We start from the raw sequence: 56,172 nt of genomic DNA, 5'->3' as shown, positions 1-56,172 counted from the left end.
GGGGCCGCTGCTCGCCACCGCGACCGGCACGGACGGCCCGCAGGGGGGCTCCGGCGGCCCGGCGGGCATGGTCCTGGCGGTCCAGAGCCTCGGCGGCCGGCTCGCCGTACCGCTGTTCGGCACCCTCCTCGCCTCGGCCGTCTCGGGCCGCCTCGGCGGGGCGGCGGAGCTGCCGCAGCCCCTGGCCCAGGCGGCCCGGAGCGGAATCCTGATCGACCCGCACAGCACCCCGGAATCAGTCTCCCGGCTCGTCGTGCTGGCGAACGGGGCCGTCCTGGAGGGCTACTCCGTCGCCCTCTGGTCCACGGTCGGCCTCCTGCTCCTCGGGAGCCTCCTCACGGGACTGCTGGTCACGGCGGGGGCTCCCGCGCGGGACTGACGCGTCGCGCCGATTGGCCCTTCGGCGACTCCGTGGTGTAGAAAGCCCCGTCGATCAATCATGATCACGACATAGAGCTCTCTCATTCGGGGGAATGGAAGAATGACCTCAACTCGCCGTGTCCTCAGCGCGATCGCGCTCCTCGCCGCGCTGAGCGGCATCGCCGCCTGCGGTCCGGAGGACCCCGACGCCCAGGGCGTGACCGGAGGTTCCGGCACCGGGGCCTCGCCGTCGGCCACGGCGTCCCAGACGTCGGACCCCGGCGAGACCGGAGACGGAGCCCCGGCCGACGACGTCGACGGTGACGGAAAGGGCGGCGACTGCGGCACTCCGCCGACCCTGCCCGCCGGGATCCTGAAGCTGAAGGTCCAGCTCATGCGCGACTCCGGCGGCTTCGAGGCCGCCGAGGCCAAGCCGCACTGCACGCCGAACGACTGGATCTACGGCGCCGACAAGGGGGACCCGACCAAGCACTACGTCCTTCCCCGGAACGTCAAGGCGTATCTGGCCCTCGGCCCCGGCCAGTCGAAGCAGGTCGACCACGAGCAGCTGGCGCTGCACGTCGACCGCTGCCTGGCCGAGGAGATCGGGGCTCCCACCGAGGACTACCCCAAGGTGGAGCCCCCCTACGGCTGCTACGGCAACGTCTACGAGGTCACGCTGAACGCCAAGGGCGAAGTGGCCACGATGAAGGAGATCTGGAGCGTCTGACGGCGTCCGCCGGTCCGGCCGCCGGGAGCCCCGGCTCCCGGTCGGCCCGACGGAGAGAAGCCGTGTCCGGGCCCCCGTCCCCGAGGCGCCCGAAGCCGTCCGCTCAGCCGCCCCGCCGGACCTTCGCCGCCCGGCGGGCCTCGGCCGTCCTGCGGGCCTCGGCGGCGCGGCGGGACTCGTTCTTCGCGCGCCCCGGGCGGCCCGGGACGGTGCCCATGCCCCGGAAGGCGGCGCCGCCGCGCTGGGCGCCCTCCTGGCTCGGCGCGTTCCCGGCGACCGGTACGCCCGAGGGCTTCCGGGCGCCGGTGATGCGGGTCAGCTCGGCCTCGCCGGAGCGGACCCTGGTGACGACGGGCCGGATGCCGGCGTCGGCCATGACCTTGGCCACGTCCCGGCGCTCCTCGGGGGTGACGAGGGTGACGACGACGCCGGACTCCCCGGCACGCGCCGTGCGCCCGCCGCGGTGCAGGTAGTCCTTGCCGTCGGCGGGCGGATCGACGTTGACGACGAGGTCGAGCGCCTCGACGTGGATGCCGCGCGCCGCCACGTCCGTGACGACCAGGACGGGGACCTCGCCGCTCCTGAAGCGCTCCAGGGTCCTGGCCCGCAGCGGCTGCGACTTGCCGCCGTGCAGTGCCGCGGCCCGCACCCCGCTGCCGAGGAGGTGCTTGGCGAAGCGGTCCACGGAGGCCTTGGTGCGCAGGAACATGATCACGCGCCCGTCGCGGGCGGCGATCTCCGTGGCGGTGGCGAACTTGTCGGGGCCGTGCACGTGCAGCACGTGGTGCTCCATCGTGGAGACGGCCGCGGCCGACGGGTCGACGGAGTGCCCGGCCGGGTCCTGGAGGTAGCGCGCGACCAGCTCGTCGACGTCACGGTCGAGCGTGGCCGAGAACAGCAGCCGCTGGCCGCCGCCCGGCACCAGGTCGAGCAGCTCGGTGACCTGCGGCAGGAAGCCCATGTCGGCCATCCGGTCGGCCTCGTCGAGGACGGTGACGGCCACCCGGTCGAGACGGCAGTCCTTGCGCTCGACGAGGTCCATGAGCCGGCCGGGCGTGGCGATCAGCACCTCGGCGCCGTCGCGCAGCGCGGTGGCCTGCCGCCCGATCGACATGCCGCCGACCACGGTGGCCAGGCGCAGCCCCAGCGCGTCGGCGTAGGGAGCGAGGTCGTCGGCGACCTGCTGGGCCAGCTCGCGGGTGGGGACCAGGACCAGGGCGAGCGGCTTGCGGGCCTCGGCCCGGCGCCCGGCGGTGCGGGCGAGCATCGGCAGGCCGAAGGCGAGGGTCTTGCCGGATCCGGTCCGCCCGCGACCGAGGACGTCGCGGCCCGCGAGGGCGTCCGGCAGCGTGGCGGCCTGGATCGGGAAGGGCGCCTCGACACCGCGGCGGGTGAGTTCCGCGAGCAGTGCGGCCGGCAGGCCGAACGCGGCGAAGGTCACGGAGGCCTCGGGGGCGTCCTTGCTGGGCGTGGTGGTCATGCGGCACCTGGTCCGTGGAAAGGGCGGGGAAAAGCGACGGGCCGGGGCCCCCACCGCATGGGTGGGGGCCCCGGCCGCGTCGGACGTGTCAACGTCAGGCGGGGAGGATGTTCTCCGCCTGCGGGCCCTTCTGGCCCTGCGTGACGTCGAAGGTCACCTTCTGGCCTTCCTGGAGCTCACGGAAGCCGGAGGTGGCGATGTTGGAGTAGTGGGCGAACACGTCCGGGCCGCCACCCTCCTGCTCGATGAAGCCGAAGCCCTTTTCCGAGTTGAACCACTTGACGGTGCCGTTGGCCATGTCAGATCTCCTTAACGGGGCGTACCCCTGGGAACCGCACTGTGCGGGTCCCGGTGTCGCCGTGATGATTGCCCCGTCCGGAAAACTGCACCGAAAACACATCAAGTGCCTGACGATGTCGAATCGCCGAAGGCACTTGTCAGTTCATTGGGAACCACGACTGCAACTGAGATCGACTGTAGCACGGCGCGGGCGGTCATGCGGGAAAAATGTCCGATTCATTCGCGCGGCCAGGGTGAACGTGACCGTGACGAGCAGCGCCCAGGCACCGAACTTCGTGAGGGGGACCGGCTGCCAGCCGTCCAACTGGTCCGGATAGCTCCAGGCACCGACGTACGTGGCCGCGTTCTCGGCGACCCAGAGGAAGAAGCCGATCAGGACGAAGGACAGGGCCAGCGGCATCCGGAGGTCGCTCTCGCCGACCCGGAAGCGGACCCAGGTCCCCGCCGTCGCCGCCAGGAGCAGCGCGGCGAGGACCCAGCGGGCGTCGGGCAGCCAGTGGTGGCTGAAGAAGTTCAGGTACACGGCCGCCGCGAGGGCCGCCGTGAGCCGGGGCCGGTAGCCCGTGAGCCGCAGGTCGAACAGGCGCCAGGCCCGGCAGACGTAGCTGCCGAGCGCCGCGTACAGGAACCCGCCGTACAGCGGCACGCCGCCGAACTTGGTCAGGGCGTCCTCCGGGTAGCTCCAGGAGCCCATCCGTACCTTGACCAGCTCGAAGAGCAGGCCGATGGCGTGGCAGCCGGCGATCACGGCGACGTCGCGGCCGGTGTCCCAGCCGAGCCTCCACGCCAGGACGGTGAGCCCGGCGCCGTACAGGAGCAGCAGGTCGTAGCGGGCGACGGGCAGCTCGGGCAGCAGGGCCGAGACGGCTATGCCGCCGACGAGCGCGACGGCGAAGGCGCAGCAGCGCGCCTCCAGGACCGTGAAGCGCAGCAGCTGGCGCGTCCCGTGCGTGAGCGTGTTCATGGCGGGAGGGACGCCGGCGGGCCGTGAGCGGTTCGTCGGGCCCGGTCGCGGCGGAGACGGCGGCGCGCCGCACCCCCCGGACGGGAAGTGCGGCGCGCGGCCGTGCGGGTGCGCCGGCGGAGATCAGACCGCCGGGGCCGGGAAGGTCGGGTACTCCACGCCGGAGACGTGCTGGACGACCCGGATGACCTGGCACGAGTAGCCGAACTCGTTGTCGTACCACAGGTACAGGATCGCGTTGTCGCCGTCGACCTTGGTCGCGCCGGCGTCGACGATGGACGCGTGGCGCGAGCCGACGAAGTCCATCGAGACGGCGTCGGGGGCCGTGGTGAAGTCGATCTGGCGCTTCAGCGGCGAGTGCAGCGAGACGTCGCGGAGGTACTCGAGGACCTCCTCGCGGGTGGTCTCGCGGCCCAGGCGCAGGCTCAGGATGGCGATCGAGACGTCCGGGACGGGGACGCGGATCGAGCTGCCGGTGATCGGCGCCTTCAGGTCGGGCAGCGCCTTGGCCACGGCGGAGGCGGCACCCGTCTCCGTGATGACCATGTTGAGCGGCGCGGAACGGCCGCGGCGGTCGGCCTTGTGGTAGTTGTCCAGGAGGTTCTGGTCGTTCGTGAACGAGTGGACCGTCTCCACGTGGCCGCGCAGCACGCCGTACTCGTCGTCCATGGCCTTCAGCGGCGGGACGATCGCGTTGGTGGTGCAGGAGGCGCAGGAGATGACCTGCTCGTCCGGCTTGATCGTGTCGTGGTTGACGCCGTGCACGATGTTCGGCACGTCACCCTTGCCGGGCGCGGTCAGGACGACCTTGTCGATGCCGGGGCGCAGGTGCTTGGAGAGGCCCTCGCGGTCCCGCCACTTGCCGGTGTTGTCGATCAGGATGGCGTTGTCGATGCCGTACGCCGTGTAGTCGACCTCGGAGGGGTCGTTGGCGTAGATCACCTTGATCGTGTTGCCGTTGGCGACGATGGTGCCGTTCGCCTCGTCGACCGTGATCGTGCCCTGGAACTGGCCGTGGATGGAGTCGCGGCGCAGCAGCGAGGCGCGCTTCACGAGGTCCTGGTCGCCGCCGCCGCGGACGACGATCGCGCGCAGGCGCAGACCGTTGCCGGAGCCGGCCTTCTCGATGAGGAGGCGGGCGACGAGGCGGCCGATGCGGCCGAAGCCGTAGAGGACGACGTCGCGACCGTCACGGCGCTCGACCTTGTTCTCGCCGATGGCGCCGGCGACGGCCTCGGCGGTGAACTCCGCCACCGAGAGACCGCGGTTGTCGGTCTTGTAGTCCGCGGCCAGTACGCCGATGTCGATCTGGCACGGGCCCAGGTCGAGGGTCGTGAGCGTCTCGAGGAAGGGCAGGGTCTCGGTGACCGAGAGCTCCTCGCCGTCGATCTGCCGGGCGAAGCGGTGGGTCTTCAGGATGCTGACCACCGACTTGTTCACCAGGGAGCGGCTGTGGACCAGGACGGTGACGTCCTGCTCCCGGTGCAGCTTCCCGATGATCGGGATCATCGACTCCGCGATCTCCTCGCGGTTCTTCCAACTGGTGAACGAGTCGTCATTGACAGTCACAGAAGTATCTTTCGAGCTAGGCGGCGCTCATATGGTAACCCCGGGCCCACTTGATCGATCAAGGGGTGCCGCACTGTGAGACGGGTCCCACACGCGCCCCCGCGTCAGCGGCCCGCCGCGCGCCGCTCCCGGATCCCGGCCAGGCGCTCTTCGAGGGCCGCCCGGCGCTCGGGCCACTCCTCGGCGATGACCGAGAAGACGGCCGTGTCGCGGAGGCGGCCCTCCTCGCCCGGCACCCAGGACCCGGCCGAGTTCCGCAGGACGCCCTCGAAGCTCGCGCCGACGCCCGCGATCGCGGCCCGCGAGCGGGCGTTGCGGGCATCGGTCCTCAGGTCGACGCGGGCCACGCCCCAGTTCTCGAAGGCATGCCGGAAGAGCAGGTACTTGGCCTCGGCGTTCACCCCGGTGCCCTGCGCGGAGGCCGCGAGCCAGGTGAAGCCGATCTCGATCGCGCACAGGCCCTCCCCGGAGGGCCAGGGGCGCGGGTCCCAGAAGGAGGTGTGGCCGACGATCCGGCCGCTCGCCAGGTCGATCTGCGCGTACGGGGCGAGCCTGCCCTCGGCGGCCCGGCCGAGCTGCGCGTCGACGTACGCCCCGGCCTCCCCCCGCCCCGGCACCCAGGTGTAGCGGTACGAGTCCCGGTTCTCCTCCGCCGCCTGGGCCAGGCCCGCGACGTGGTGGTGCCCCAGCGGCTCCAGGCGGACGAACCCGCCCTCCAGAACCGGTCCTTCCAGCGTGAAACCCATCAGTCCGCACTCCCTGCGCAGGCATCGAGCCGTCGGTGATCCACCGGGCGGACGCAGGGTCGCAGACGCGACGCCGGACGGCACCCCCTTTACCCGAGGGGAAGGCGGGGCCTACCCGTCGGGGAAGGCGAGGGCCCGGAAGCCGTCCCGGACCCGGGCCAGCGGGCCGGGGTCGCGAGTGAGACGGAGCCGGTTGGTGAGCAGGACCGCCCAGCGGCCGCGCGCGGGCGAGACCCACAGGGCCGTGCCGGTGAAGCCGAAGTGCGCCCACACGTCCTCCGCCGGCTCCGTGCCCGGCGCCGGATGCCAGAAAAGGCCGCGCGGGGGGACGAGTCCGCCGGTGTGGACGCGCAGCGACGCGGCGGTCCAGCCGGCGGAGAAGGTGCCGGGCACCGGGTCGAGCAGATGCCGCAGGAACCGTCCGATGTCGGCGGTGGTGGTGAACACGCCCGCGATCCCGCAGGCGCCGCCGAGGAGCCGGGCCGAGAAGTCGTGGACGGTGCCCCGGAGCGGGGCGCCGCTCTCCTCGTCGTACTCGGTGGGCGCGCACCGCTCCCTCACCCGGGCGGGCAGCGGCCCGAACCGGGTCTCCGCCATGGCGAGGGGCGTCCAGACCCGGTCGGCGGCGAGCCGGGGGAGCGGCTGCCGGGTGAGGTGCTCGGCGAGGTAGCCGAGGATCAGCGCCGCCCGGTCGGTGTACGTGACGGCCTCCCCGGGCCGGTGCCGGAGCGGCTCGGCGAGGACGCCGTCGCGGACGTCCTGCGGATCGGAGCCGTACAGGAACCGGAGGTTGGCGCGCAGCGGCAGGCCCGCCGTGTGGGTGAGGAGGTGGTGCGCGGTGGCCCCGGCGAGCGGCCGGCCCGCGGCCTCCGGCCAGTACGAGCCGAGTGGGGCGGCCAGGTCGAGCTTCCCGGCGTCGACGAGGGTGCCGACGACCGCCCAGACGGCGAGGACCTTGGTGAGGCTCGCGACGTCGAAGAGCGTGTCGGGGAGCGTCGGTTCCTCCGGGCGCTCCGGGTCGAGCGGCCCGACCGCCCCGGCCGAGAGGGTCGTACGGGCGTCGCCGACGGCCCATGCGGCGCCGGGGTAGACGCCCGCGCGGGCGGCCTCGCCGAGGAGCCGCTCGAAGGGGTCGCTGCGCTGTGCCAAGGCGTGCCTCCGGCGGTCCGGGGAGGTTCGGGGCGGGCCGGTCGAGGGGCGACGGGCCGCGCTCCGAAGTCATGCCCCGGTCGAACGGGAAGACACCCTTCCGTCAGTGACCGCCGGTCTGCCCCTCGGTGACGGGCTTGCAGGTCACCTCGTCGCGCGGGGTGTAGTGGGTCTTGTACGTCTCCCGCTTGACCTCGACGCCGCCGTTCTTGAAGACGCGGTCCACCGAGATGTCGAAGCCTTCCAGGGGCGGCTGCGGCACACAGGCCTCGCCGGTGCCCTCGCGCTTGGTGGGCTGCGTGATGTTGGTGCGCGGGCCCGCGACGGCCTCCACGGAGTCGTACTTCTTCGTGCCGAGGAAGCTCACGGTGACCGAATGGTCGGTGGCGCTCGCCTTGATGTAGATCGGCTTGCCCGTGTCGTTGCGGAACTTCAGGTCGAGCTGGCCCCAGGCGACGGTCGCCTCCCGGCCGGCCGGGTAGCGCTCGATGTAGAAGGAGTGCGCGCCGTGCTCGACGGGCTGCACCCCCGCGAAGAACATGGCGTTGTACATGGTGGTGGCCATGGCGGACACGCCGCCGCCGGGCGCGGAGCGGTACGAGCCGTCGAGGATCATCGTGCCGTCGACGAAGCCGTTCTCCGGGGTCCGCTCGCCGACCGTCTTGTTGAAGCTCCACACCTCGCCCGGCTGCACCAGGGAGCCGTTGATGAGCTCGGCCGCCCGGCCTATGTTCGTCGTCCGGTACGGGGCGGTGGGGAAGTTCACCGTGAACGTCGACATCTGCTCGGTGATGCCGAGGCGGGCCAGGGAGCCGGAGGACAGCTCGGGCTCGGTGACCCTGGTGGCCACCGGAGCCGTACGGGCCGCGTCGCCGGACTTCGTGAGCAGCGGGCGGACGGCGTCGCCGAGGGCCCTCGCGGTGACCTCGTGGCCCGGCCGGCCCTCCGACTCCACGACGACCTTGCCGTCCCGCACCCCGAGGGACGCCTCCCGCGGCGCGCCCGTCAGCGAGGCGAGGGGGCCCGCCACGTCCGGGTCGCGCAGCAGGGCCTCCTCGTCGAGGGAGGCGGTCAGACGGCCGCCGTCGTTCTTCACCGTGAGGTGGTCGGAGAGGGTGGCGGGGGAGATCCGCAGCCGCTGCTCGCCGGCCGTGAGCGTCACGGGGCCGGAGACGGCGGGCTCGGCGTACGTGTCGAGGAACCGGTTCACCTCGCCGGCGGGCAGCTTCGGCTCGGTCACCGAGACCGGGAGCGTCACCGCGGCGGCGCCCGTGGCCGCCGGGTAGGCCGCGCGCAGGGTCTCGGCGGCCCGCGCGGTGTCCAACTTGCTGCCGGTCACCGGCTGGGTCGCGACGGCCCTGCCGTCCCGGAAGGCCACGGATCCCTCGCGGACCGCCCGGTCGTTCTTCCTGGCCAGCTCCGCCACGGCGGCCCGCGTCTTCGCCTCGTCGTGGGCGAGGACCGGCCGGACCTCCCGCTCACCGGAGGAGAACATCCGCCCGATGACGGTCACGGGGTTCCGCGACGGGTCCGCCGCCAGGTCCGCGGTCTTCGCCACGTCCACGGTCAGCCCGGCCGCCGCCGGCTCCACGGTCGTGGAGCGGTCGCCGACCTTGACGGCTATCGGCGCCTTCCAGGACGCCGGAGCCTCCGCCGTCAGCTTCGCCTCTGCCTCCGCGCGGCTCATCCCCCCGATGTCCACGCCGTCGACCCGCGTCCCCGCGGATATGTCGTCCCCCGTCGCGAGCACCCCCGCCGCATACAACCCCCCCGCGGCCACCGCGACCACACCCGTCGCAATCGCCACCGTCCGAAGACGCGAACGGTGCTCCTTGCGGGGCGTCGGGACATGGCCGGTCATGGAGCGGGACACGCGCTCTCCCTGGGCGTCGGGGAAGGGGGGAACCACACGACGGTACGCCGAAAGAGTGTCTTATGCACATAAGGGCGGTTTGACCTGCGGCGATACGGAGCGCGTTGCCTCGGCCACGAAAAGTGCCTCCCGCACCCGCGCCGAGCAGCGCACTTCGCCCGCGCCCCGTGTGGGCCCCGCCCAGGACTTCGGCCCCGCACCCCTGCTGGGCGGCGCCCCCGCCCGGGCTTCGCCCCCCGCCCGTGTGGGCCGCGCGCCCGGCGGGGCGGTGCCCCCTCCCGGGGCTTCGCCCACGCCCCCGTGCGGTGCCCGCACCCGCCTGGGGCTTCGCCCCCGCCCCGTGTGGGCAATCGTCCCGCTGGGGCGGGACGGGTGGGCACACGGGACGGCGCCCTCTAGCGGCGCCTCCGCGTTCCGAGCCTGAACCCGCACCCCATGTACGGCGCACAACGTGGTGCGGGTCCGGGCTCGGAAGCCTCTGGCGCCGGCAGGGCGCGGGTCCGTTGTGCCCACCCGTTCCGCCCTGCGGAACGATTGCCCACAACGGGGGGGGGTGGGTTCCGCCCCGGCGGAACGATTGCCCACAACGGGGGGCGGCGGGGGCACCGCCCGGCGGTGGGTCGTCGGTCAGGTGGGCAGGCCCGCTTGCCGGGCGGTGGCCGTCGCGCGGGCGAGGTCGGCCGCGGCAGCGGCCTCGTTTCCGGACGCTTCGTGGACGGAGGCGCGGCGGCGGAGGAGGTCCACGATGTCCTCGGCGACGCCGAGTTGCTCGAAGAGGGTGAGGGCCTCGGCGAGCAGGGGGAGGGGGTCGGAGGAGAGGCCGGCCAGGCCTTCGAGGGCTGTGGCGGTGCCCCAGCGTTCTCCGAGTGCCCGGAAGCCGGCGAGGGCTCGGGTGAAGAGGGGTTCCGAGGAGGTCAGGTGGGCGCGGCCGACGAGGGCAAGGGAGTGGGACCAGGGGTCGTCGGCGAGGCGAAGTCCCTCCAGGGGGTCCAGGGGGCCCACGGAGGTCGACCAGAGGAAGGCCGTGTACGGCTGCCGGAGCGGAGTCGTGCGCGTGGCGAGGAACCGCCGGGCGCGGTCGACGTGTTCGCCCTCCCGGAGGCCCGCCGCGAGCACGCACAGCGCGTACTCCTCGCCGAGTTCCGCAGACGGCTCCACCCGGTCCAGGAGTTCCGCGACGGGTGACGCGACCCGGCCCCGGAGGCCGCGGAGCCACCAGTACGGGGTGAGGGCGGAGACCAGGCGCAGGCCTTCCTCCGGGGTGCCGTGACGCAGGGCCGCCCGTAGGTTCGCGTCCTCCGCGTCGAGGAGGGTCAGCCACTCCAGCTGGGCGGGGCCCCGGAGTTCGGGGTCGGCCTTCTCGGCGAGCGCCCGGTAGTACGCGGAGTGGGCGGCGACCGCGGGGTCCCCGTCCGGTAGCTGCTCGGCGGCGTACGCGCGGATCGTCTCCAGCATCCGGTACCGGCCGTCGTCCCGCACCTCCACCAGCGACTTCTCCACGAGCGAGGCCAGTGTGCCCGTGCCCGCCCCGCACACATCGGCCACCGCCTCCGCCGTCGCCCCGCCCCGGAAGACCGAGAGCCGGGCGGCCAGTTCCCGTTCGCCGGGTTCGAGGAGGGACCAGCTCCACTCCACCACCGCCCGCAGTGTGCGGTGCCGCTCCGGCGCCGTGCGGTCCCCGCGCGAAAGGAGCTCGAAACGCTCGCCGAGCCCGTCCGCGAGCTCCTCCACGGACAGGGTCCGCAGCCGGGCCGCCGCCAGTTCGACGGCGAGCGGCAGCCCGTCGAGCCCGGCGCAGAGCTCCGCCACGCGCGCGTGGCCCGTGAATCCGGGCCGTACCGCCGCCGCCCGCCGCACGAACAGCTCCTCCGCCGCCTCGGGCGCCAGCGCGCCCAGCGGCAGCAGTGACTCCCCGGTGATCCCGAGGGCCTCGCGGCTCGTCGTCAGGACCCGCAGCCCCGGGCAGGCGGCGAGCAGGCGCCGTACGAGGAACGCCGTCTCCCCGACGACGTGCTCGCAGTTGTCCACGATCAGCAGCACCGGCCGCCCGGCCAGCGCCGCTTCGAGCCGCGCCGCACCCCGCACCCCGAGCGCCGCCGCGAACGCCTCCACGACCTCGGTGGAAGCGGACACCGCCCCCAGGTCCACGAACCGGACCTCTCCCGGCAGCCCCGCGCCCACCTCCAGCGCGAGCCGCGTCTTGCCCGCGCCGCCCGGGCCCACCAGGGTCACGAGGCGGGCGGCCGCCACCAGGGAGGCCAGCCGCTCCCGCTCCCGCCCGCGGCCCACGAAGTCCGTCAGCGGCGCGGGCAGCGGCGGGAACGCCCGGGCAGCCGCTTCGCCCCGCAGCAGTTCCAGGTGGACGGCGGACAGCTCCGGTGACGGATCGGCCCCCAGCTCCTCGGCCAGGGCCGCCCGCACCCCCTCGTAGGCGGCGAGCGCCTCCGCCTGCCGCCCCGCCGCGCCGAGCGCCCGCATCTGCAGGCCCCGCAGCCGCTCCCGCAGGGGCTGTTCCCGGACCGCCCACTCCAGTTCCCGTACGAGGACCGCCGGGTCGCCGCCGGCCGTCAACTCGGCGGCCGCCCACTCCTCCACCGCGTCGAGCCGCAGCGCGTCGAGCCGGGCCGCCTGGGCCGCCGCGAACGGCGCCTCCCGTACGTCGGCCAGCGCCGGCCCCCGCCAGAGCCCGAGCGCCTCCCGCAGCAGGGCGGCCGCGCGCGCGGGGTCGCCCGCTCCGGCGGCCCGCGCGCCGTCCCGGGCGAGCGCCTCGAACCGCAGGACGTCCACGTCCGTCGAGGGGTCCCCGACGACCAGCCGGTACCCGCCGGGCGTGAACTCCACCGCCACGCCCGCCGGAAGGATCCGGCGCAGCCGCGAGACCTGGGCCTGGAGCGCGCCCTGGACGCCGGCCGGCGGCTCGTCCCCGTACAGCCCGTCGACGAGCCGCTCCACCGGCACGGTCCGGCCCGCGTCGAGGAGGAGCCGGGCGAGCAGGGCACGGACCTTGGGGCCGCCGGCAGGCCCGGCAGGTCCGGCCGTGCCGGGCAGGGTGAGTGGCCCGAGGAGGCGGAAGATCATGGGCGGGATTGTGTCCCGGGGGACGGCGGGTCCTCCAGCCCCGGGGACGGTCAGACCGCCTCCCGCGCGCGCGTGGCCGGGTTGCGGGCGGTCAGGGTGACGCCGACGGCGACCGTGGCGGCCGCGACGAGCCCGGCCGCCGGGACCGCCCAGTGGCCCGCGAACGAGCACATCAGGATCGCGAACGACGCCACCGGCAGGACCAGTTGCTGGGCGATGCCGACCTTGAAGTAGCGGGCGTGCAGCAGCCACACCGACAGCAGGAACACGGCCGAGGGGATCGTCACGGCGGCGGAGGCGGCGAGCGTGGAGACGTGGGCCTTGCCCACGGCCTGTTCGACGGAGATCTCCAGGCCCGCGCCGACGGCGGCGGCCGACGCGAAGATCACGTAGTGGCCGTAGCCCCACAGGAAGCCCTGGCGGCTGGAGGTCAGCCGGTCGTGGGCGGGCACGACGAAGTAGATCCACCAGGCGGCGAAGACGAGCAGCAGACCGCCGGCGGCGATCGGGAGGACCTCCCCGAGGGCGTCGTTCTCGATGATGCCCGTCTTCACGGCGACGGTCGCGGCGGCGACGGTCTCGCCGAGCACGATGATCGTGAACAGGCCGTACCGCTCGGCGATGTGGTGCGGGTGCCAGGCGCTGGGGGCGTCCTTCTCCGCGTACACCGGGACGGCGATCTCGGCGAGCGCCATGACCAGGAAGACCCACGGGCGGGCCGGCTCGGGCGCGAGGACCAGCGCGAGCCAGCCGATCTGGACGGTGAGGACCCCGCCCGCGTACCGGCGGCACATCCGCCGCTCGGCCGGGTCGGTGGCGTGATGGGCGGCGCGCAGCCACTGCGAGGCCATCGCGAGGCGCATCACGACGTACCCGATGTAGACGACGAGGAAGTCGTGCTCCTCGAAGGCGCGCGAGACACCGGCGGCGAGGACGAGCACGCCGGCGATCTGGATGAGGGTGACGACGCGGTAGAGGACGTCGTCGTTGTCGTAGGCGGAGGCGAACCAGGAGAAGTTCATCCAGGCCCACCAGATCGCGAAGAAGACCATCGCGTAGTTGACGATGCCCTGGCCCGCGTGGCCTTCGGCGACCGCATGGACGAGCTCGGCGCCGGCCTGGGCGACGGCCACGACGAAACACAGGTCGAAGAAGAGCTCCAGGGACGTGGCGACCCGGTGCGACTCCTCGCGGGAGCGGGCGGTGAGGGGCAGAAACGGTTGTGTCATGTGCACTAGCACAGCAGAGCGCGCGACGGGCCCGCCCCCGTGCCACGCCCGGCCCCCCGGCGGATGCGGCGATCCCCGGATCCGGCGCCCCGGTCCCGGTACCGGGGCGGGTGACCGGGCGTAGTCTGGAGAGATGAGCACCGCCCCCGCCCACGGCCCGCGAGACGCGAAGCGGCCCGGCATGTCATCCAGCCCCGAGAACAGTCCGAAGCCGGCACTCGTCTTCGACGATCCGCTGGACCAGCAATCCGCGGACGACACGGACCGCGGGTGGGGCGAGCGGCCTCCGGCCGGCGGCGACAGCGCCGCCGACCTCGCGCGCTTCCTCGACGAGAAGCCGCCGCACCACCTCTGAAACCGGCGCGCTCCGCCGGTCAGGAGGTGGAGTGCGCCCCGGCGCTGCCACCGCCGACGACCCCGGGGGCCGGGTGCGTGTTGTTCACGTGGCCGCGCTGGGAGACCAGGTGGTCGCGGATCTCCTTGAGCACCTCCAGCTCGCTGACCTCCATGACCTCCTCGACGCCTTCCTTGGCCTTCTCCTGCTGGGCCCGCTTGGCGAGGATCTTCGCCATCGGCAGGACCATGAGGAAGTAGACGACGGCCGCGGTGATCACGAAGCTCAGCACCGCGCTGAGGACCAGGCCCCACTGGATCTGGATGCCCTGCATCTCCCCGTCGACCATCTTGCAGGGGTCCTTGAGGCAGGAGGCGTAGCCCTCCAGGTCCTTCGTGCCGAAGGCGCCGACGATCGGGTTGATGATGCCCTTGACCACCGAGTTCACGATGTTCGTGAACGCGGCACCGATGACGACGGCCACCGCCAGGTCGATCACGTTGCCGCGCATCAGGAAGGCCTTGAAGCCTCCCAGCAAACTTTCCTTCTTCTCGGCCACCGAGGTGCCTTTCGTCGCGTGTACCGCTGTGTGCGGAGCCATTAGGCCGTGAACGGCGCAGAGGCGTCCAATCCGTACACACGGGACGGTGACTTGACAGCGTGTCAGTGCGAATCAGCACACCGTCACCGCCAGTTGGGACGTGACACCGGCACCTGCCAGCGCCGCCGCCGTCGGCCTCGGCACGGACAGGACGACGAGCGCCCCTCCGTCCGGACGGGTCTCGTCCGGCCGTGGAACCTCGGCCACCCGGGCGCCCGTCGCCACCACCCGCGCCCCACCCTCCCCGCCGAGCGGCGAGTCGGGCGCGGCGATCACGTCGACCCGGTCGCCGGGCCGCAGCAGCCGCACGGTCGCCGCGTCGGCGATCCGTACCGGCGCGGACACCAGGGGGACGGCGGCGGGCGGCCGCGCGCGGGCGGGCAGCGGTTCCGCGCCGGAGGAAACCGGCCCCGTGTTCGCGACGGCCAGCGCGCCCGCCGTCAGGGCCAGCAGCAGCGCCGGGGCGCGCCGCCCCCGCCGGAGCGCCCTGCGCAGCCGGTGCCGGGCGCCCCGCACCCGTAGCGGCTCGAAGGGCGGCACCGTACAGGGCGCGGGGACGGAGGAAGAGGTGATCGGCATGCGGAGTACCGCCTGTTCGGGTCGGGAGCGCGGGAACGACGCGTCCACTCTCCCGACTCCGCCCCCACCCCGCTCCCGCCTGGGGATCACCCCGCGCCTGTGGACAACTCCCTCACGCTCCGGAGTGGTTTACGGCAGCTCGATCCCCAGGTCCCAGCCCTCGTGCGCCCGCAGGCACAGGCAGTCCCGGTCCGCCGTCGCCGGCAGGGCCCCCACCGCGTCGAACAGCACCTCCCGCAGCCGTCCCACGTTCTCGCCGAAGACCCGCAGCACCTCGGTGTGGGAGACGCCCTCGCCGGTCTCGGCGCCCGCGTCCAGGTCGGTGACGAGGGCGAGCGAGGTGTAGCAGAGGCCCAGCTCGCGGGCGAGGACGGCCTCGGGGTGCCCGGTCATGCCGACGACGGACCAGCCGGCGGCGGCGTGCCACCGCGACTCGGCGCGGGTGGAGAAGCGGGGGCCCTCGACGACGACCATCGTGCCGCCGTCGACCGGCTCCCAGCCCCGCCCCCGCGCGGCCTTGACCGCGACCCGCCGCCCGTCGGGGCAGTAGGGGTCGGCGAAGGTCACGTGGACGACGTTCGGCACGGCGCCGTCGGCCCGCCGCTCCCCGTCGAAGTAGGTCTGCGCCCGGGTCTTCGTCCGGTCGACGAGCTGGTCGGGCACGACGAGCGTGCCGGGCCCGTACTCCTCGCGCAGTCCGCCGACGGCGCAGGGTCCGAGGACCTGCCGTACGCCCAGGGAGCGCAGCGCCCAGAGGTTGGCGCGGTAGTTGATCCGGTGCGGGGGGACGGTGTGGCCGCGGCCGTGCCGGGGCAGGAAGGCGACCTGCCGGCCGGCGATCTCGCCGAGGAAGAGGGAGTCGCTGGGGCTGCCGTACGGGGTGTCGACGGACACCTCCGTGACGTCCTCCAGGAACGAGTAGAAGCCGGAGCCGCCGATCACGCCGATGTCCGCGTACGCGTCATGGTTCGCCATGCCGGTCACCCTAGGGCCTGCCCGGCGAGCGCGGTCCTGAGCCGCCGGACAGGCCCAGGGGCCCGTCCCTGCGCCGCCGGACAGGCCCAGGGGCCCGTCCCTGCGCTGCCGGACAGGCCCCGGGCCCGTCCCTGCGCTGCCGGACAGGCCCCGGGCCCGTCCCTGCGCTGCCGGACAGGCCCCGGGCCCGTCCCTGCGCTGCCGGACAGGCCCCGGGCCCGTCCCTGCGCCGCCGGGCAGGCCCCGGGCCTGTCCCTGAGCCGCCCGGACAGGCCAGGGTCCGGCCCCGAGCCGCCGGACGGGTCCCGGCCCCGGCCCCGGAAAACGCCGAGGGCCCCGTCGCGCGTGGCGACGGGGCCCGAAGGCGGGACGGATCAGGCGGCCGAGCTTCCGGTGCTCGACGAGGACGTCGAGGAGGAGGAAGCGGTCGACGCGGCCGGCTTCGAATTCGAAGAGGACGACGAGGACGAAGAGGTCGACGACGAGGACGTCGAGGACTTCGACGAGGCCGGCGAGCTGCTGGACGACGAGCCGCGGCTGTCGTTCCGGTAGAAGCCGGAGCCCTTGAAGACGATGCCGACGGCCGAGAACACCTTCTTGAGGCGTCCGTGGCAGCTGGGGCACTCCGTCAGGGCGTCATCGGTGAACTTCTGCACCGCCTCGAGGCCTTCGCCGCACTCGGTGCACTGGTACTGGTAGGTCGGCACTTGACTTCCTCCTGGCACTCACACTCATCGAGTGCTAACGACGATCCATAGTGACGTATTCCGTGGGTTCAGTCCACCGCCACCGGCACGCGGTGACCGACACCACGTGCCGCGACCCGGCTCGCCTCGCGCGGCTTCAGCCGCGACCGCAGGGCGAGGAGCGTGGTCAGGGCGAGGGCCGTGCCCGCCATCGGCACCAGGAATCCGGTGCTCGCGCCGTGGGCGTCGGCGAGGCGGCCGGCGACCGTGACGGCCGCGGCCTGGCCGAGCGCGACGGCGCCGGTGAGCCAGGTGAAGGCCTCGGTGCGGGCCGAGGCCGGGATCAGGGTCTCGACGATGGTGTAGCCGGTGATCAGGGCGGGGGCGATGCACAGGCCGACGACCAGGCCCAGGGCGCCGAGGAGCAGCACCGAGTGGGTGGTCCACAGCAGGGAGGCGGCGGCGGTGAGGCCCGCGTAGCCCAGGATCAGGCGGCGGCGGGGGCCGGTCTTCCAGGCGACGGCGCCCATGGCGATGCCCGCGAGCATGTTGCCGGCGGCGAAGATCCCGTACAGCAGGCCGTTGGCGCCGGGGTTGCCGATCTCCTCGGTGAAGGCGGTGAGGGAGACCTGCATGCCGCCGAAGACGGAACCGATGCCGAGGAAGGCGACGATCAGGACGCGGACGCCGGGGACGGACAGGGCCGAGCGGTGGGGCTCGACGGAGGCGGCGGCGGAGGCGCCGTACGCGGGCTGGGTGGCGCGCTGGGCGGCGAAGAACAGACCGCCGACGAGGGTGAGGGCGGCCTCGGCGATCAGGCCGGCGGCCGGGTGGACGCCGGTGCACAGGGCGGTCGCGAGGACGGGGCCGACGACGAAGGTGAACTCGTCCGTGACGGACTCGAAGGCAGCGGCCGTCGGCATCAGCGGGCTGCCGTCGAGCTTGGCGGCCCAGCGGGCCCGGACCATCGGCCCGACCTGCGGAACGGAGGCTCCGGAGGGGACGGCGGCCAGGAACAGCGCCCAGAGCGGGGCGCCGGCCAGGGCGAGGGCCACGAGCAGCGAGACGGACGCGGTGTGGACGAGGACGCCCGGGACGAGGACGGCGCGCTGGCCGAAGCGGTCGGCGAGCTTGCCGCTCTGCGGGGCGAAGAGCGCCATGGAGACGCCGGTGACGGCGGCGACCGCGCCGGCGCTGCCGAAGGAGCCGGTGGTGTGCTGCACGAGCAGGACGATGCCGATGGTCAGCATCGCGAAGGGCTGCCGGGCCGCGAAGCCGGGGAGCAGGAAGGACAGTGCGCCGGGTGTGCGCAGCAGCTGCCCGTAGCCGGGCCGCTTGTCCGTGATGACCGTGGACGCCACGGTCCTTGCCTTTCTGCCGCCTGGTAGCGCGCTCCCGCACGGTGGTGCGGGTTGTCGCCGAGAGCTGTCCTCATGCGCGTTACTGCGGTAGATACCGGGCCGGCCCCACTGCGGAGGGGGCGCCACGGCCGCCATACGGTCGCGCCAGCTCTGCGTCAGGCAGAGTTGGTTCGATCAGGTGTTCCTTCATGGTACAGGGAGGAGCGTCTTCCTGCCTGGGAAAACGCTCCCGCACCTGAATTAATGCCTGGGATTAACCGGGGGTTTTCCTGTGCCGGTCGCTGCCCGGCAGATGGAGGCGCCCCGTGGCCGCCGGCGCCGAGGCAGCCGTCGCGCCTCCCGTGCCGAGCCAGCCGGCGAGCTTGCCGCCCTGTCCGACGGCCCGGAGGCGTCGCTCGGTGGCGTCCCGTACGGGGTCGGTGGCGACGACGAGGAGTTCGTCGCCGTGCCGCAGGACGGTCGCGGGCCCCGGGACGAAGCTGGCGTCCTCCCGTACGACGAGGGTGACGGCCGCTCCGGCCGGGAGGCGCAGCTCGGCGACCTCGACGCCGTGCATCCGGGACTTCTCCGGGATGGCGACGGAGAGCAGGTGGCCGCGCAGCCGCTCCAGGGGCGCGGATTCGACGCCGAGGTCGGCGGCCTCGGCAGTGTCGCCCAGCTTGAGGGCCTTCGCCAGCCAGGGCAGGGTCGGGCCCTGGACGAGGGTGTAGACGACGACGAGGACGAAGACGATGTTGAAGATCCGCTCGCTGCCCTCGATCTGCGAGACCATCGGGATGGTGGCGAGGATGATGGGTACGGCTCCGCGCAGGCCGGCCCAGGACATCAGGGCCTTCTCCTGCCAGGGGATCCGGAAGGGCAGCAGGCTGACCGCGACCTCCATGGGCCGGGCGACGACGGTCAGGACGAGGCCGATGACGACGGCGGGCCAGAAGTCGTTGCCGAGCTCGTGCGGGGTGACGAGCAGGCCGAGCAGGACGAACATGCCGATCTGGGCGATCCAGCCGAGTCCCTCGGCGAAGCCGCGGTTCGCGGGCGCGTGGGGCAGCTTGGCGTTGCCGAGGATCATCGAGGCCAGGTAGACGGCGAGGAAGCCGGAGCCGTGGGCCATGGCGCCGGCGGCGTACGCGACGACGGCGATGGCCATGACGGCGATCGGGTACAGGCCGGAGGCGGGCAGCGCGACGTGCTTGAGGCCGTAGGCGCCGACGAAGCCGACGGCGAGGCCGATGGCGACGCCGATGGCGAGTTCGAGGGCGATCTCGCCGATGAGCAGGTACCAGTGGTCGACCGGTCCCACGGTGGAGAAGGCGACGACGAGGATGACGACGGGGGCGTCGTTGAAGCCGGATTCGGCCTCCAGGACACCGGTGACCCGTGAGGGGAGGGGCACCTTGCGCAGGACGGAGAAGACCGCGGCGGCGTCGGTGGAGGAGACGACGGCGCCGATGATCAGGGCCTGCCGCCAGTCGAGGCCGACGAGGTAGTGGGCGCCGGCGGCGGTGATGCCGACGCTGACGGCGACGCCGACGGTGGAGAGGACGACCGCGGCGGGCAGCGCCGGCTTGATCTCCTTCCACTTCGTGCCGAGACCGCCCTCGGCGAGGATCACGACGAGGGCCGCGTAGCCGATGACCTGGGTGAGTTCCGCGTTGTCGAAGGCGACGTTGCCGATGCCGTCCTGCCCGATGGCGACGCCGATGCCCAGGTAGAGCAGCAGGCTGGGGAGCCCGCTCCGGGAGGAGATCCGTACGGCGGCGACGGCCACGAGCAGGACGAGGGAGCAGACGAGCAGGAGTTCGTTGAGCTGGTGGACAGTCAGTGGCCGTTCCTTCCCCTCACGTGCTGCTGGATCGTTCCTCCAGCGGCAAGGTACTTCGTTACCTTACCTAATCTTTAACGCTTTCTTGACGCTCTCTTTGCATCTCCTCGCTCATCCGTACGGTTCTCTTCCTGACACCGCGTCCAGGCCCTCCGGACGCTGCGCCTAAGGTTGCTCCCGTACTCCAGGACCACCCTGCCCCTCGAAGGACAGCGATGCCCTCCAACACGTCCGCGCCCCCCGGCAAGAAGACCGCCAAGAAGAAAGGGCGGCGTGCCCGCCTGATCCTCGTCCTCCTGGTCCTCGCACTGGTCGCGGGCATCGGCTTCGGCGGCTACTGGGGCGTCAGCACCGTCCGGGCCTCGTTCCCGCAGACGACCGGCGAGATCCGCCTCGACAAGCTCTCCGCCGACGTGGAGGTGAAGCGCGACGCCAACGGCGTCCCGCAGATCTACGCCGACAACGAGACGGACCTCTTCCGCGCCCAGGGCTACGTCCAGGCGCAGGACCGGTTCTACGAGATGGACGTCCGCCGGCACGTGACCGCCGGCCGGCTCTCCGAGATGTTCGGCGAGAGCCAGGTCGACACCGACGCCTTCCTGCGCACCCTCGGCTGGCGCCGGGTCGCGCAGCAGGAGTACGACAAGGTCCTGTCGCCGGAGACGAAGAAGTACCTCCAGGCCTACGCGGAGGGCGTCAACGCCTACCTGAAGGACCGCGCCCCGAAGGACGTCTCCGTCGAGTACGCGGCGCTCGCCCTCAGCAACGACTACGCGATCGAGCCGTGGACCCCGGTCGACTCGGTGGCCTGGCTCAAGGCCATGGCCTGGGACCTGCGCGGCAACATGCAGGACGAGATCGACCGCTCGCTGATGACGAGCAGGCTGAGCGCCAAGCAGATCAAGCAGCTGTACCCCGAGTACCCGTACGCGCTCCACCAGCCGATCCTGGACAAGGGCACGGTCGACGGGTCCACCGGGAAGTTCGACCCGAAGGCCGACGCGACCGAGGGCGACGGGACGACCACCGGGGACACCCCGGGCACGGGCCCGGGCAGTGCGAGCGGCGGCGTGGCGTCCCAGCTCGGCGCGCTCTCCGAGGTCCTCGACACCGTCCCCGCCCTGCTCGGCCCGAACGGCAACGGCATCGGCTCGAACTCCTGGGTCGTCGCCGGCAAGTACACGACCTCCGGCAAGCCGCTGCTCGCCAACGACCCGCACCTCGCGCCCCAGCTGCCGTCCCTCTGGTACCAGATGGGCCTGCACTGCCGCTCGGTCTCGGCCACCTGCCGCTACGACGTCGCCGGCTACACCTTCTCCGGGATGCCCGGCGTGATAATCGGCCACAACGACAAGGTCGCCTGGGGCCTCACCAACCTCGGCGCCGACGTGACCGACCTCTACCTGGAGAAGATCGGCCCCGACGGCTACCTCGTCGACGGCAAGGTCAAGCCCTTCACCAGCCGCGAGGAGACCATCAAGGTCGCCGGCGGCAGCGACCGCAGGATCACCGTCCGCTCCACCGAGCACGGACCGCTCGTCTCCGACCGCTCCTCCGAGCTGGAGAAGGTCGGCCAGAAGGCCCCCGTCGGCAACGCCGCCCCCGACCGCGGCACCGGCTACGGCGTCTCCCTCCAGTGGACCGCGCTCCAGCCGGGCCACTCGATGGACGCGATCTTCGCGCTCGACCGCGCCAAGGACTTCACCACCTTCCGGGCCGCCGCGAAGAACTTCGAGGTCCCGTCCCAGAACCTGATCTACGCCGACACCGAGGGCAACATCGGCTACCAGTCGCCCGGCAAGATCCCGCAGCGCACCAAGGGCGACGGCACCCTGCCCGCCCCCGGCTGGGACTCCTCGTACAAGTGGAAGGGCTACATCCCCTTCGAGAAGCTGCCGTACGAGGAGAACCCCGAGCGCGGCTACATCGTCACCGCCAACCAGGCCGTGATCTCCCCGAAGCAGTACCCCGACCTGCTCACCGAGGACTGGGGCTACGGCTCGCGCAGCCAGCGGATCAACGACCTCATCGAGTCGAAGATCAAGGACGGCGGCAAGATCTCGCCGGACGACATGCGGACCATGCAGACCGACAACCGCAGCGAGATCGCGACCCTGCTCAACCCGCTCCTGCTGAAGATCGACATCGCCGACCCGCAGGTCCGCGAGGCGCAGAAGCTCCTTGAGGGCTGGGACTACACCCAGGAGCCCGACTCGGCCGCCGCCGCCTACTTCAACGCGGTCTGGCGCAACGTCCTCAAGCTCGCCTTCGGGAACAAGCTGCCCAAGGAGCTGCGCGCCGAGGGCGACTGCATCAACGTCCGCCCGGCCGACGCCACCGGCCCCGTCGACGAGCAGAACCGGCTCGTCCGCGAGTGCGGCCAGCGCGACCCCGACTCGGCGCAGCCGGACGGCGGCGACCGCTGGTACGAGGTGGTCCGCCCGCTCCTCAAGCAGGAGAAGAACGAGTGGTGGAAGACCCCGGGCGACCGTCTGGACCCGGCCACCGAGACCCGTGACCAGCTGCTCGCGCGCGCCATGAAGGACGCCCGCTGGGAGCTGACCGCCAAGCTCGGCAAGGACGTCTCCACCTGGAGCTGGGGCCGGCTGCACCAGCTGACCCTGAAGAACCAGACCCTCGGCACCGCGGGCCCCGGCCTCGTGCAGCGGCTCCTCAACCGCGGCCCGTGGGACCTGGGCGGCGGCGAGGCGGCCGTCGACGCCACCGGCTGGAACGCGGCCGGCGGCTACGAGGTCATCTGGGTGCCGTCGATGCGGATGGTGGTCAACGTGGGCGACTGGGACAAGTCCCGCTGGGTCAACCTGACCGGGGCCTCCGGCCACGCCTTCCACTCGAACTACACCGACCAGACGGACACCTGGGCGAAGGGCGAGCTGTACGACTGGGCCTACGGCAAGGCGGCGGTCGACGCGAAGACGAAGGACACGCTCACGCTGAAGCCCTGATCAGGGGCGGAATCGGGTGACCCCCTCCGGGGTCACCACCGCGTGCACGGGGTGGTCGTGCGGTTCCTCCGGGACCCGGGCGACCACCTCGTTCGCGTAGAGGAGCACCACCAGGGCCGGGTCCACGCCCGCGCGTGCGAGCCGGGCGAGGACCCGGTCGTACGAGCCGCCGCCCCGCCCGAGCCGCATCCCGCGCCCGTCGACGGCCAGGCCCGGCAGCAGGACGGCGCCGGCGGCGCAGACGGCCTCGGGGCCGAGCCGGGGCCCGACCGGTTCGAGCAGTCCGCGCCCGGCCTTCGCGAGCCGCCCGGCCCCCTCGTACGCCGCCCAGTCCAGATCGTTGTCGGGCAGCAGGACGGGGAGCAGGACCCGCACCCCGCGCGCGTGGAGGGCGTCGAGCAGCGCGCGCGTGCCCGGTTCGCGGCCCACCGAGACGTAGGCGGCGACGGTGTCCGCCCCGGCGAGCTCGGCCAGCTCCATTCCCCGCCGGGCGAGGGACTCGGCCGTGTCCGCGAGGGTTTCGGGGGTCAGCGCGGCCCGGGCGGCCAGAAGTCGGCTGCGCAGTGCGGTCTTTTCGGACATCTCCGGTGTCATCTCGGCCCTTTGTGCGTTCACGAACGTCTCGTAACTGTCTTTATGTGGAGGAAGTTAACCGAAGTCACATCTTCCTCTCATTACGAACGGCTAAGGTGCACCGCATGAATCAGTCGCTTCCCAGGCTCGGTCGGATCAGCAAGGCTGTCATCCCCGCCGCCGGTCTCGGCACCCGCTTCCTCCCGGCCACCAAGGCGACCCCGAAGGAGATGCTGCCGGTCGTCGACAAGCCGGCGATCCAGTACGTCGTCGAGGAGGCCGTCGCGGCCGGCCTCACCGACGTCCTGATGATCACCGGCCGGAACAAGCGGCCCCTGGAGGACCACTTCGACCGGAACTACGAGCTGGAGGAGGCCCTGAGCCGGAAGGGCGACGCCGAACGCCTCTCCAAGGTCCAGGAGTCCAGCGACCTGGCGACCATGCACTACGTCCGCCAGGGCGCCCCGCGCGGCCTCGGTCACGCCGTGCTGTGCGCCGCCCCGCACGTGGGCGACCAGCCCTTCGCGGTGCTCCTGGGCGACGACCTGATCGACCCGCGCGACCCGCTGCTCTCGCGGATGGTGGAGGTCCAGGAGCGGGAGGGCGGCAGCGTGATCGCCCTGATGGAGGTCGAGCCCTCGCAGATCCACCTCTACGGCTGCGCGGCGGTCGAGCCGACCGCCGACTCGGACGTCGTCAAGGTGACGGACCTGGTCGAGAAGCCGGAGCCCGGCGAGGCGCCGAGCAATTACGCGATCATCGGCCGTTATGTCCTGGATCCGGCCGTCTTCGACATGCTGCGGGAGACCGAGCCGGGCCGCGGCGGCGAGATCCAGCTGACCGACGCCCTGCAGAAGCTCGCCTCGGACGAGAAGCTCGGCGGCCCGGTCCACGGCGTCGTGTTCAAGGGCCGCCGCTATGACACCGGTGACCGCGGCGACTATCTGCGTGCCATTGTCAGACTCGCGTGCGAACGTGAAGATCTGGGACCGGACTTCCGGGCCTGGCTCCGGAGATACGTCAGCGAGGAGATGTAACACCTTGAGCAGCAGCGCGGCACACGAGCACGAGCACGACCACGTGGCGGGCGCGGCCGACCCCTGCGCGGGTCCGGCCCGCGGCCTGTGGTCGGTGGACGAGCACCTCGCCGACATCCTGGCGACGGTCGCCCCGCTCGAACCCATCGAGCTGCAACTCCTCGACGCCCAGGGCTGCGTCCTCGTCGAGGACGTGACGGTGCCGGCCGCGCTGCCCCCCTTCGACAACAGCTCCATGGACGGGTACGCGGTCCGGGTCGCCGACGTCGCCGGGGCCACCGAGGAGTTCCCCGCCGTCCTCACCGTCATCGGCGACGTCGCCGCGGGCGCCGGCGGCCTGCCCGAGGTCGGCCCCGGCCAGGCCGCCCGGATCATGACCGGCGCCCCGCTGCCGCCCGGCGCCGAGGCCGTCGTCCCCGTCGAGTGGACCGACGGCGGTACGGGCGGGGGCGCGGCCACCGGCATGACCGCCGCCAGCGCCGCCCCCGAGGGCGCCGGGGGCGAGGTCCGGGTCCACCGCTCCGCCGAGGCCGGGGCGCACGTCCGCAGGGCGGGCAGCGACGTACGGGCCGGGGAGCTGGCCCTCGCGGCGGGCACGGTCCTCGGGCCGCCGCAGATCGGCCTGCTCGCCGCGATCGGCCGGGGCAGCGTGAAGGTCCGCCCCCGCCCCCGCGTGGTCGTCCTCTCCACCGGCAGCGAGCTCGTCCAGCCCGGCGAGCCGCTGGGCGAGGGCCAGATCCACGACTCCAACAGCTTCGCGCTCGCCGCCGCCGCCCGGGACGCCGGAGCCCTGGCCTACCGGGTGGGGGCCGTCGCCGACGACGCCGAGTCGCTGCGCGCCACCATCGAGGACCAGCTCATCCGGGCCGACCTGATCGTGACCACCGGCGGGGTGAGCGTCGGCGCGTACGACGTGGTGAAGGAGGCGCTGACCGCCGAAGGCCAGGTCGACTTCCGCAAGCTCGCCATGCAGCCGGGCAAGCCGCAGGGCTTCGGCGCGATCGGCGCCGAGCAGATCCCGCTGCTCGCCCTCCCGGGGAACCCGGTCTCCTCGTACGTCTCCTTCGAGCTGTTCGTGCGCCCCGCGATCCGCGCGCTGATGGGCGTCGAGGACCTGCACCGGCCCACGGTCCGCGCGGTCCTCAGCGCCGACAAGGCCCTGTCGTCCCCGGCCGGCCGCCGCCAGTTCCTGCGCGGCACGTACGACCCGGAGGCGGGCACCGTCACCCCCGTGGGCGGCGCCGGATCCCACCTGATCGCGGCCCTCGCGCACGCGGACTGCCTGCTCGTGGTCCCGGAGGACGTGGAGAGCGTGGAGCCGGGCACCGAGCTGGAAGTGGTCCTCCTCGGCTGAGGGGGCGACGCTGGGGGTACGGTGTCGTCCTTCACACAGCGACCGGGAGTGTCACGGCCATGAGCACGCAGCAAGGTCTCACCCACATCGACGAGGCGGGCGCGGCCCGGATGGTCGACGTATCGGCGAAGGACGTCACGTCCCGCACCGCCCGCGCCAGCGGGCGGGTCCTCGTCTCGCCGCGCGTGATCGAGCTGCTGCGCGGCGAGGGCGTCCCGAAGGGCGACGCGCTGGCCACCGCCCGCATCGCCGGGATCATGGGCGCCAAGAAGACCCCGGACCTCATCCCGCTCTGCCACCCGCTGGCCGTCTCGGGCGTCACCCTGGACCTGGCGGTCACGGACGAGGCCGTGGAGATCCTGGCGACGGTGAAGACCACGGACCGCACGGGCGTCGAGATGGAGGCCCTCACCGCGGTCTCGGTGGCGGCACTGACGGTCGTCGACATGATCAAGGCGGTCGACAAGGGCGCGGTCATCTCCGACGTACGGGTGGAGGAGAAGACGGGCGGCAAGTCGGGCCACTGGACGAGGGCCGAGGCGTGACGCGCGCGGGCCGGGTGGCGGGAACGCACGAGGAGCACGTGGAGCCCGCCCCCGAGGAGGTCCCGGCAGCGGCCTACCGCGCTCTCGTCGTCACCGCCTCCAACCGGGCTTCGGCCGGGGTTTACGAGGACAGGGGCGGTCCGCTGATCGCCGAGGGCCTGACCCGGATGCGCTTCGCCGTGGACGGCCCGCGGGTCGTCCCGGACGGGGCGCCCGTCGAGGCGGCCCTGCGCGCCGGGGTCGCCGCCGGGTACGACGTGATCGTCACCACCGGCGGCACGGGCATCTCGCCCACCGACGAGACGCCCGAGGCGACCCGCCGGGTCCTGGAGCGGGAGATCCCGGGCATCCCGGAGGCGATCCGCGCGTACGGCCGCGAGAAGGTCCCCACGGCGGCGCTCTCGCGCGGTCTGGCCGGGGTCGCGGGCGGCACGCTGATCGTGAACCTGCCGGGGTCCCCGGGCGGGGTGCGCGACGGGCTCGCCGTCCTGGAGCCGCTGCTGCGCCATGCCGTCGACCAGATCCGCGGCGGCGACCACCCGAGAGCGTCGTGATCCCGTCCTGGCCGGTGGTGCTCGTCGACGGCGACGTGGTGCTCCGACCGATAAGGATGCGCGACCAGGCGGCCTGGCGCGAGGTGAACCGGCGCAACCGCGAGTGGCTGCGGCCCTGGGAGGCGACGGTTCCGCCGCCGCCTCCGGGCGGTCCGGTCGCGCAGCGGCCGACGTTCCGTCAGATGGTGCGCCATCTGCGGTCGGAGGCGAACGCCGGCCGGATGCTGCCGTTCGTGATCGAGTACCGGGGGCGGCTCGTCGGCCAGTTGACGGTGGCCGGGATCACCTGGGGCTCGATGTGCTCGGGGCACGTGGGGTACTGGGTGGACAGCGAGGTGGCCGGGCGCGGGGTGATGCCGACGGCGGTCGCGCTCGCCGTCGACCACTGCTTCCGCGTCGTGGGGCTGCACCGCATGGAGGTGTGCATCCGCCCGGAGAACGGTCCTTCGCGCCGGGTGGTGGAAAAGCTCGGATTCCGCGAGGAGGGGCTGCGGCCGCGCTATCTCCACATCGACGGCGCGTGGCGGGACCACCTGGTGTTCGCGCTGACGGCCGAGGAGGTGCCGGAGGGGCTGCTGCGGCGCTGGCATCACGCAAGAATGCAATAAGTGTTCGAATTTAATCGTCAGTTGGCGGTCAATCGATCTGAACAATCACAAAAAAGTTCAGTGATATCAGCCAGATCGTGCGACACACCGGGCCAATTGGCCGATGCGTGTTACAGAACCCCTCTACCGTGTGAGGCGTGAGCAGCAGCGGCCTCATCTACGCAGTCATCGTCGGGGCCTGGGCCGCCTACTTGGTGCCGATGTGGCTCCGCAGGCAGGACGAGCTGAACGAAGCCCGTCCGACGGAACGCTTCAGCACCGCCATCCGGCTGCTTTCCGGACGGGCGGGCATGGAGCGCCGGTACGCCAAGGAGCTCAAGCAGCGGGACCTTGCGGCGGAGGGACCGACGCCCGACGTGGACCCGGACGCGGAGACCGAGCATCTGAGCTCGGTCGACGTCCGGGCCTTCTCCGCGCCCGCGGCCAGGACGGAAGCGCGCCTGGAACTCCCGGAACCCGGGCCGGAACCGGCGCCGAACCCCGCACCGGCCCGCCCCGCCCCGGGCGCCGCCGAGCGCGCCCGCCGGGGCAAGGTCCTCGCGCGGCGCCGCCGGGTCACCACGCTCCTCTTCGCGGGCTTCACCCTGGGCGCGGTGATCGCGGCCGTCGGCGGCGTCGCCTTCCTGTGGGCCCCTGCGGTCCCCGCCCTGCTCCTCAGCGCGTACATCGTGCACCTGCGGATCCAGGAGCGGCGCCGCTTCGTGTACGTGATGGACCGGCGCCGCGCCGAAGCGGCCGCCGCCCGGCTGCGCGAAAGCCGCCGCCCGGCCCCGACGCCGGAGCCGGAGGCCGGCCAGGCCCCCGCGGTGACCCCGCAGGAGGCGGACCGGCGCGCCCTGGTCGAGCAGACCGACCACGCGGAGTGGGTGGACCAGCAGCGCGACCGCGGCCCGGCCCTCGGCGACAGCTGGGACCCGGTCCCGGTGCCGCTCCCCACGTACGTCACCGCCCCGGTCGCCCCGCGCGCCACGAACGGCATCGACATCACGGACCCGGAGACCTGGAGCGCCGCCCGCTCCTCCACGGCGGCCGACCCCACCCCCGCCCCCTCCCCGGCCCCCCGCCAGCGCACCACCCCGCCCCGCCGCACCCGCGACCACGGCCGCACCCCCCTCTTCGACCAGTACGCGGACGACGACCGCCCTCGCGCGGCCAACGAATGACCCCCGGTCGGGGGCCCGCGACGGTTCCCGGCTGACCTGCGGAGGAGCGGATTTTTGTTCTTCCCGATCGGGGTGCTAATGTTTCACACGTCGCAAGGGCCTGTGGCGCAGTCTGGTAGCGCACCTCGTTCGCATCGAGGGGGTCTGGGGTTCAAATCCCCACAGGTCCACAGACACGGAGATCCCGTCCGATCGAAAGATCGGGCGGGATCTCTGCTTTTCCGGTACGGGGGTTGTGGCGTACGGGGGTTGTGACCCGCGTCTCATGAGCGCGGGTCAGCGGGGGCGTCAGGTCAGGGGCTTCGCGAAGCAGCGGCTGTTGGGGTAGTCGCGGTAGTGGCCGAACTTGGGGCAGGGGGCGTAGCCGCTGGAGGTGTAGAGGGCTATGGCCTCGGGCTGGGCGGTGCCGGTTTCGAGGACCATGCGGGTGCGGCCGGCGGCGCGGGCGTCGGATTCGAGGGCGGCGAGGATGCGGCGGGCGAGGCCGAGGCCGCGGGCCTCGGGGATCACGTACATGCGCTTGAGCTCGGCGTCGCCGTCGGAGTAGCCCTCGTCGTTGGCGTCCTGGGTGCGCCAGCCGCCCGTGGCGACGGGCCGGCCCTCGGGGTCGTACGCGAGGAGGTAGAGGCCGTGGGGCGGGACGAACATGCCGGGGTCCAGCGGTGTCTCATCGCCCTCGCCGTCGTAGCGGACGGCGTACTCCGCCTGGACCGCGTCGTTGAGTTTGACGGCGTCGGGGTGGTCATAGGGCGTGGGCTGGATGTTCATGCGGTGGATCGTACATGTATGCGGGTGGTGGGTGTCGGTATTCTCCCGGGATGCTCACTGTGACGTCCGTGAATGTCAATGGTCTCCGCGCCGCCGCCAAGAAGGGCTTCGTCGAGTGGCTGGCCGGCACCTCCGCCGATGCCGTCTGCCTCCAGGAGGTCCGCGCCGAGGAGACGCAGCTGCCCGAGGAGGTGCGCAGCCCCGAGGGCTGGTTCACCGTGCACGCCCCCGCCGCCGCCAAGGGGCGCGCCGGTGTGTCGCTCTACACGCGGCGCGAGCCCGACGCCGTGCGGATCGGTTTCGGCTCCGCCGAGTTCGACTCCAGCGGCCGGTACGTCGAGGCCGACCTGCCCGGCGTGACCGTCGCCAGCCTGTACCTGCCCTCCGGCGAGGTCGGGACCGAGCGCCAGGACGAGAAGTACCGGTTCATGGGGGAGTTCCTGCCGTACCTCAAGGAGCTCAGGGCCAGGGCCGCCGCCGAGGGGCGCGAGGTCGTCGTCTGCGGCGACTGGAACATCGCCCACCGCGAGGCCGACCTCAAGAACTGGAAGGCCAACAAGAAGAACGCGGGCTTCCTGCCCGAGGAGCGGGAGTGGCTCGGGAAGGTCCTCGACGGGGGCGACGGGGGGTACGTGGACGTCGTGCGGGAGCTCCACCCCGAGCAGGAGGGGCCCTACTCCTGGTGGTCCTACCGGGGGCGCGCCTTCGACAACGACAGCGGCTGGCGCATCGACTACCAGATGGCCACGCCCGGACTCGCCGCCAAGGCCGTCAAGGGCTTCGTCGAGCGGGCCGCGACCCATGGGGAGCGGTGGAGCGACCACGCTCCCGTGACCGTCGTCTACGAGGTCTAGGACGGGTCCCGGGGTCCGGGGCCGTCGGGGGCCTCGCCGAGCCGTCTGTCGAGCGCCAGCGACAGTTCCGCCTCCACCACGCTCTTGGCGAGCGGGCGCAGCCGCCAGAGGTCGTCGTCCTTCGCGTGGGTGCGCAGGAGGTCGGTGAAGAGCTCGGCGAGGGCGTCGGCGTGCTCGCGGACGCGGGCGCCCGCCTTGAGGACCTCGGCGAGCGGGACGCCCTCCCTGACCAGGGCGGCGGAGACGTCGAGCAGCCGGCGGCTGATGTGGACGATCTCCTCGCCGTCGGTGACGAGGTAGCCGAGGTCGAGGGCGGCGGCGAGGTTCTCCGCGGTGACCTCGCCGGCGAAGTGGTCGGCCAGCTCCTCGGGGGTGAGGCGGACCGGCTCCTCCTCGGAGGGGGCGGGGAGGGCGAGGACCTCGCGGACGCCCCGGCCGCTCTCGAAGGCGGCGGTGAGGTCGGCGATGCCGTTGAGGGTGTGGCCGCGCTCCAGGAGCGCGGCGATCGTGCGCAGCCGGGCCAGGTGGTTGTCGTCGTACCAGGCGATGCGGCCCTCGCGGCGGGGCGGCGGGATCAGGCCGCGCTCGCGGTAGAAGCGCAGGGTGCGCACGGTGATGCCGGCGGCCGAGGCCAGTTCCTCCATGCGGTACTCGCGGGGCCCGCGTACGCCGTCCTGTGCGCCCGTCTCGGGACGCGATCCGTCTGCCACGCCCGCCAGCCTATGTTGTACCGCCGGTAACTTTCCCTCGTCGTACCCCTACCGCTCGGTATGGAGCTGCTCTACAGTCCCGACTGTGCCAGTGATTGCTGGCGCAATGGGCCGGGCGCGTGGGAGGCGGCATGGCGAAGCACGAGCACGTACGGGTGGCGGTGATCGGGTCGGGATTCGGCGGCATCGGGGCCGCCGTCCGGCTGCGCCGCGAGGGGATCACCGACTTCGTCGTCCTGGAGCGGGCCGACTCCGTGGGCGGCGCCTGGCGCGACAACAGCTACCCCGGCTGCGCCTGCGACGTCCCCTCGCACCTCTACTCCTTCTCCTTCGCGCCCAACCCGGACTGGCCCCGGACCTTCTCCGGCCAGCGCCACATCCGCGCCTACCTGGAGCACGTCACCGACACCTTCGGGATCCGCCCGCACCTGCGGCTCGGCCACGAGATGCTGCGGGCCCAGTGGGACGCGGAGACGCTCCGCTGGGAGATCGAGACCAGCGGGGGAACCTTCAGCGCCGAGGTCCTCATCGCCGCCGCCGGGCCGCTCTCCGACCCGAAGATCCCCGACATCCCCGGGATCGCCGACTTCCCCGGCAAGGTCTTCCACTCGGCCCGCTGGGACCACGACTACGACCTGCGCGGCAAGCGCGTCGCCATGGTCGGCACCGGCGCCTCCGCCATCCAGATCGTGCCCGAGATCCAGCGCGAGGTCGGCAGGCTCACCCTCTTCCAGCGGACGCCCCCGTGGGTGATGCCCCGCATGGACCGGGCCATCACCGGCGTCGAACGCCGGCTGCACCGCGCGCTGCCCGTCACCGCGACCCTGCGCCGGGGCATCCTCTGGGGCATCCGCGAACTCCAGGTCGGCGCCTTCACCAAGCACCCCGACGAACTGGGCCTGGTCGAGAAGCTCGCCAGGGCGAACATCGCCCGCTCCATCAAGGACCCGGAGCTGCGGGCCAAGCTGACGCCCTCGTACCGCATCGGCTGCAAGCGGATCCTGCTCTCCAACACGTACTACCCGGCGCTCGCCGAGCCCAACGTCGACGTCGTCGCCTCCGGGCTCCGCGAGGTCCGCGGCTCGACCGTGGTCGCCGCCGACGGCACCGAGACCGAGGTCGACGCGATCGTCTTCGGCACGGGCTTCCACGTCACCGACATCCCGATCGCCTCGCGCGTCGTCGGCGCCGAGGGGCACACCCTCGCCGACTCCTGGAAGGACGGGGTGAAGGTGCTGCGCGGGGCCACTGCGGGCGGCTTCCCCAACTTCATGATGATCATCGGGCCGAACACCGGCCTCGGGAACTCCTCCATGATCCTCATGATCGAGTCCCAGCTGAACTACCTGGCCGACTACCTCCGCCAGCTGCGGGTCCTCGGCGGCCGCGCCGCCCTCGCCGTCCGCCCCTCCGCCGTCAACGCCTGGAACCGCAAGGTCCAGTCCCGGATGGAGCGGACCGTGTGGAAGTCCGGCGGCTGCAACAGCTGGTACCTCGACGCCGAAGGCCGCAACACCACCCTGTGGCCCGGTACCACGGCCGAGTTCCGGCGCGAGACCCGGCAGGTCGACCTCTCCGAGTACGAGGTGATCCGCGCGCCCAAGCCCGTCCAGGCCCCGAAGCCCGCCCGCACCTCCCGGAAGAAGGAGACCGCCCAGTGACGCTCCAGAGCCTTCCCGCGCCCCGCTCCCTCACCGCCGTCTCCGCCGACGGCACCCCGGTCCACGTCGAGGTGTACGGCCCCGAGGGCGCGCCCGCCGTCGTCCTCTCCCACGGCTGGACCTGCTCCATCGCCTTCTGGGCCGAGCAGATACGGGCCCTCGCCGCCGACCACCGGGTCATCGCCTACGACCAGCGCGGCCACGGCCGGTCCCCGGCGCCCGCCGCGACCGGCAGCACCGGCTACTCCACGACGGCGCTCGCCGACGACCTGGAGGCGGTGCTCGCGGCCACCCTCGGCCCCGGCGAGCGAGCGGTCCTGGCCGGCCACTCCATGGGCGGCATGACGATGATGGCCGCCGCCGGGCGGCCCGGCTTCCGGCAGCACGCCGCGGCCGTCCTGCTCTGCTCCACCGGCCCCTCGCGGCTGACCGCCGAGGCCACCGTCGTACCCCTCGGGCCCGGCGGCCTGCGCACCCGGCTGACCAAGGCCGTCCTCGGCGCGAAGGCGCCGCTCGGCCCGGTCAACGCCCTCTCGAAGAAGGTCCTGAAGTACGCGACGATGGGACCGGCCTCGGCGCCGGAGCGGGTCGAGGCCTGCGCCCGGATCGTGCACGCCTGCCCGCGCGGCGCCCGCCACGGCTGGTCGCAGGTCCTGGCCGGACTCGACCTCGGAGCGGGGCTCCGGGAGCTCGGGCTGCCCGTGGCCGTGCTCGTCGGCACCGCCGACCGGCTCACCCCGCCCATCCACTCCCGGGCGATGGCCGAGGCGCTGCCGCACTGCACGGGCCTCGTCCAGCTGCCCGGCATGGGCCACATGACACCGGTGGAGGCCCCGGAGGCCGTCACCGCGCAGATCCGCGAACTGACCCTCACGTACCTGGGCGTGAAGGAGAACGAGGAGGCAGGGGCATGAGCAGGGTGAGCCTGGAAGGGCAGGTCGCGGTCGTCACCGGAGGTGCGCGCGGCGTCGGTGAGCTCCTCGCCCGCAAGCTCTCCGCGCGCGGCGCGAAGATCGCGCTGGTCGGCCTGGAGCCGGAGCAGCTCAAGGAGGTCGCCGGGCGGCTGCACACCGAGGCCGACTGGTGGCACGCGGACGTCACCGACCACGAGGCGATGGCCCGGGTCGCGGCCGAGGTGAAGGAGCGGTTCGGGAAGGTCGACATCGTCGTCGCCAACGCCGGTGTCGCCGCGGGCGGCCCCTTCGTCGACTCCGACCCGGCCGCCTGGCGGCGGGTCATCGAGGTCAACCTGATCGGCGGCGCGGTGACGGGCCGGGCGTTCCTGCCGGTCCTCATGGAGTCCCGGGGGTACTTCCTCCAGATCGCCTCCCTCGCCGCCCTCACGCCGGCCCCGATGATGACGGCGTACTGCGCCTCCAAGTCGGGCGTCGAGGCCTTCGCGCACAGCCTGCGCGCCGAGGTCGCGTACAAGGGCGTGAAGGTCGGCGTCGGCTATCTGTCCTGGACCGACACGGACATGGTGCGGGGCGCGGACCAGGACGACGTGATGAAGGAGCTGCGGCAGCGGCTGCCGTGGCCCGCGAACCGCACGTACCCCCTCGGCCCGGCCGTCGACCGGATCGTCGCGGGCATCGAGCGGCGCTCGGCCCATGTGTACGCCCAGTGGTGGCTGCGCGGGATGCAGTCGGTCCGCGGCTACCTCCCCGGCATGATCGCCACGGTCGGCCAGCGCGAGATGCGGCGCTTCGAGCCGCGTCTGGGCGCGGTCTCCAAGGGGCTGGTGGGCGCGGGCGGGGCGGCGGACGAGCAGGCGCGCGCGGAGGGATCCGCCCCGCGGTAGCCGACCGTAACTGATCGAAATGCGTGGAATGTTCGCTCGTGCAAGGCTGGTCGAGGCCCGAGGGGCACACCGCCCCGACCCCCACACACCCCTTCTAGGAGTGAACTTTCATGGGCATGAAGGACCAGTTCAAGGACAAGGCGGACCAGCTCAAGGAGCAGGCCAAGCAGGCTGCGGGCAAGGCGAAGGACGAAGCGTCCTCCCGTGCCTCCCAGGGCCGCGACCGCGCTGACGAGGAGACCCGCCGGGCCCAGCAGGAGGCCCAGGACCGCATGGACCAGGACTACGACGCCTGACGTCGGTCCGTCCTTGAGGAAGGCGCACCCGGGGCCCCGGGTGCGCCTTCGCGCGTGTCCGGACGGGGGTCAGGCGACGCTGTTGTACGGGCCTCCGCCGAAGGTCAGGCTCGCGGACTGCGGGGGGAGCAGGGGGGCGCGCCAGTCGCCGGTGCCGCGGTAGAGGTACTGGCCCGTCGCGCCGAAGCCGATCACGTCGGGGCGGCCGTCCCGGTCGGCGTCGCCGACGCCGACGATCTGGCTGTACGCGTTCCACCCGGCGCCGACCTTCGTACGGGCGGCGAAGGTGCCGTCGCCCTTGCCGAGGTAGAGCCAGAGGACGCCGGCCTTGTCGCGGGCGAGGAGGTCGCCGGCCGGTCCGCCGGCGATGTTGCCGGTGGCGGTGAGCTGGTTGTAGACGCCCCAGCCGAAGCCGATCTTCTTGCGGGTGGCGAAGGGAGCGGTGGCGCTGCCCGTGCCCTTGTAGAGGTAGAGGTCGCCCGCCTTGTCGGTGGCGACGAGGTCCGCGCGGCCGTCGCCGGTGAGGTCGCCGCCGCCCGCGAGCTCGTTGTAGACCTGCCAGCCGCCGCCGATCTTCGTACGGGTGCCGAGGCCGCCGCGTCCGTCGCCCTGGTACAGCCACAGCACTCCGGCCGTGTCCCGGGCGACGAGGTCGCCGACGGTGGAGCCCGCGAGGTCTCCCGTGGCCTCGATCCGGTCGTAGATCTGCCAGCCCGTGCCGATCCGCGCGTGCGGGTCGGCCTGGAGCCTGGTGCCGTAGGAGGTGTCGGCCCGCCACAGGCGTCCGGCTCCGTCGCGGAGGAGGACGTCGGGGGCGCCGTTGTCGTCGAAGTCGTGCGGCTTGGGCGTGCGGGTCACGGTGAACGAGCCGGTCGCCTTCGCGGTCGGGCCGATGCCGTTGAGCGGACGGGCGGTCAGCTCCCAGGTGTAGGCGCCGTTGTACTCGCCCTGCCACGTGAAGGCCGTGGTCCGCCGGCCCGTCGTGTAGTCGTTGAACATCTCGGCCTCACCGGTCCGGGTGTGCCGCAGGGTCAGGTTGACCTCGGCGTTCGGCCGGGACAGGTTCCAGGTGAACTTCGCCTTGCCGCCGTTCTGGTCGAGGTCGACCAGGGCGGGGACGTCGTTGCCCGTGACCTGCAGCTCGGTGGGCTCGCCGGTGGTCGCCTCCAGGGTGACGACCGGGGTCTCGTCCCCGACCGCCGTGATCCTGTACATGCCCTCGCCTCGGTCCAGGCTGCCGCCCCGCACGTGCAGGCTGCCGTCGCCGGCCGCGGCGGCCGAGGTCAGGTGGTCGAGGAGCTTCACCGACTCCTTGGTGACCGGGTTGTACGCGGTGAGGGCGAACAGCGGGCTCGGGGCCCCGGCGGTGGAGGCGCCCGGGTCTCCGTACACCACCCAGCCGCCGACGAGGTCGACCCGGAGGCTGCCGGGCGCGTCCACGACCGGGACCTCCTGGACGGTGTCCGTGGCGCGGTCCAGGAGGAAGAGCGCGGGGATCTCGCCGCGGACGCCGGTGCCGACGGTGTACGCGACGTGCGTCGCGGAGACGGCGCCGATCGTGGCGCCCGCCGGGAGTTCGTGGATCTCGTCGACCGTGTCGGTGGCGAGATCGAGCAGACCCCACTTCTTCACGCCGCCCACGGTGAACCGGACCAGGGCGTCGTCGGGGGTGCCGGGCGAGACCTCGATCGAGGTCGCCCCGTCCGGCAGACCGGCGACGGGCACGGTGCCGCCCGCTTTGGTGTGCTTGCGCAGGTCCGGGCCGACGGTGGTGAACACGGCGTCGGCGGCCGAGCCGACGTACTCGGGGGAGCCGGTCAGCGGGTCGAGGGGGACGTCGAGGACCGACATGGTCGTCAGGTCCCGGACCGTGACCTGGTAGTGCCCCTCGAAGACCAGGTAGTCGTTGGTCCGCGTCGAGTTGAGGTAGGTGCGGGCGCCGTAGCCGGTCCCGGTGTCCTCCCCGTACCAGGCGAAGCGCCTCGTGGTGCTGCCCGCGGTCTGGGTGAGGAAGCCCTTCACCCCGGCGCCGACCAGGACGGAGTCCTTGGGGAAGGCGAACGGGGCCGCGGCGGTGTCCGCCGTGACGGCCGCCGGGGCCGACGGGGCGGCGGTCGCGGGCACGGTCAGTGCGCCCGCACCGAGGGTCACGGCGAGAACGGTGGTGACGGCGGCGACGAGGCGCCGGCGGTTCGAGCGGGCGTGGGGCACGGTCGTTCCCTTCCAGAGCGCGGGCGCACTGCGCGCCACACCCGGTCAGACGTGCGACCGCCTGAAAAGTTGTACGCCCCCGGTGGGCGATTTTCGTACGGTGGCGGGCATGGCCGTACTTGAGCGACTCCGACCCGACCACGCACCCGCCCTGCTCGCCTTCGAGCGGGAGAACCGGGGGTACTTCGCCGCGCGCGTGCCCGACCGGGGGGACGCCTACTTCGAGGAGTTCGACGCCCGGCACCGGGAGCTGATCGAGGCGCAGGAGGCGGGCGAGATCCACTTCCACGTGCTGGTCGCCGAGGGCGGGGAGATCCTCGGGCGGATCAACCTCGTCGACGTGGACGCGGCGGCGGGCAGCGCCGAGCTCGGCTACCGGCTGGCCGAGAAGGCCACCGGGCGGGGGCTCGCGACGCGGGGGGTGCGGGAGGTGTGCCGGCTGGCCGTGGAGGAGTACGGGCTCAGCCGGCTGACCGCCGTCGTGTCCCTGGGCAACGGCGCGTCGAGCGCCGTGCTCGCCCGGGCCGGGTTCGGCGCCGTGGGCGGCGTGACGCTCGACGACGGGGAGCCGGCCACCGCGTACGAGCTGGACCTCGGCGCCGTCTAGGGGGCTCTCGGGGGCAGTTTCGGGCGGGAGCGGTCCGGGAGGGACTCGTAGCCCGGGGGGCTCGCGGCGGGGGTCTCGTCGAGGAGGGCGAGGGCGAGGACCACCGCGTCGTCGAGCTGGGCGTGCCGCCCCTCGGCCCAGTCGAGGGGGGTGCGCAGGACCGCGAGGTCGGGTTCGACGCCGTGGTTCTCCAGGGACCAGCCGTACTCGGGGAACCAGGCCGCGTTCATCGGGACGGTGATCTGGGTGCCGTCGCCGAGCCGGTGGCGGCCGGTCATCCCGACGACCCCGCCCCAGGTGCGCTGTCCGACGACCGGGCCGAGGCCGAGGAGCTTGAAGGCGGCGGTGATCATGTCGCCGTCGGAGGAGGTGGCCTCGTCGGCGAGGGCGACGACGGGGCCGCGCGGGGCGTTGGAGGCGTAACTGACGGGCTGGGCGTCCCTCGTGAGGTCCCAGCCGAGGATCCGGCGGGTCAGTTTCTCTATGACGAGCTCGCTGATGTTGCCGCCCGCGTTGCCGCGCACGTCGACGATGAGGGCCGGGCGGGAGACCTCCCAGCGCAGGTCGCGGTTGAACTGGGCCCAGCCGGAGCCGCCCATGTCGGGGATGTGGAGGTAGCCGCAGCGGCCGCCGCTGAGCTCCCTCACCACCGCACGCCGTTTGGCGACCCAGTCGTGGTAGCGCAGGGGCCGTTCGTCGATGAGCGGGACGACGGCGACGCGACGGGCGCGGCCCTCGCCCTCGGCGGGGGTGAAGGTGAGCTCGACGGTGGTGCCGCCGGTGCCGGAGAGCAGCGGGTACGGGCCGGTGACCGGGTCGACGGGCCGGCCGTCGACGTGGGTGAGGACGGCGCCCTCGCGGATGCCGGTGCCGGCGAGCGGGGAGCGGGCCTTGGAGTCGGAGGACTCGCCGGGGAGGATGCGTTTGACCGTCCAACCGGCTTCCCGGGGCACGAGGTTGGCGCCGAGCAGGCCCATCGGCCGCTGGTAGTGCGGCGGTCCCTCGTTGCGGCGGGCGGGGGTGACGTACGCGTGCGAGGTGCCGAGCTCGCCCATCACCTCGCGGAGCAGGTCGGCGAACTCGTCGGGGGACGCGACCCGTTCGACGAGCGGCCGGTACTGGTCGAGGACGGCCGTCCAGTCGACCCCGCCCATGCCGGGCTCCCAGAAGTAGGCGCGTACGATCCGCCCGGCCTCGTCGAAGGCCTGCCGCCACTCGGCGCCCGGGTCGATCTCGTGGAGGATGCGCCGCAGGTCCAGGTAGACGGTGGAGTCGCCGTCCCCGGACTCGGTGGCGGGCACGGCCCGCAGTTCACCGTCCTCGGCGACGACGAGCCGGGTGCCGTCGCCGCTGACCGCGAACCAGTCGAGGTCCTTGGCGAGTTCGGTCCTGCGGGCCTTGGTGATGGTGAAGTGCTCCAGGGTGGGCTTGCCGGAGGTGTCGGCCGGGTTGGCGAAGGTCTCGCCGAGCGCGCCCGAGATGGGCCAGCGCAGCCAGACGAGGCCGCCGCCGCTGACCGGGTGCAGCGCCGAGTACTTGGAGGCGGCGACCGGGAAGGGCGTGACCCGGTCGGGGAGCCCCTCGATCTCGACGGTGACGGTGCCGTCGGCGTTCTCGGTGTCGTCGTCGGCGGGGTCGAGGCCGCCGGCCGCCGGGCGCCCGTCGGGGAGCAGCGCGAAGGGGGAGGGCGTGGCGGAGGAGAGCGGGACGAGGTAGGGGCGGCAGCCGAGCGGGAAGGACAGGTCGCCGGTGTGCACGTCGTACACGGGGTCGAAGCCGCGCCAGGAGAGGAAGGCGAGGTAGCGGCCGTCGCGGGTGAAGACGGGGTTCTCGTCCTCGAAGCGGCCGTTGGTGACGTCGATGACGGTGCGGGCGCCGGGTCCGGAGATCCGGGCCATCTTGATGGAGCGCAGGGAGCGGCCGATGCCCGGGTGGGACCAGGTCAGCCAGTCGCCGTCGGGGGAGAAGGCGAGGTCGCGGACGGGCCCGTTGACGGACCGGATCAGCTCGGTGACCTCGCCGTTGGAGTCCTCGGTGGCGTCCAGGAGGAGGAGCCGGCCGTCGTGGGAGGCGATCGCGAGCCGCTCGCCGTCCGGGTCGGAGACCATCTCCTCGACCCGGCCGAGGCCGCCGGAGGCGAGCCTGCGGGGCGGCCGGTCGCCGCTGGCGCGCGGCAGGTAGGCGACCTCGACGGCGTCCTCGCCCTCGGCGTCGGTGACGTACGCGACCTGGCCGCCGCTGCCGAGCATCTCGGGGAGCCGGACCCGGACGCCGGGGGTGTCGATGATGGTGCGGGCGGGGCCGTCGCGGTGCGTCAGCCAGTACAGGCTGCCGCGTACGGAGACGGCGGAGGCCCGGCCGGTCTCGTCGACGGAGACCGCGTCGACGTGGTGGGCGGCGGGCACCTGGTAGGGGCGGCGGCCGACGCGCTGCCCGCCGAGCCGCACCTCCAGCTTGCGGGGGCGGGAGTCGGCGGTGAGGGCGTCGACGATCCACAGGTCGCCCGCGCACTGGTAGACGACCCGGCGGCCGTCGCTGGAGGCGTGCCGGGCGTAGAACTCGTCGTGGTCGGTGTGGCGGCGCAGGTCGGTGCCGTCGGGCAGGCAGGAGTAGAGGTTGCCGACGCCCTCGTGGTCGGAGAGGAAGGCGATCCGGCCGCCGACGGTCATGGGGGCGTCGAGGTGGCCGCCGAGGTCGGGAAGCAGCCGCTCCCCGTGGAGCCAGAGGCGGCCGGTGGCGCCGCCCAGGTAGCGTTTCCAGGCCGCCGGTTCGTGCGGGGGCTTGCCGGTGAGGAGGAGGCTTCGGCGCTCGCCGCCGTTCCCGGTGATCGCGGTGTCGTCGGTGACGGCGATGTCCGAGACCGGGCCCCAGGGCAGCCGGAGGCCGGGGGAGCCGTCGGTGGGGACGGTGTAGGCCCAGGAGTAGTACGAGAAGGGCTGCCCGTGCGAGGAGACGGCGAGGATGTCGGAGCGGCCGTCCTTGTCGGGGGGCGTCCAGCCGCAGACCCGGGTGTCGGTGGAGCCCCAGTAGGTGAGCCGCCGGGCGGAGCCGCCGTCGATGGGCACGAGGTGGATCTCGGGGTCGAGGCTGCGCCAGTTCGTGTACGCGATGTGCCGCCCGTCCGGCGAGAAGCGCGGGTGGCCGACCCGCGTCCGGTCGACGGTGAGGCGCCAGGCCCGGCCGGGGCGGTGGCCCTCGGGGACGAGCGGGGCGATCCACAGGTCGTCCTCGGCGGCGAAGCACAGCAGGTCGTCGTGGAGGTGCGGGAAACGGAGATACGCGACGTCGTCACTCACCTGTTCATGCTTTCCGCGCGGAGGGGGTGAGGCAACTCGTACGTGTATGCGGGCGTCCTTGTGAACGCGCGCACGATGTGGGCCAGGACACGTACGAAACGGTTTCGTTTCGCTGATGTCGGGGGTATCTTGGTACTGTACGAAACCGTTTCGTTCGGATCGGAGACCGGCCATGGCACGCAGCAGACTCACTCCCGAGCGGGAGTCCGAGCTGTACGCGGCCGTGCTCGAACTCCTCCGCGAGGTCGGCTACGACGCCCTCACCATGGACGCCGTCGCCGCCCGCACCCGCTCCAGCAAGGCCACCCTCTACCGCCAGTGGGGGAGCAAGCCGGAGCTGGTCGCCCGGGCGCTGCGCTCGAACAAGCCGGTCGACATCACCCAGATCGACACCGGCTCGCTGCGGGGCGACATCCAGGAGATGCTCGCCCACACCGACGACTGCCAGATGGACAAGGACGCCGCGCTGATGCGGGGCCTCGCCCATGCCGTCCACACCAACCCCGAACTGCACCGGGCACTGCGCGAGCTGCTCATCGAACCCGAGATGAACGGCCTCGACGAGGTGCTGCAGCGAGCGGTCCGCAGGGGCGAGATCGAGGCCGGCAACCCGGCGCTCAAGCTCGTCCCGCACATGCTGATCGGTGCGTTCATCGCCCGGCCGCTGATCGAGGACCAGCCGGTCGACCGCGCCTTCCTCAGCGCCTACTTCGACGCCGTGGTGCTCCCCTCACTCGGCGTCTGATCCACCTGAAGCTCCTGAAGTTCCTGAAGCACCACCTCTCCACCTGACGACGAACCGCTCACGCCGTCGGGCCGGCTCCCCATGTCCTGTCCCGCCCCACAATGGGAGTACGCCCCCGTGGCCACGTTCCTCTACAAGCTGGGCCGCGCCGCCTTCCGGCGCCGACGGCTCGTCGCCCTCCTCTGGGTGGCGCTCCTCGCGGTCGCCGGCGTCGGCGCCGCCACCGCGCCCACCGCCACCTCCAGCTCCTTCTCGATCCCCGGCACCGAGGCCCAGCGCGCCTTCGACCTGCTCGAAGAGCGCTTCCCGGGCGCCGGGGCCGACGGGGCCACCGCCCGCGTCGTCTTCAAGGCCCCCGAGGGCCAGAAGGTGACCGACCCGGCGCACAAGGCCGTCGTCGAGGAGACCGTCTCCGCGCTCAAGTCCGGCTCGGACCAGATCGTCCAGGTCGTCGACCCGTACACCGCGCACGCCGTCTCGCAGAACGGCTCCACCGCCTACGTCTCGGTCTCCTACAAGGTCAACGCCATGGAGCTGACCGACGAGACCCGCGAGGCGCTCAAGCAGGCCGGCCAGAACGCGCAGGGCAAGGGCCTGACCGTCGAGGTCGGCGGCGACGCCCTCCAGACCATGCCCGAGCAGGGCGCGAGCGAGGCCATCGGCATCGTTCTCGCGGGCATCGTGCTCGTCATCACCTTCGGCTCGCTCGTCGCGGCCGGGCTCCCGCTGCTCACCGCGGTCATCGGCGTCGGCATCGGCGTCTCGACGATCACCGCGCTCGCGAACGTCCTGGACCTCGGCACCACCACCTCCACGCTCGCGTCGATGATCGGCCTCGCCGTCGGCATCGACTACGCCCTCTTCATCGTCTCCCGCTACCGCGCGGAGCTCGCCGAGGGCCGCGCGAAGGAGGAGGCCGCGGGCCGGGCCGTCGGCACCGCCGGATCCGCCGTCGTCTTCGCCGGACTCACCGTCGTCATCGCCCTGGTCGGCCTGGCCGTCGTCAACATCCCGATGCTGACGAAGATGGGCTTCGCCGCCGCCGGCACGGTCGTGATCGCGGTCCTCATCGCGCTCACCCTCATCCCGGCCCTGCTCGGCTTCGCCGGCGACAAGGTCGTCAGCCGCAAGGTGCGCAAGGGCACCGCCAAGACGAGCGACAAGCCCAACGGCGGCACCCGCTGGGCCCGCTTCGTCATCCGCCGCCCGCTGATGGTGCTGATCGTCGGCGTCCTCGGCCTCGGCGCGATCGCCGTGCCCGCCGCCTCCCTGGAGATGGGCCTCCCGGACGACGGCGTGAAGTCGACCGCCACCTCCGAGCGCCGGGCGTACGACCTGCTGTCCGACGGCTTCGGCCCCGGCTTCAACGGCCCGCTGCTCGTCGTCGTGGACGGCGACAAGGCCGCCGCCGACAGGACGGTCTCCACGATCAAGGGCCTCGACGGCTGGGCGGCGGTCACCCCGGCGACCCCGAACAAGGCCGGCGACGCCGCGATGATCACCGTGATCCCGAAGGACCGGCCGTCCTCGACCGAGACCGAGGACCTGGTCCACGACATCCGCGGCGCCACGGGCGACAACGTCCTCGTCACCGGCGCCACCGCGATGAACATCGACTTCTCGCAGAAGATGAACGACGCGCTCGTGCCGTACCTGGCGCTCGTCGTCGGCCTCGCCTTCGTGCTCCTGACCCTGGTCTTCCGCTCGGTCCTCGTCCCGCTGAAGGCGGCCCTCGGCTTCCTGCTCTCGGTGGTCGCGGCCCTCGGCGCGGTCGTCGCGGTCTTCCAGTGGGGCTGGCTCGGCAGCCTCTTCGGGGTCGAGCAGACCGGCCCGATCATGTCGATGATGCCGATCTTCATGGTGGGCGTCGTCTTCGGCCTCGCGATGGACTACGAGGTCTTCCTCGTCACCCGGATGCGCGAGGCGTACGTGCACGGCGAGCGTCCCGGCGAGGCGATCGTGACCGGCTTCCGGCACAGCGCCCGGGTGGTCACCGCCGCCGCGGTGATCATGATCGCGGTCTTCTCCGGCTTCATCGGCATGGACGAGCAGATGGTCAAGATGATCGGCTTCGGCCTCGCCGCCGCCGTCCTCTTCGACGCCTTCGTGGTCCGCATGGCGATCGTCCCGGCCGTCCTGGCGCTCCTCGGCCACAAGGCCTGGTGGCTGCCGAAGTGGCTCGACCGGATCCTGCCCAACGTGGACGTGGAGGGCGAGAGCCTCGCGCAGTCCACGGGTGGGCCCGGCACCGGCGCCGCGAAGCCGGACCTCGTGAAGGTCTGACCCCCGGCCCGGTCCCCGTACGCCGTCAGCGCGTCGTCATCGACGTACTGGCGGCGTACGTGTGCTTCAGGAAGCGGAGCAGGGCCGTGGTGTCGAACTGGACGACCGTGACCCCGTCGTCCGTGTGGTGCTCGACGACCGTCTGGACGCGGCCGCAGGGCCAGACCCCGATGTCGCCGCGGCGGGTCGGGGCGCGCAGGCCGGTCTCCAGGAGGGCGCGCGGGAAGGACCACTCGACGGCGCCGGGGAAGCCGAAGCGGACCGTGGCCGGGGAGGCCCCGGGGTCGTAACGGAGGGATACCGGGACGGGGCGGGAGAGCGGGGCGTCGCTGATGATCCGCCCCTTGGCATGGTCGTCGACTCGGTGGTCGTGCGCGCCGTCCATCGGAGGCTCCTCACGTTTTGTCCTCTTATCGACTAATGGTTCCACTCCTTCCCGGTGGGGGCGCGTCACATGCGCGGACGGCGGAGAGTGTGCGCGGGGTCACGTGTGAGGGCGGGGGTGCGGGGGCGGCTGGTGTGCGGACGGCGGGTGTGCGCGGGCGCGCGCCCCTGTTCTGTGACTGATGCGCTCTTGCAAGCTCTTCGCAGGAGCGCTCTATCATTCCGAGGTGCATGTACCTGACGGATTCATCAACGCCCCCGTGTCGGCCGCCGCCGGTGTCGTCGCCGCCGGCGCCGTCGCCGCGGGCCTGCGCGGGGCCCGGCGCGAGCTGAACGAGCGGACCGCGCCCCTCGCGGGCCTCGTCGCGGCCTTCATCTTCGCCGTCCAGATGCTGAACTTCCCGGTCGCCGCCGGGACCAGCGGACACCTCCTCGGCGGAGCGCTCGCCGCGATCCTCGTCGGGCCCTGGACCGGCGTCCTGTGCATCGCCGTCGTCCTGCTCATGCAGGGCATCCTCTTCGCCGACGGCGGCCTCACCGCCCTCGGCGTGAACATCACGGTCATGGGCGTCGTCACCGTCGTCGTGTCCTACGCGGTCTTCCGCGGCCTCGTCCTCCTCCTGCCGCGCACCCGCCGCTCGGTGACCGCGGCCTCCTTCGCCGCCGCGCTCGTCTCCGTACCGGCCGCCGCCACCGTCTTCACGGCCATCTACGCGATCGGCGGCACCACCGACGTCCCCGTCTCCAAGGTCCTCACGGCCATGGTCGGCGTCCACGTCCTCATCGGCGTCGGCGAGGCCGTCATCACCATGCTGACCGTCGGCGCCGTCATCGCCGTCCGCCCCGACCTCGTGTACGGCGCCCGCGGCCTGACCGCGCCGCTCAAGCTCCGCGTCGACGGCGAACTGATCGACGCGACTCCTTCCGCGACGCCCGTCGCGAAGGCCTCCCCGAAGAAGCTGTGGATCGGCGGCGTGGTCACCGCCCTCGTCCTCGCCGGCTTCGTCTCCTTCTACGCCTCCGCCAGCCCCGACGGCCTGGAGAAGGTCGCCGCCGACCAGGGCATCGACAAGAACGTCGAGAAGCACGCCGCCGCCGACTCCCCGCTCGCCGACTACGGCGTCAAGGGCATCGAGGCCCCCCGCCTCTCCGGCGGCCTCGCCGGCGTCATCGGCGTCGGCGCGACCCTGGCCGTCGGCACCGGCGCCTTCTGGGTCGTCCGCCGCCGCAAGACCGCCCCCCAGGAGGCCTGAGATGGGAGCGGGGCACGCCCACAAGCTCTACCGGCACGCGCACTCCCCGGTCCACGAGCTGCCCCCGCACACCAAGCTCGCCGCCGTCCTCGGCTTCGTCGTGGTCGTCGTCTCGACGCCCCGCGAGGCCGTCTGGGCCTTCGCCCTGTACGCGGTCCTGCTCGGCGTCGTCGCCGCGCGGGCCCGCGTCCCGGCCGGCTTCCTGCTGCGAAGGCTCCTCATCGAGATCCCGTTCGTCGCCTTCGCGCTGCTCATGCCCTTCGTCGTCCCCGGCGAGCAGACGGAGGTCCTCGGGATCTCGCTGAGCGTCCCCGGCCTGTGGGGCGCCTGGAACGTCCTCGCCAAGGGCACCCTCGGCGTCGCCGCCTCCGTGCTCCTCGCCTCCACCACCGAACTGCGCGCCCTGGTCCTCGGCCTCCAGCGGCTCAAACTGCCGCCGCTGCTCGTCCAGATCGCCTCGTTCATGATCCGGTACGGCGACGTCATCACCGACGAGATGCGCCGCATGTCCGTCGCCCGCCGCTCCCGGGGCTTCGAGGCGAAGGGCGTCCGCCACTGGGGCGTCCTCGCCAAGTCCGCGGGCGCGCTCTTCATCCGCTCGTACGAGCGCGGCGAACGCGTCCACCTCGCCATGGTCAGCCGCGGCTACGGCGGCACCATGCCGGTCATCGACGAGGTCACCGCCACCCGCGCCCAGTGGGCGTACGCCGCCGCCCTCCCCCTCACCGCACTCCTGATCTGCCTCCTGGGATGGACCCTATGACCGCCCCCTCGCTGGAAGTCTCCGGCCTCGCGTACGCCTACCCCGACGGCCACCAGGCCCTCTTCGGCGTGAACCTGACCGTCGGGCGCGGCGAGCGGGTCGCCCTCCTCGGCCCCAACGGCGCCGGCAAGACCACCCTCGTCCTCCACCTCAACGGCATCCTCACCGGCGGCGCGGGCACCGTCACCGTCGCCGGGCTCCCGGTCGGCAAGAAGCACATGGCCGAGATCCGGCGGAAGGTCGGCATCGTCTTCCAGGACCCCGACGACCAGCTGTTCATGCCGACCGTCCGCGAGGACGTGGCCTTCGGCCCGGCGGCGGCGGGCGTCCGGGGCGCCGAACTCGAAGCCGTCGTGCGGAAGGCCCTGGAGAAGGTCGGGATGGCGGAGTTCGCCGACCGCCCCCCGCACCACCTCTCCTTCGGGCAGCGCCGCCGGGTCGCCGTCGCCACCGTCCTCGCCATGGAGCCGGAGATCCTCGTCCTCGACGAGCCCTCCTCCAACCTGGACCCGGCCTCGCGCCGCGAGCTCGCCGACATCCTCCGCGGCCTCGACGTCACCGTCCTGATGGTCACCCACGACCTGCCGTACGCCCTGGAGCTCTGCCCGCGCTCGGTCATCCTCAGCGAGGGCGTGATCGTGGAGGACGGCCCGACCGCTGCGATCCTCTCGGACGAGGAGACGATGGCCCGGCACCGCCTGGAGCTGCCGTTCGGCTTCGTACCGAGCTCCGTGGCGTGAGCCGGGGGCCCCACGGTTTTTGGTCCGACCGGCTGGACATGCCAGCGGGTCGTGCCGGGGTGCTCCGGGCGGGGCCGGAGCCGGGGCTATGAAGGGAATCGAACGGAATCGGATGAGAGTTCGCCATCCGGTCATTCCCGAACACCAACCCCAGGAGTCGCATGATGCGCCCCATCAGAGCGGCCTGCCTCGGCACGGCCACCGCCCTCGTCACCCTCCTCGCCTGCGCCCCCGTCGCGGGCGCCGCCTCCCCCCACGCCGGGGGCAAGGCCCGGACCCTCACGCTCCTGGCCGAGCTGCAGCAGCTGACCCGCTTCCCCGTCACCCCCGGCACCGTCTCGCAGGGCGACCGGGTCGTCGTCCGGTCGGTCCTCAAGGACGAGGGCGGCAACGTGGTCGGCGAGACCAACGGCACCTGCACCACCACCCGGGGCGGGGACCCTGCGGTGGTCGAGGAAGCGGAGCAGTGCATCACGACCTACACCCTCCCGGACGGCCAGCTCACCGTGCAGGGGATGTACTACGACTACATCTCCCAGGGCCCCTTCGACAACGCGATCACCGGCGGCACCGGGGCGTACGACAAGGCCCGCGGCACGGTCCACTCCGACACGATCGCCACGACCCCCACGCTCGTGAGGCGCTTCACGATCCACCTCGTCTGACGGACCCCGACGTCCGCCTGACCCCGGAATCAGGCCTTCTTCCCCCGCGTTGCACCATGGGAGTCGGTCGTACGAGAGAGAGCGTGGGTCAGGTGGACGTCCAGGGCACGGTGGCGGCGGGCTGGGAGCCGGTCAGGGACGCGTTCCTGCGCAACTTCGAGGAGCGGGGCGAGCGCGGCGCGGCCGTCGCCGTCCACCGCGACGGCGAGAAGGTCGTCGACCTGTGGGCGGGCACGAAGGACGCCGACGGCACGGACCCCTGGACGGCGGACACCGCCCAGGTCGTCCGCTCCGCCACCAAGGGCGTCTCCGCCGCCGTCCCCCTGCTCCTGCACCAGCGCGGACTGCTCGACCTGGACGCCCCCGTCGCCTCGTACTGGCCCGAGTTCAAGGCCCACGGCAAGGACCGGGTGACCGTACGGCAGCTCCTCGCGCACCGGGCGGGCGTCCCCGTCCTCGACGTCCCGCTCACCCTCGCCGAGGCGGTCGACCTGGACACCGCCACGCGTGCGATAGCCGCCCAGGCCCCCGCCTGGGAGCCCGGCACCGCCCACGGCTACCACGCCCACACCTTCAGCTGGCTGCTCTCCGGCCTGGTCCACCGGGTCACCGGCCGCACCATCGGCCGGTGGGCCGCCGAGGAGATCACCGGACCCCTCGGCCTCGACCTGTGGATAGGCCTGCCCGGGACCGAGGCCCACCGGGTCGGCCGGCTCGGCCCCGTCGAGGAGATCGACCCGCCGGGCAGCGGCGCGCTCAGGCTCCGCCCCAAGCGCACGGTCTCCGAGGCGTACCAGGACCCGCGGTCGCTCACCCGGCGCGCCTTCGGCGTCATCGAGCCCGCCCCCGACGAGAACGACCCCGTCTACCGGGCGGCCGAACTGCCCGGCTCGGCGGGCGTCGCCACCGCCCGCTCGCTCTCCCGCTTCTACGCCGCCACCCTCGGCCCCGTCGAGGGCGCCGAGCGCCTCTTCGCCCCGGCGACCCTCACCCTGGCCCGCACGGAGGAGTCGGCGGGCCCCGACCAGGTCCTCCTCGTCGGCACCCGCTTCGGCCTCGGCCACATGCTGCACGGCCCGGCCTCCCCGCTCCTCGGCCCCTCCTCCTTCGGCCACCCCGGCCGCGGCGGCTCCCTCGGCTTCGCCGACCCGGACGCGGGCATCGCCTTCGGCTACGTCACCAACGGCATGCGGAAGACGGTCACGGCCGACCCCCGCGCCCAGGCCCTGGTCCGCGCGGTGCGGTCGGTGACGGCGGCCTGAGGCCGTTCCCGGCGAGTAGGGTCGAGGGGCCGGAGACGTACCAAGTCCCAAGGGGAGCAAGGCGAATGGAATCCACGCACGACGCGCACGCCACCTACGCCACGTACGAGAAGCTGCTCGCCCTGCTCGACGAGCGCGGCGCGGCCCACCGGGTGATCGAGCACGCCCCCGAGGGCGCCACCGAGGCGGTCAGCGCGCTGCGCGGCCACGAGCCGGCGCAGGCGGCCAAGTGCATCATCGCGATGGTGAAGATCGGCAAGAAGGAGAAGCGCTTCGCGCTCGTCGTCGTACCGGGAGACAAGCGCGTCGACCTCAACGCGGTGAAGGCCCTGTACGGCGGCACGTACGCCTCCTTCGCCTCCCCGGAGACCGCGGAGGAGCTCGCGGGTTCGCCGAGCGGCACCATCCTGCCGTTCTCCTTCGACGAGCGCCTCGAACTGATCGTGGACCCCGACCTGTTGGCCAACGAGGAGTTCTACTTCAACGCGGCACGGCTCGACCGCTCGATCGCCCTGTCCGCGAAGGACTACGAGTCGATCGCCGAGCCGCGCGTCGAACGCGTGTCGGTCGCCTGAGGGGCGGCTCAGGCGACGGCCGGCGTGAGCGCGAGCACCATCCCGAGCCCGACGAGCACCGACCCGATGACCTTGTTGAGCACGGCCTGCCTCCGCAACAGCCGCGCGCGCAGGCCCTGCTGGGAGAAGAGGACCGCGGCGATGCCGAACCACACCAGATGCGCGAGCGACATGAACAGGCCGTAGCCGACCTGCTGGAGGACGGGGGTGTCGGCGCTGACGACCTGGGTGTAGGTGCTCAGCACGAAGAGCATGGTCTTCGGGTTGAGGGCGTTCGTCAGGAACCCGGTGCGCAGCGCCCCCGCCTTCGAAAGACCGGCGTCGTCCGAGAGGTCGATGTCCGCCTGGGACCTGGCGACGAAGGTCTTGTACCCGATGTACACCAGGTACGCGGCGCCGATCAGCTTCATCGCGGTGAACAGCATCGGCGAACGCGACACCAGGAGGCCCACGCCCAGCATGGTGTACGTGACGTGGACGAGGACGCCCGCCGCGATCCCGACGGCCGCGAGGACGCCCGCCGTCCGCCCGTACAGATAGCTGTTGCGGACGGTCATGGCGAAGTCCGCGCCGGGGCTGATGACAGCCAGAACCGTGATGACCGCGACGGCGATCAGCTGACCCATGCTCCCGTTCCCCCCACATCCGTACCGCTCCTCGCACGGGAGCGGACCCGTGACGCTAGTCGACCACCGGCCCGTCGCGCGAGGCCGAGGTGACGGACTCGCGCGCCCTGGCGTGACCGGTGCGCCGGTGCTGTGATCGCCCCATGGATCTCAGGGAACGCTTCGGCGGATACGCGGTACTGGTCACCGGCGCGGCGCGCGGCATCGGCGCGGCCACCGCCCGGCGGCTCACGGCGGAGGGCGCGCGGGTCCTCGTCACCGACATCGACGAGGAGGCGGCCCGTCGCACGGCCGGGGAGCTCCCCGGGGCGGAGGCGGCGCGCTGCGACGTCGGCGACCAGGAATCGGTCGACGCGGCGGTGGCGCACGCGGTACGGGCGTTCGGCCGCCTCGACGTCCTCGTCAACAACGCCCTCGCCCCCGTCGCCGCCGACCGGGACCGCTTCGAGGACGAGCCCGACGCCCACTGGACCGGCCAGCTCGACGTCACCCTCATGGGTGCCGTCCGCTGCTCCCGGGCCGCCCTGCCGCACCTCGCGGCGGCCGGCGGGCGCGGGGCGATCGTCACGATCGGCTCGGTCAACGCGGAGGCGGACTTCGGCAACCACGCCTACAGCGCCGCCAAGGCGGGCCTGGCCTCCCTCACCCGCACCCTGGCCGGCGACGCGGCCCCGCGCGGGGTCCGCGTCAACCAGATCAACCCGGGCACGATCGCGACGACGGCCTGGGCGGGCAAGGAGAAGCAACTGGAGGCCCTGGCCACCCGCGTCTACCCCCTGGGCCGCGTCGGCACCCCGGAGGACGTGGCCGCGGCGGTCGCCTTCCTGGCCTCCACGGACGCCTCCTGGATCACGGGCACGACCCTCCGCGTGGACGGCGGACTCCTCGCGGTGAACACGCACTTCGCGGAGGTTCTGAACGACTGAAGGCCCTTGCGGACCCGACCGGAGCGGGCACGGATCGTCGGGTCCGGAAGGCATGCTCCTCCCTAACGTCGGTGATCGAAAGGGAAGGAGACCGGGTTGCTGGATCGTCTGAACCAGGCCATGGAGCACATAGAGGACCGTCTCGACGAGCCCGTCGACGTCTCCGAACTGGCCCGGATCACGGTCACGTCGGAGTACCACTTCCGGCGGCTGTTCTCGTCGCTGGCGGGGATGCCGCTCTCGGAGTACGTACGGCGCCGCCGGCTCACCGTCGCGGCGGCCGAAGTCCTCGCCGGGCAGCCGACCTTGCTGGAGATCGCGATCCGCTACGGCTACACCTCGGGCGAGGCCTTCGCCCGCGCGTTCCGCGCCGTGCACGGCGTCGGACCGGGCGAGGCCCGGCGCACCGGCGCGGCCCTGAACGCCCAGCCCCGGCTCTCCTTCCGCCTCACCGTCGAAGGGAACAGCACCATGCGCTACCGCATCGTGGAGAAGGACGCCTTCCGGGTCGTCGGCAAGAAGGCCCGCGTCCCCCTCATCTACCAGGGCGTCAACCCGCACATCGCCGAGCACATCCACAGCATCCCGCCGGAGACGATGCTCCGGATCGCCGCCCTGTCCGACCAGGACCCGGAAGGCGTGATCTCGGCGACGGTCCGCCTCTCGGACGGCTTCGAGGAGGGCAGCGAACTCGACTACTACCACGCGGTGGTGACGAGCGGCGCCGACCTCCCCGAAGACCTCGACGTCCTCGACTGCCCCGCCGGCACCTGGGCGGTCTTCGAGAACACCGGTCCCTTCCCCCAGGCCCTCCAGCAGATGTGGGGCGACGTCGCCGCCCAGTGGATCCCCTCCAACCCGTACGAGTACCGCCCCGGCCCGGAGATCCTCCGCACCCGCCCCTCCCGGACCGACCCGAACCACTCCGACGCCCAGCTGTGGTTCCCGGTGGCCCGTACGACGGTCTGATCCGTTCCGGGGCGGGCGACCCGCCGGCCCCGCAACGCGCGGGTCCCCCGGGCTCGTCGTCAAGAAACCAGGCTGAGACGGCGCCGACGGCGGCTGGGGCCTTCCCCTGGTCGACACCCTCGCCGCGAAGTGGGGCGTCGGCGGCCGACACCGTCGGCGCCGCCGCCCGTGCTCACCCCGCCCGCAGCATCAGCCCGATCCCCACCACCATCAGGCCCGCCGCAGCGACTCTCGGGGCGCCGAAGCGTTCCTTGAAGAAGAGGGCGCCGATGGCGGCGCCGACGATGATGGAGGACTCGCGGAGGGCGGCGATGGGGGCGAGGGGGGCCTTGGTCTGGGCCCACAGGACGAGGGCGTACGCGGCGACGGAGAGGGCTGCGCCGAGGAGGCCGCGGGTCGCGTACGGGCGGAGTTGGGGGAGGAGGGCCGTGCGGCGGGTCCACAGGGCGTAGGCCGGGATGACCAGGCCCTCCAGGATCATCAGCCAGCCGATGTAGCCGAGGGGGGTGCCGGAGGCGCGGACGCCGACGCCGTCGACGACCGTGTAGAGGGCTATGGACAGGCCCGTGGCGCCGGCGGCGAGGAGGGCGGGCCAGTGGGGGCGGGTTTCGCCGCCGCGGATGCCCCAGAGGGCCAGGCCCGTCAGGCCCGCGCAGGCCACGGCGACGCCGAGGAGCTGCCAGCCGCCCGGGACCTCGTGGACGAAGACGGCGGCGAGGAGGGTGACGATGAGGGGGGCGGTGCCGCGGGCGATGGGGTACATCTGGCCGAAGTCGCCGAGCGTGAACGAGCGCATCAGCAGGGCGTAGTAGGCGACGTGCAGCAGGGCGGAGGCGATCAGGTACGGCCACGCCCCCGCCGCCGGCAGGGGCGCGAAGCAGGCCACGGCCGCGCCGATCAGCGCCCCGCCGCCGGATATCAGCGTGAAGGAGAGGAGCTGGTCCCTGACGCTCTTCGCCATCGCGTTCCAGCTCGCATGCGTGACCGCGGCGAGGAGGACCGCGAGGGTGACGAGCGGGGTCACGCGGACGGCTCGCGGACGTCCACGAGCGTGCCTCCGGCGTGGGTGACCAGCGTCTTGGGGTCCAGGGCGAACACCGTGTGGGGGTTGCCCGCCGCCGCCCACACCACGGCGTGGTCGAGGATGCCCCGGTCGGCGAGGACCCGGGTCCGGGTGCGGTGGCCGAACGGCGGCACGCCCCCGATCGCGTACCCGGTCGTCTCCCGGACCACCTTCGCGTCCGCCCGGGTCACCTTCTCCGCGCCCAGCTCCTCCCGTACCCGCTCGACGTCCACCCGCGAGGCGCCGTCCATCAGGACGAGCACCGGCACCCCGTCGGCCGCGAAGACCAGCGACTTCACGATCTCGGCGACCTGGCAGCCGATGGCCTCGGCGGCCTGCTGGGCGGTGCGGGTCTCGTCCGGGAAGCGGCGGATCTCGACGTCGAGCCCCAACTCCCGGAGGGCGGCGGCGAACTGGGGGTGGGCGGGGGAGGCGGTGTCCGCGTCGTCAGTCGTCATGCCCGCACGCTAGCGGTCGGTGTACGGGGCACGCGACCGGGTTCCGGCGTGCGGTCACGCGACCGGGTTCCGGAGCGTGGCACGGGGATCGGGTTCCGGAGCGGGCAGGCGGGCCGGGTTCCGGAGCGTGGTCACGCGACCGGGTCCCGGCGCGTGGTCACCCCGCCCTGAGGACCCGCGCCACCACCGGGCCCGCCGCGTCGCCGCCGTGCCCGCCCGACTGGACGACGGCCGCCGCCGCGAGGTCGCCCGAGTAGCCGGTGAACCAGCTGTTCGACCTGCCCTGGCCGTCGACCTCCGCAGAGCCGGTCTTGGCGCCCTTGGGGGAGGGGACCCCGGCCATCGCCCGGGTGGCGGTGCCGAGCCGGCTCGTCGCCGCTTCGTTCATCATCAGGCGCAGCCCCCTGGCGACCTCGCCGGGAAGCGGTTCGGCCTTGGCGAACTCGCGGTCGTCGAGGTCCTTCGCCACCAGGTACGGCTGGCGGAAGCCCCCGTTCTTCGCGGTCGCGGAGAGCGAGGCGACGTTCAGGGCGCTCATCGTGACCTTGCCCTGGCCGATGTACGAGGCGGCCGTCTCGCCTCCGGCCGACTCGGGCACGGAGCCGTCCCAGGCCCCGACGCCGATGTTCCACTCCTCGCCGATGCCGAACCAGCGGCGGGCGGTCGCGCCGAGGGCGGTGTCCGCGATGTCCTTGTGGTCGAGGGGGCCGATCGCCTTGATGAAGGCGGTGTTGCAGGAGCGGCTGAAGGCGTCGGTGAGGGTGCCGTTCTCGATGGAGAAGTTGTTCAGGTTGTGGAAGGTGACGCCCATCCAGGACACGCTGGGCGGGCATTCGACCCGGCTGCCCGGCGTGGCCAGGCCGTGCTCCATCATCATCGCCGCCGTGACGATCTTCATCGTCGAGCCGGGAGCCTGCTGCCCCTGGAGCGCGACGTTGAAGTCGGTGACCGGGTTGTTCGCGACCGCCCGTATCGCCCCCGTCGACGGCTCGACCGCGGCGACCGAGGCCTGTCCGAAGCCCTTGACCGCCTTCTCGGCCGCCGCCTGGACGCCGGCGTCGATGGTGGTCCTGAGGGTGCCCGGCTTCCCCTTCCGCAGGACGAGGAGGGGGGTGTCGGGGACGGTGTCGCTGCCGGAGTCGATCCAGGTCTCGACGCCGGCGGTGCCGTCGACCTTCGAGCCGTACCGCTTGCGGAGCTCGGCGAGGACCGGGCGGAGCGAGGGGTACTTCTCCGCGGTGAGCTCCACGCCGTCGTGGTCGACGGCCTTCACCTCGGCGGTCTTGGCGACGCCGGTCCGCAGGGTGCCGGCGGCGGTGAGCTTCGGGTGGAGGACGGACGGCTGCCACTTCACGAGCGGGCGGCCGGTGGTCTGGCCGCGGACCACGGTCAGTTCGGAGGCGTACGACCATTCCTTGGAGACGTCCTCGTACGAGATGGTCGCCCGTACGGTGAACGGCACCGTCGCCCCGACCGGCGTCCCCGGCGTGATGACCGCCTTCGAGACCTTCGCCTCCTCGCGGTACGCCGCGACCGCGGGCCCCGCCGTGACCGGGTCGTTCGTCAGCTGGGCCGCCCGCTCCGGCTCCCCGGCGGCCCAGGCGGCCAGGAAGTCCTTCGCGGTGGCCGAGACCTCCTCGGCGGTGACGGGTCCCGTCTTCGGCGCGGAGTCGGACTGGGACCCGACGGTCGAGTCGCCGCCCGTGATCCCGTTGTAGAGGTTGTAGCCCCCGTACCCGACGCCGCTCGCCACGACGGCGAACACGCCCCCGACGATCGCGACCTTGGCCCCACTGCGCATGACTGCGCCTCCCCTCCCCAGGTGGACCGACGAGTCAAGCAGCCCCGGCACGAGCGTGTCGAGCAACTGTCGCCATATCCGTCACTCCCGCCGCGCGGATACCAGAGGTGGCGCTTTCGAGGGGCGGGGCGTGGCGAACAGTGGCGAACGGCGGATCTTGTGCTGGATCGGGCCGGGGCGGCGGTAGGTTGCGAGAGTCCACTGCTTTCTCTCCACGAGCGCCTGCCAAGTGGCAGGCCCCAACGTGTCGTTGGGAGTTCGAGAGGGAGGAGTGCGGACCGGATGGAGAGGTCGGGGAAGAGGAGGTCGCGCCGCGGGGACCGGTCGTACGACTGGGTCGAACTGGTGGCGCTGGCCCTGACGGCGATCACTGCCATCGCGGGATGCGTCGAGCGCTTCATGTGACGCAGCAGGAGGGACTGGACGGCTGGTCGGGCTGGAGTGCGGGCCCGGCCGACGGATACCCGGCCGGGCCCACGCTGCCCCGCACACGGGCCTGGTTTCGGGCGGCAACCCGGAGCCAGGCCTTTCGTGTGTGAGGAGCCACGGCCCCGGGACGTGAGCCACGGAGCCGCCGCAGGACGAGGTAACCGCAGTTCATCGGCTTCATCAAGCGTCAGTCGTCGACCAATGGCGAAATGCGTTTCTGGTCACGGTTTGACCATGGCGCAAAAACCGTGGCGCTCCGTGGCGACGCCAGGGCGGAAAAAAGTAAAACCGCAGGTTGGGGTTTTGGAGAGGGTGGCGAATCCTGGCGTTTCGGGATCGGCTTCAACCCGCCCTCCGCTTCGACCCGCCCTCCCCACGTGCGGCCGGGCC

At 72.7% G+C, this 56,172-nt stretch carries 52 protein-coding genes and 1 tRNA gene (1 of these 53 only partly in view); 28 read left to right on the top strand and 25 right to left on the bottom strand.

All coding sequences use genetic code 11. The features are described from left to right. A protein-coding gene (locus ACH4TP_RS21200; protein WP_398438784.1) for a bifunctional serine/threonine protein kinase/MFS transporter crosses the window boundary here: on the top strand, positions 1–379 show its 3' portion. The gene continues 2,207 nt to the left of window position 1, outside the view; the window shows 379 of its 2,586 coding nt (coding positions 2,208–2,586); its start codon lies beyond the left edge, outside the window; it ends in the stop codon at positions 377–379. Between the two features lie 102 nt (positions 380–481). Next, positions 482–1,090: a hypothetical protein gene (locus ACH4TP_RS21195; RefSeq protein ID WP_398438783.1), complete on the top strand. Its 609-nt coding sequence runs from the start codon at positions 482–484 to the stop codon at positions 1,088–1,090. 103 nt (positions 1,091–1,193) lie between these two features. Here the strand turns inward: ACH4TP_RS21195 and ACH4TP_RS21190 are convergent, their stop codons facing one another. From ACH4TP_RS21190 to ACH4TP_RS21150, 9 genes are all read right to left on the bottom strand, one after another. Continuing rightward, a complete protein-coding gene (locus ACH4TP_RS21190) occupies positions 1,194–2,570 on the bottom strand; it encodes a DEAD/DEAH box helicase (protein ID WP_389226342.1) in 1,377 nt (458 codons plus the stop codon). A gap of 94 nt (positions 2,571–2,664) precedes the next feature. Next, positions 2,665–2,868 carry a cold-shock protein gene (locus ACH4TP_RS21185; RefSeq protein ID WP_015031667.1) on the bottom strand — a complete coding sequence of 68 codons (204 nt, stop codon included), beginning with the start codon at positions 2,866–2,868 and terminating at the stop codon, positions 2,665–2,667. A 144-nt stretch (positions 2,869–3,012) separates the two neighbouring features. Further along, entirely contained in the window at positions 3,013–3,834 is an 822-nt protein-coding gene (locus ACH4TP_RS21180) for a DUF817 domain-containing protein (RefSeq protein ID WP_398182442.1), read from the bottom strand. Between the two features lie 123 nt (positions 3,835–3,957). Then, positions 3,958–5,403, bottom strand: a complete 1,446-nt coding sequence (locus ACH4TP_RS21175) for a glyceraldehyde-3-phosphate dehydrogenase (protein WP_389226336.1) — start codon at positions 5,401–5,403, stop codon at positions 3,958–3,960. Between the two features lie 104 nt (positions 5,404–5,507). Beyond that, positions 5,508–6,149 carry a GNAT family N-acetyltransferase gene (locus tag ACH4TP_RS21170; RefSeq protein ID WP_398438782.1) on the bottom strand — a complete coding sequence of 214 codons (642 nt, stop codon included), beginning with the start codon at positions 6,147–6,149 and terminating at the stop codon, positions 5,508–5,510. A 111-nt stretch (positions 6,150–6,260) separates the two neighbouring features. Further along, positions 6,261–7,298 carry a serine hydrolase domain-containing protein gene (locus ACH4TP_RS21165; RefSeq protein WP_398182448.1) on the bottom strand — a complete coding sequence of 346 codons (1,038 nt, stop codon included), beginning with the start codon at positions 7,296–7,298 and terminating at the stop codon, positions 6,261–6,263. A gap of 103 nt (positions 7,299–7,401) precedes the next feature. Continuing rightward, on the bottom strand, positions 7,402–9,159 hold the full coding sequence (locus tag ACH4TP_RS21160) for a VanW family protein (protein WP_398438960.1): 1,758 nt from the start codon (positions 9,157–9,159) through the stop codon (positions 7,402–7,404). A gap of 639 nt (positions 9,160–9,798) precedes the next feature. Then, positions 9,799–12,249, bottom strand: coding sequence for an ATP-binding protein (locus ACH4TP_RS21155; protein WP_398438781.1), 2,451 nt, complete (start codon positions 12,247–12,249; stop codon positions 9,799–9,801). A gap of 50 nt (positions 12,250–12,299) precedes the next feature. Continuing rightward, positions 12,300–13,478: a low temperature requirement protein A gene (locus ACH4TP_RS21150; RefSeq protein ID WP_398438780.1), complete on the bottom strand. Its 1,179-nt coding sequence runs from the start codon at positions 13,476–13,478 to the stop codon at positions 12,300–12,302. 133 nt (positions 13,479–13,611) lie between these two features. Here ACH4TP_RS21150 and ACH4TP_RS21145 point away from each other — a divergent pair, with 133 nt between their 5' ends. Beyond that, on the top strand, positions 13,612–13,833 hold the full coding sequence (locus ACH4TP_RS21145; protein WP_398188161.1) for a hypothetical protein: 222 nt from the start codon (positions 13,612–13,614) through the stop codon (positions 13,831–13,833). 19 nt (positions 13,834–13,852) lie between these two features. On the opposite strand, the gene mscL is transcribed toward ACH4TP_RS21145, so the two are convergent. The 6 genes from mscL to ACH4TP_RS21115 form a co-directional block, all read right to left on the bottom strand. After that, the gene (mscL, locus tag ACH4TP_RS21140) at positions 13,853–14,371 is read right to left on the bottom strand and encodes a large conductance mechanosensitive channel protein MscL (RefSeq protein ID WP_398188158.1); all 519 of its coding nucleotides are present in this window, start codon (positions 14,369–14,371) and stop codon (positions 13,853–13,855) included. Between the two features lie 114 nt (positions 14,372–14,485). Beyond that, complete coding sequence (locus tag ACH4TP_RS21135; RefSeq protein ID WP_398188155.1) at positions 14,486–14,992, bottom strand: hypothetical protein; 507 nt, start codon at positions 14,990–14,992, stop codon at positions 14,486–14,488. Positions 14,993–15,121: 129 nt separating this feature from the next. After that, positions 15,122–15,967, bottom strand: coding sequence for an S-methyl-5'-thioadenosine phosphorylase (locus ACH4TP_RS21130; RefSeq protein ID WP_389227635.1), 846 nt, complete (start codon positions 15,965–15,967; stop codon positions 15,122–15,124). 374 nt (positions 15,968–16,341) lie between these two features. Further along, entirely contained in the window at positions 16,342–16,674 is a 333-nt protein-coding gene (locus tag ACH4TP_RS21125; RefSeq protein WP_398438779.1) for an FmdB family zinc ribbon protein, read from the bottom strand. A 68-nt stretch (positions 16,675–16,742) separates the two neighbouring features. Then, positions 16,743–18,014, bottom strand: a complete 1,272-nt coding sequence (locus tag ACH4TP_RS21120; RefSeq protein ID WP_389227641.1) for an MFS transporter — start codon at positions 18,012–18,014, stop codon at positions 16,743–16,745. A gap of 253 nt (positions 18,015–18,267) precedes the next feature. Next, positions 18,268–19,836: a potassium/proton antiporter gene (locus tag ACH4TP_RS21115; protein ID WP_398188463.1), complete on the bottom strand. Its 1,569-nt coding sequence runs from the start codon at positions 19,834–19,836 to the stop codon at positions 18,268–18,270. Positions 19,837–20,051: 215 nt separating this feature from the next. Between ACH4TP_RS21115 and ACH4TP_RS21110 the strand changes: the two genes are divergently transcribed. Continuing rightward, positions 20,052–22,802 (top strand): penicillin acylase family protein, encoded by a 2,751-nt coding sequence (locus ACH4TP_RS21110; protein WP_398438778.1) that lies wholly within the window; start codon positions 20,052–20,054, stop codon positions 22,800–22,802. Here the strand turns inward: ACH4TP_RS21110 and ACH4TP_RS21105 are convergent, their stop codons facing one another. After that, complete coding sequence (locus ACH4TP_RS21105) at positions 22,803–23,396, bottom strand: 5-formyltetrahydrofolate cyclo-ligase (RefSeq protein ID WP_398438959.1); 594 nt, start codon at positions 23,394–23,396, stop codon at positions 22,803–22,805. 104 nt (positions 23,397–23,500) lie between these two features. Between ACH4TP_RS21105 and galU the strand changes: the two genes are divergently transcribed. The 7 genes from galU (at position 23,501) to ACH4TP_RS21070 (ending at position 28,806) form a co-directional block, all read left to right on the top strand. Beyond that, entirely contained in the window at positions 23,501–24,412 is a 912-nt protein-coding gene (gene galU, locus ACH4TP_RS21100; RefSeq protein WP_389227647.1) for a UTP--glucose-1-phosphate uridylyltransferase GalU, read from the top strand. Between the two features lie 4 nt (positions 24,413–24,416). After that, on the top strand, positions 24,417–25,766 hold the full coding sequence (gene glp / locus ACH4TP_RS21095; protein ID WP_398188145.1) for a gephyrin-like molybdotransferase Glp: 1,350 nt from the start codon (positions 24,417–24,419) through the stop codon (positions 25,764–25,766). A gap of 59 nt (positions 25,767–25,825) precedes the next feature. Beyond that, positions 25,826–26,311 carry a cyclic pyranopterin monophosphate synthase MoaC gene (gene moaC, locus ACH4TP_RS21090; protein ID WP_030690225.1) on the top strand — a complete coding sequence of 162 codons (486 nt, stop codon included), beginning with the start codon at positions 25,826–25,828 and terminating at the stop codon, positions 26,309–26,311. Positions 26,312–26,349: 38 nt separating this feature from the next. Then, positions 26,350–26,865, top strand: a complete 516-nt coding sequence (locus ACH4TP_RS21085) for a molybdenum cofactor biosynthesis protein B (RefSeq protein ID WP_389228059.1) — start codon at positions 26,350–26,352, stop codon at positions 26,863–26,865. A gap of 14 nt (positions 26,866–26,879) precedes the next feature. Further along, complete coding sequence (locus ACH4TP_RS21080) at positions 26,880–27,473, top strand: GNAT family N-acetyltransferase (RefSeq protein ID WP_389227655.1); 594 nt, start codon at positions 26,880–26,882, stop codon at positions 27,471–27,473. Positions 27,474–27,610: 137 nt separating this feature from the next. Continuing rightward, positions 27,611–28,636 (top strand): gephyrin-like molybdotransferase receptor GlpR, encoded by a 1,026-nt coding sequence (glpR, locus tag ACH4TP_RS21075; protein WP_398438777.1) that lies wholly within the window; start codon positions 27,611–27,613, stop codon positions 28,634–28,636. A gap of 96 nt (positions 28,637–28,732) precedes the next feature. After that, positions 28,733–28,806 (top strand) — tRNA-Ala (locus ACH4TP_RS21070). Between the two features lie 118 nt (positions 28,807–28,924). On the opposite strand, the gene ACH4TP_RS21065 is transcribed toward ACH4TP_RS21070, so the two are convergent. After that, positions 28,925–29,404, bottom strand: coding sequence for a GNAT family N-acetyltransferase (locus tag ACH4TP_RS21065; RefSeq protein WP_389227661.1), 480 nt, complete (start codon positions 29,402–29,404; stop codon positions 28,925–28,927). Positions 29,405–29,454: 50 nt separating this feature from the next. Between ACH4TP_RS21065 and ACH4TP_RS21060 the strand changes: the two genes are divergently transcribed. Beyond that, positions 29,455–30,258, top strand: a complete 804-nt coding sequence (locus ACH4TP_RS21060) for an exodeoxyribonuclease III (RefSeq protein WP_389227664.1) — start codon at positions 29,455–29,457, stop codon at positions 30,256–30,258. Here ACH4TP_RS21060 and ACH4TP_RS21055 read toward each other — a convergent pair. After that, positions 30,255–30,902, bottom strand: coding sequence for a MerR family transcriptional regulator (locus ACH4TP_RS21055; protein WP_398438958.1), 648 nt, complete (start codon positions 30,900–30,902; stop codon positions 30,255–30,257). The two genes, ACH4TP_RS21060 and ACH4TP_RS21055, sit on opposite strands and share 4 nt — an antisense overlap. A gap of 197 nt (positions 30,903–31,099) precedes the next feature. On the opposite strand from ACH4TP_RS21055, the gene ACH4TP_RS21050 reads away from it, so the two are divergent. The 4 genes from ACH4TP_RS21050 (at position 31,100) to ACH4TP_RS21035 (ending at position 34,726) form a co-directional block, all read left to right on the top strand. After that, positions 31,100–32,629 (top strand): flavin-containing monooxygenase, encoded by a 1,530-nt coding sequence (locus ACH4TP_RS21050; protein ID WP_389227667.1) that lies wholly within the window; start codon positions 31,100–31,102, stop codon positions 32,627–32,629. Beyond that, positions 32,626–33,543, top strand: a complete 918-nt coding sequence (locus tag ACH4TP_RS21045) for an alpha/beta fold hydrolase (protein WP_398438776.1) — start codon at positions 32,626–32,628, stop codon at positions 33,541–33,543. The genes ACH4TP_RS21050 and ACH4TP_RS21045 overlap by 4 nt, the downstream gene beginning before the upstream one ends. Beyond that, positions 33,540–34,430 carry an SDR family oxidoreductase gene (locus ACH4TP_RS21040; RefSeq protein WP_389227673.1) on the top strand — a complete coding sequence of 297 codons (891 nt, stop codon included), beginning with the start codon at positions 33,540–33,542 and terminating at the stop codon, positions 34,428–34,430. The genes ACH4TP_RS21045 and ACH4TP_RS21040 overlap by 4 nt, the downstream gene beginning before the upstream one ends. A 110-nt stretch (positions 34,431–34,540) precedes the next feature. Beyond that, a complete protein-coding gene (locus tag ACH4TP_RS21035; RefSeq protein WP_389227676.1) occupies positions 34,541–34,726 on the top strand; it encodes a hypothetical protein in 186 nt (61 codons plus the stop codon). A 69-nt stretch (positions 34,727–34,795) separates the two neighbouring features. Here ACH4TP_RS21035 and ACH4TP_RS21030 read toward each other — a convergent pair whose 3' ends face one another. Next, positions 34,796–36,937: an FG-GAP repeat domain-containing protein gene (locus ACH4TP_RS21030; protein WP_398438775.1), complete on the bottom strand. Its 2,142-nt coding sequence runs from the start codon at positions 36,935–36,937 to the stop codon at positions 34,796–34,798. A 109-nt stretch (positions 36,938–37,046) separates the two neighbouring features. Here ACH4TP_RS21030 and ACH4TP_RS21025 point away from each other — a divergent pair, with 109 nt between their 5' ends. Next, positions 37,047–37,544, top strand: coding sequence for a GNAT family N-acetyltransferase (locus ACH4TP_RS21025; RefSeq protein ID WP_398438774.1), 498 nt, complete (start codon positions 37,047–37,049; stop codon positions 37,542–37,544). Here ACH4TP_RS21025 and ACH4TP_RS21020 read toward each other — a convergent pair. Further along, positions 37,541–40,840, bottom strand: coding sequence for a S41 family peptidase (locus ACH4TP_RS21020; RefSeq protein WP_398188126.1), 3,300 nt, complete (start codon positions 40,838–40,840; stop codon positions 37,541–37,543). The two genes, ACH4TP_RS21025 and ACH4TP_RS21020, sit on opposite strands and share 4 nt — an antisense overlap. A 172-nt stretch (positions 40,841–41,012) precedes the next feature. Here ACH4TP_RS21020 and ACH4TP_RS21015 point away from each other — a divergent pair, with 172 nt between their 5' ends. Both ACH4TP_RS21015 and ACH4TP_RS21010 read left to right on the top strand, forming a co-directional pair. Further along, complete coding sequence (locus ACH4TP_RS21015) at positions 41,013–41,585, top strand: TetR/AcrR family transcriptional regulator (RefSeq protein ID WP_398438773.1); 573 nt, start codon at positions 41,013–41,015, stop codon at positions 41,583–41,585. Between the two features lie 117 nt (positions 41,586–41,702). Then, on the top strand, positions 41,703–43,868 hold the full coding sequence (locus tag ACH4TP_RS21010) for an MMPL family transporter (protein ID WP_398188120.1): 2,166 nt from the start codon (positions 41,703–41,705) through the stop codon (positions 43,866–43,868). Between the two features lie 25 nt (positions 43,869–43,893). On the opposite strand, the gene ACH4TP_RS21005 is transcribed toward ACH4TP_RS21010, so the two are convergent. Further along, complete coding sequence (locus ACH4TP_RS21005; protein WP_389227694.1) at positions 43,894–44,253, bottom strand: SsgA family sporulation/cell division regulator; 360 nt, start codon at positions 44,251–44,253, stop codon at positions 43,894–43,896. Positions 44,254–44,479: 226 nt separating this feature from the next. Between ACH4TP_RS21005 and ACH4TP_RS21000 the strand changes: the two genes are divergently transcribed. The 6 genes from ACH4TP_RS21000 (at position 44,480) to ACH4TP_RS20975 (ending at position 49,510) form a co-directional block, all read left to right on the top strand. Further along, positions 44,480–45,505, top strand: coding sequence for an energy-coupling factor ABC transporter permease (locus ACH4TP_RS21000; protein WP_398188117.1), 1,026 nt, complete (start codon positions 44,480–44,482; stop codon positions 45,503–45,505). A gap of 1 nt (position 45,506) precedes the next feature. Further along, positions 45,507–46,268, top strand: a complete 762-nt coding sequence (gene cbiQ, locus ACH4TP_RS20995) for a cobalt ECF transporter T component CbiQ (protein ID WP_389227700.1) — start codon at positions 45,507–45,509, stop codon at positions 46,266–46,268. Continuing rightward, complete coding sequence (locus ACH4TP_RS20990) at positions 46,265–47,008, top strand: energy-coupling factor ABC transporter ATP-binding protein (RefSeq protein WP_389227703.1); 744 nt, start codon at positions 46,265–46,267, stop codon at positions 47,006–47,008. The genes cbiQ and ACH4TP_RS20990 overlap by 4 nt, the downstream gene beginning before the upstream one ends. Positions 47,009–47,169: 161 nt before the next feature. After that, complete coding sequence (locus ACH4TP_RS20985) at positions 47,170–47,673, top strand: hypothetical protein (RefSeq protein ID WP_398188108.1); 504 nt, start codon at positions 47,170–47,172, stop codon at positions 47,671–47,673. A gap of 92 nt (positions 47,674–47,765) precedes the next feature. After that, positions 47,766–48,935 carry a serine hydrolase domain-containing protein gene (locus ACH4TP_RS20980; RefSeq protein ID WP_398188454.1) on the top strand — a complete coding sequence of 390 codons (1,170 nt, stop codon included), beginning with the start codon at positions 47,766–47,768 and terminating at the stop codon, positions 48,933–48,935. 65 nt (positions 48,936–49,000) lie between these two features. Beyond that, positions 49,001–49,510 carry a YbaK/EbsC family protein gene (locus tag ACH4TP_RS20975; RefSeq protein ID WP_398438772.1) on the top strand — a complete coding sequence of 170 codons (510 nt, stop codon included), beginning with the start codon at positions 49,001–49,003 and terminating at the stop codon, positions 49,508–49,510. An 8-nt stretch (positions 49,511–49,518) separates the two neighbouring features. Here ACH4TP_RS20975 and ACH4TP_RS20970 read toward each other — a convergent pair whose 3' ends face one another. Continuing rightward, positions 49,519–50,136: a LysE family translocator gene (locus tag ACH4TP_RS20970; protein ID WP_389227711.1), complete on the bottom strand. Its 618-nt coding sequence runs from the start codon at positions 50,134–50,136 to the stop codon at positions 49,519–49,521. A gap of 143 nt (positions 50,137–50,279) precedes the next feature. Between ACH4TP_RS20970 and ACH4TP_RS20965 the strand changes: the two genes are divergently transcribed. Next, a complete protein-coding gene (locus ACH4TP_RS20965; protein WP_398438771.1) occupies positions 50,280–51,062 on the top strand; it encodes an SDR family NAD(P)-dependent oxidoreductase in 783 nt (260 codons plus the stop codon). Positions 51,063–51,158: 96 nt separating this feature from the next. Beyond that, the gene (locus tag ACH4TP_RS20960) at positions 51,159–52,031 is read left to right on the top strand and encodes a GyrI-like domain-containing protein (protein ID WP_398438770.1); all 873 of its coding nucleotides are present in this window, start codon (positions 51,159–51,161) and stop codon (positions 52,029–52,031) included. Between the two features lie 172 nt (positions 52,032–52,203). Here ACH4TP_RS20960 and ACH4TP_RS20955 read toward each other — a convergent pair whose 3' ends face one another. The 3 genes from ACH4TP_RS20955 to ACH4TP_RS20945 form a co-directional block, all read right to left on the bottom strand. Beyond that, entirely contained in the window at positions 52,204–53,055 is an 852-nt protein-coding gene (locus ACH4TP_RS20955) for an EamA family transporter (RefSeq protein ID WP_398438769.1), read from the bottom strand. Beyond that, a complete protein-coding gene (locus ACH4TP_RS20950) occupies positions 53,052–53,552 on the bottom strand; it encodes a YbaK/EbsC family protein (RefSeq protein ID WP_398188093.1) in 501 nt (166 codons plus the stop codon). Before ACH4TP_RS20950 ends, ACH4TP_RS20955 begins: the two co-directional genes overlap by 4 nt. A 157-nt stretch (positions 53,553–53,709) precedes the next feature. Continuing rightward, on the bottom strand, positions 53,710–55,353 hold the full coding sequence (locus ACH4TP_RS20945; RefSeq protein WP_398438768.1) for a penicillin-binding transpeptidase domain-containing protein: 1,644 nt from the start codon (positions 55,351–55,353) through the stop codon (positions 53,710–53,712). A gap of 282 nt (positions 55,354–55,635) precedes the next feature. Here ACH4TP_RS20945 and ACH4TP_RS20940 point away from each other — a divergent pair, with 282 nt between their 5' ends. Next, the gene (locus tag ACH4TP_RS20940; RefSeq protein ID WP_398188087.1) at positions 55,636–55,758 is read left to right on the top strand and encodes a hypothetical protein; all 123 of its coding nucleotides are present in this window, start codon (positions 55,636–55,638) and stop codon (positions 55,756–55,758) included. The last annotated feature ends 414 nt before the right edge of the window (positions 55,759–56,172 follow it).

This window comes from Streptomyces sp. NPDC021012 (genome assembly GCF_044333355.1).
GTDB lineage: Bacteria > Actinomycetota > Actinomycetes > Streptomycetales > Streptomycetaceae > Streptomyces.
This window is presented reverse-complemented; position numbering and strand designations above follow the sequence as displayed.

Excerpts from the sequence above, each read along its gene's own strand:
- ACH4TP_RS21195 (WP_398438783.1), top strand. The coding sequence starts at position 482 with ATGACCTCAACTCGCCGTGTCCTCAGCGCGATCGCGCTCCTCGCCGCG.
- ACH4TP_RS21190 (WP_389226342.1), bottom strand. The coding sequence starts at position 2,570 with ATGACCACCACGCCCAGCAAGGACGCCCCCGAGGCCTCCGTGACCTTC.
- ACH4TP_RS21185 (WP_015031667.1), bottom strand. The coding sequence starts at position 2,868 with ATGGCCAACGGCACCGTCAAGTGGTTCAACTCGGAAAAGGGCTTCGGC.
- ACH4TP_RS21180 (WP_398182442.1), bottom strand. The coding sequence starts at position 3,834 with ATGAACACGCTCACGCACGGGACGCGCCAGCTGCTGCGCTTCACGGTC.
- ACH4TP_RS21170 (WP_398438782.1), bottom strand. The coding sequence starts at position 6,149 with ATGGGTTTCACGCTGGAAGGACCGGTTCTGGAGGGCGGGTTCGTCCGC.
- ACH4TP_RS21160 (WP_398438960.1), bottom strand. The coding sequence starts at position 9,159 with ATGACCGGCCATGTCCCGACGCCCCGCAAGGAGCACCGTTCGCGTCTT.
- ACH4TP_RS21155 (WP_398438781.1), bottom strand. The coding sequence starts at position 12,249 with ATGATCTTCCGCCTCCTCGGGCCACTCACCCTGCCCGGCACGGCCGGA.
- ACH4TP_RS21150 (WP_398438780.1), bottom strand. The coding sequence starts at position 13,478 with ATGACACAACCGTTTCTGCCCCTCACCGCCCGCTCCCGCGAGGAGTCG.
- ACH4TP_RS21145 (WP_398188161.1), top strand. The coding sequence starts at position 13,612 with ATGAGCACCGCCCCCGCCCACGGCCCGCGAGACGCGAAGCGGCCCGGC.
- ACH4TP_RS21135 (WP_398188155.1), bottom strand. The coding sequence starts at position 14,992 with ATGCCGATCACCTCTTCCTCCGTCCCCGCGCCCTGTACGGTGCCGCCC.
- ACH4TP_RS21130 (WP_389227635.1), bottom strand. The coding sequence starts at position 15,967 with ATGGCGAACCATGACGCGTACGCGGACATCGGCGTGATCGGCGGCTCC.
- ACH4TP_RS21110 (WP_398438778.1), top strand. The coding sequence starts at position 20,052 with ATGCCCTCCAACACGTCCGCGCCCCCCGGCAAGAAGACCGCCAAGAAG.
- ACH4TP_RS21105 (WP_398438959.1), bottom strand. The coding sequence starts at position 23,396 with ATGACACCGGAGATGTCCGAAAAGACCGCACTGCGCAGCCGACTTCTG.
- galU (WP_389227647.1), top strand. The coding sequence starts at position 23,501 with ATGAATCAGTCGCTTCCCAGGCTCGGTCGGATCAGCAAGGCTGTCATC.
- moaC (WP_030690225.1), top strand. The coding sequence starts at position 25,826 with ATGAGCACGCAGCAAGGTCTCACCCACATCGACGAGGCGGGCGCGGCC.
- ACH4TP_RS21065 (WP_389227661.1), bottom strand. The coding sequence starts at position 29,404 with ATGAACATCCAGCCCACGCCCTATGACCACCCCGACGCCGTCAAACTC.
- ACH4TP_RS21060 (WP_389227664.1), top strand. The coding sequence starts at position 29,455 with ATGCTCACTGTGACGTCCGTGAATGTCAATGGTCTCCGCGCCGCCGCC.
- ACH4TP_RS21055 (WP_398438958.1), bottom strand. The coding sequence starts at position 30,902 with ATGGAGGAACTGGCCTCGGCCGCCGGCATCACCGTGCGCACCCTGCGC.
- ACH4TP_RS21050 (WP_389227667.1), top strand. The coding sequence starts at position 31,100 with ATGGCGAAGCACGAGCACGTACGGGTGGCGGTGATCGGGTCGGGATTC.
- ACH4TP_RS21040 (WP_389227673.1), top strand. The coding sequence starts at position 33,540 with ATGAGCAGGGTGAGCCTGGAAGGGCAGGTCGCGGTCGTCACCGGAGGT.
- ACH4TP_RS21035 (WP_389227676.1), top strand. The coding sequence starts at position 34,541 with ATGGGCATGAAGGACCAGTTCAAGGACAAGGCGGACCAGCTCAAGGAG.
- ACH4TP_RS21025 (WP_398438774.1), top strand. The coding sequence starts at position 37,047 with ATGGCCGTACTTGAGCGACTCCGACCCGACCACGCACCCGCCCTGCTC.
- ACH4TP_RS21015 (WP_398438773.1), top strand. The coding sequence starts at position 41,013 with ATGGCACGCAGCAGACTCACTCCCGAGCGGGAGTCCGAGCTGTACGCG.
- ACH4TP_RS21005 (WP_389227694.1), bottom strand. The coding sequence starts at position 44,253 with ATGGACGGCGCGCACGACCACCGAGTCGACGACCATGCCAAGGGGCGG.
- cbiQ (WP_389227700.1), top strand. The coding sequence starts at position 45,507 with ATGGGAGCGGGGCACGCCCACAAGCTCTACCGGCACGCGCACTCCCCG.
- ACH4TP_RS20990 (WP_389227703.1), top strand. The coding sequence starts at position 46,265 with ATGACCGCCCCCTCGCTGGAAGTCTCCGGCCTCGCGTACGCCTACCCC.
- ACH4TP_RS20985 (WP_398188108.1), top strand. The coding sequence starts at position 47,170 with ATGATGCGCCCCATCAGAGCGGCCTGCCTCGGCACGGCCACCGCCCTC.
- ACH4TP_RS20975 (WP_398438772.1), top strand. The coding sequence starts at position 49,001 with ATGGAATCCACGCACGACGCGCACGCCACCTACGCCACGTACGAGAAG.
- ACH4TP_RS20970 (WP_389227711.1), bottom strand. The coding sequence starts at position 50,136 with ATGGGTCAGCTGATCGCCGTCGCGGTCATCACGGTTCTGGCTGTCATC.
- ACH4TP_RS20965 (WP_398438771.1), top strand. The coding sequence starts at position 50,280 with ATGGATCTCAGGGAACGCTTCGGCGGATACGCGGTACTGGTCACCGGC.
- ACH4TP_RS20950 (WP_398188093.1), bottom strand. The coding sequence starts at position 53,552 with ATGACGACTGACGACGCGGACACCGCCTCCCCCGCCCACCCCCAGTTC.
- ACH4TP_RS20945 (WP_398438768.1), bottom strand. The coding sequence starts at position 55,353 with ATGCGCAGTGGGGCCAAGGTCGCGATCGTCGGGGGCGTGTTCGCCGTC.
- ACH4TP_RS20940 (WP_398188087.1), top strand. The coding sequence starts at position 55,636 with ATGGAGAGGTCGGGGAAGAGGAGGTCGCGCCGCGGGGACCGGTCGTAC.